This is a genomic window from Bacteroides graminisolvens DSM 19988 = JCM 15093 (genome assembly GCF_000428125.1).
GTDB classification, from domain to species: domain Bacteria; phylum Bacteroidota; class Bacteroidia; order Bacteroidales; family Bacteroidaceae; genus Bacteroides; species Bacteroides graminisolvens.
Map to the genome: position 1 here is coordinate 115344 of NZ_ATZI01000006.1, position 57671 is coordinate 173014.

A 57671-nucleotide genomic window follows, 5' to 3' on the forward strand; every position below is an offset into this window, starting at 1 on the left:
TTCATAATCTTGAATATCATAATCAACGATTTAACTCCACACGTCGACATTTTTTTCCGCATGCTATCGACCTTGATTTAGGTACTTCTATTAAAGTACCTTCTGAAGGAGGAAGAATAAAATGTCGTATTCTATACAACGAAGAAATATGTGAAATCACATATACCCCTTATACATTACGACACATACATTCATTACAAATGATTCATTGTAATAGTCTGAATTATCGATATAAAAGTTCTTCTCGAAATGAATTAAACGCTTTATTTGCTCAGCGTAATAGCTGTGACGATGTGTTAATTGTGAAAAATGGTATGCTAACTGACACCTCCATTGCCAATATAGCAGTCAGTAATGGATCTCAATGGTTTACCCCCGCTAAACCTCTATTGGAAGGAACGCAAAGGGCGTTTCTTATCAACAAAGGAATAGTTATTCCAAAAGATATTATTGTCGAAGATATTTTTTGTTATAAAAAGATAGCCCTGTTCAATGCCCTAATCCCCTTCGGAGAATTAATCATCCCCATTACTCCTCAGACTATCGTCCGTAGTTCAGAAAACAATAAGCTATCTGAATAATAGAAAGGTGCCCATTATATGGCACCTTTCTATTCAATCAATTGTACGTATACAGATTATTTAGCTAATTCGTTTATGACATTCATGATTTTCTGCCCAATTTCTTCGGCTGCTTCCATCGTAGAGCCTTCGCTATACACTCGAATAATCGGTTCCGTATTGCTTTTGCGCAAATGCACCCACTTATCTGCAAAATCAATTTTCACACCATCAATATCGTTTATCTCCTCGTCTCGATATATCTCTTTTACTTTAGCCAGAATAGCATCTACATCAATTTCCGGAGTAAGGTCTACCCTATTTTTAGCAATAAAATAAGGAGGATACGTGGCGCGTAGTTCACTAACTTTTTTCCCTTCATGGGCCAGATGACTAAGGAATAACGCAATTCCTACCAAAGCATCACGTCCATAATGACTTTCCGGATAAATAACTCCGCCGTTGCCTTCACCTCCTATTATAGCATGAGTTTCCTTCATCTTGGTTACCACATTCACTTCACCCACTGCAGATGCATAATATTCCATTCCATATTTGCGGGTTACATCACGTAATGCTCTAGTTGAACTCAAATTTGAAACCGTATTACCGGGGGTATGCCTCAATACATAATCCGCCACAGTAACTAACGTATATTCTTCTCCATACATAGTGCCATCTTCAGAAATCATAGCTAATCTGTCAACATCAGGGTCAACGACAAAAGCCACATCCGCTTTTCCTTCTTTCATCAGATTCATAATGTCGCCCAGATTCTTTTCTAGCGGTTCAGGGTTATGGGCAAAGTGTCCGGTAGGATCGCAATATAATTTTTCAATTGACTTGACTCCCAACTGTTCAAGCAACTGAGGTAGGATAATACCCCCAACCGAGTTTACACAGTCTATTGCCACCCGGAATCCAGCCTTTCTGATGGCATCAACGTCTACTAACTTCAACGCCAACACACTATCAATATGTTTTTGGTTATAAGTGAGGTCCTGTCTGTAAGTTCCCAGTTTATCAACTTCTGCATAACAAAAATCTTCAGCCTCAGCAATACGCAAAACCTCGCTTCCCTCCTCCGCATTCAGAAATTCGCCATCTTCATTGAGTAATTTCAAGGCATTCCATTGTTTGGGATTATGCGATGCAGTAAGAATAATACCGCCACAAGCTACTTCCATGGTTACAGCTAACTCGGTCGTTGGAGTGGAAGCCAAATCAATATCAACAACATCCCAGCCCATTCCCATGAGTGTCCCTACAACCACATTCTTCACCATTTCCCCCGAGATACGGGCGTCACGTCCTACAACGATTTTATTACTACTACCCTTACAAGCTCTTCGAATTAAAGTAGCATAAGCCGAAGTAAATTTAACTATATCAAGCGGATTAAGTCCTTCACCTGTTACCCCGCCGATGGTACCTCGAATGCCGGAAATTGATTTTATTAATGTCATAGTTTATCGGTTTTAAAAAATTAGGTCCTTAGTAAATTTGGAATTTTCTGATGTCATAGAAATAGGGATATACATATCTTAAAGAGGCATCATGTCCCATTTTGGAAGGAACAATTAGCTTCACATGAGCGCGATCGGTCACGTACTTCAAAGCCAATAACCATCCTGAAGGAACAGCAGTCCCATATGCAGTCAACATGCTGCCGTAGGTAAACAGACCTGAAGCTGTAGTACCCGAAAGAGAATATCGAAATTCATCTACCCATCCGTCAACGTCATAGTTAGACACAGATGTTGTATCCTGAGACATGATATCATATTCCATGAAACGAACCAGTACTATATCATTATTTTTAATGGAATCTCCGGTTCCTTTATAAACAATTTGCATGTACACACCACCTGAAAGAGCCACATACTCGTTCGTTTTCAAATCCGTTGTATTGCCTTTAGCCTCGAAATCAGCCAGCGAAAGCACTTTAATATTGTTTTTGGAAATAAAATCTTTGATGGCATTATCCTCATCTTCAAGCTGTTCTGCGTAAGTTTTGGTATCATCGCACGCCTGAAACATAAATCCCAAACACAATAAGGTAACAAATAACAAAGTAAGTTTTTTCATTTTCTCTATATAATAAGTAAGGCAAAAATATTCTATTTTAATTGAAAGTTAAAAATATCGGCATAAACTTCTGAAATATTAACCTTTAAAGCAATACTTTTAACCGTTGCGTTGCTAAATATGCAGTTTAAGCGTTGAGCAACTCCTTGTATCTTTCCAATCCATCTTCAAAGACAGCTCTCGCCTCTTCCAACGTTCCGCAAAACTCTCCTCCCGAAGCGTTCAAATGACCGCCCCCATTAAAGAAATCGGCCGCAAATTTATTGCAAGGAAAGGTACCTACAGAGCGCAAAGATATCTTAATCATCTGCTTCTCAGTATCTTCACGCAAGAAACAAGTAAAACAAACATCTTTAATCGACAAAGGAATATTAACGAAACCTTCGCTATCACCCTTTATATAGTCAAATTTGCCTTGTTCTTCTTTTGATAAAGAAATAAGAGCTGCATGATGTTCTTTGTACACATGCATATTAGAAAGAATATATCCCATCAGTCGAAGCCGACTTTCGGAGTACGTATTATACACTTTACGGTAAATATCATCCTTATCTATTCCCTTTGACAGCAACTCACTTATAATAAAATAGATCTCTCTGTTATTAGAATTATAAGTGAATCCTCCCGTGTCTGTCATCATTCCCGTATAAATACATTCTGCTCCTTCCAGAGTGATATCTTCAAAGTATCCCATGCGACAAATCAGACGGAATACAAGTTCGGAAGTAGAAGATATCTCAGGATGAGAAATAACGATCTCGCAAAATGATTCGGGATGTAAATGATGATCAACCATTATTTTCCGTGCTTTGGAAGCCAACACAACATCACCTAACTCTTCTATTCGTTTGATAGCATTAAAATCCAAACAAACAATCACATCAGCCTCCGTTATAAGGCGATCAGCAAAGTCTTTATAACGATCATAAAGCACAACCTCCTTGGCCCCGGGCATCCATTTCAAAAAATCAGGAAAGGCATTAGGGACAACAACATGCACCGTTTTCTCTTGTGACTCAAGAAAATGCATCAATCCCAATGAAGAACCAATAGCATCGCCATCCGGTGAAACATGTGATACAATGACAATACTCTCTGAGCGTTCAAACCACTTGGTAAAATGATCTATTTTAGTTTGATCTATAATTTTGCTTAGCATACTATTCTTATAAATGATTGGCAAAAGTAACAAAATATTTCCTCAATCAGATCAAAAAGGTAACAGAACCTTTCTCAGCCAAAGAAATAAAGTGAATTCCCAATGCGGTACATTCATCAGTGAGAGTCTTTTGACGAGAACCAGCCAAAGAACCATCAATCAATACAACGCTAACCTTAAATAGTTCTGTTAGTTCTTTTATTGTCCCTTTATAACCTTTACAAACATATAGATAATCAATTCTAAGTCGGCTATCAGCCGATGAAAGCGCCCAACCGCTAGTGCGCATGAAGCAAATCCTCTTCCCGCAAAAATTGTACATTCGATTTGGCAAAAAAACGTTTTGATTGATAGGAGTCTCACGCATAGCAACAGGGGTTTCCAGTTGCAACCGGCTCCAATGACGGTTCATAACTTGATGCATTCGTTTGTTAGTTGGCACAGTATCTGCATAAGCAAGCAGTGAACTACCATCGGACCTGATAATATGTGCAGTGGCACAACCCGGTATGTTGTAAAATGCAATACTGTTTCGGGGGTGATCTTGCAAACGCATCACGAAATGATAACTACACAAAGAAAGCAGTAAAGTTAATGCGCAAATCAATGTTTTGGCCTCTTTGTTATAAAAGAAACGTACTCCGAAAAAAAGTAAAAGGTAAATAACAGGTACTTCCAATGTGTAAACCCATACCGACTCTAGTGAAGAGTAAGGCAAATGTTCCACCCAGCGCACCGAACTATTGAGAAAATCAAGTGCTTGTTTCAACAGCCAAACAATCCATTGTTGGATGAAAGGTAGTGGAATAAAAAGGAAAAAGGCAATTGACAAGTACATTATAACGGAGGCCAGAGGTATCACCAGCAAGTTAGTCAATAAGAAATGGGTAGAGAAGCGTGAAAAATAATAAAGTACCAAAGGAGCGGTACCTATCTGAGCAGCTAGCGAGACCGATAGTATACCCCATACATAACGTAGCAATTTATGTTTGGGGGTAATTCTATTATATATTAATGGATGAATAAACAAAATAGCAGTAACTGCTACGAATGAGAGTTGAAAGCCAACATCGAAAAGCCAGCAAGGAGAAACCAGTAACATCATAAAAGCCGCTGCCGATAGGCTATTTAGCGAAAACAGGCGTCCGTTGGCCAAAGTAGAGAGAGCAAAGAAGGAAAACATGACAGCCGATCGAACCACTGAAGGAGACAAGCCAGCTATAAATGCAAATAGCCATAACACAGCAATGATAACTACAGCACGTACTATTTTCAATTTAAATGAACGTGAGAATCCCCGCATTAAAAACAATAGCAAGCCATACAAGAATCCCACATGCAAGCCTGAGAGAGCAAGCACGTGACTGGCTCCAGAAATAGAGAAACTCTCACGAATACTATCACTCAAATCATCTTTGTAACCAATGGTTAGTGCTGAAAGAACAGCATACTGATCTGATAAAAAATTCTGTTGGCGATAAAGGTTCAATAAGCCATGTTGCCAATCGGAAGCGATCTGTCGCAATGATCTGCTATCCGTATGCCCGTTTTTCTTCCAACTGCCTGATGCAATAAATGCTGTACCGCTAATACCTTGATGCAAGAGATAACGAGAATAGTTGAATTCATCAGGATTCCCATTATTTTTCGGTAGTGAAATCTTGCTGCGAATAAGTAGCTCATCACCACGCTTTAGCGTTTTGCTAAGTGAATCTTTTGAAAAATACAAAAGTATTTTTTCGCCGGTCGGCTGTAAAGAGGCCGAAAACAAAAGGCTTTTTTCCTTTTCCTGTACGTGATTCGTTAACACAACACGAGAAGTAGCTTCTTCTATAGGAAATGCAGCAACTACCTTCTCTAAATGAAAACTACAGACTGCCATTCCTAACGTCAGAAAAAAGACATAAACGCCTGCACCAAACAACCAACGAAAAGTGTACTTCCGGCAAAAGAAGCCTGATAGCAACAAGAAGAAAGATAGAAGAAACAAACAGAAAAGAAACCCCAACAACACAGAACGGTGAGCCTCAAAGAGATAATCGGCCATAGCTATCCCACTGGCTAGCGGAATAAACAAACGCAAAAAAACATGTTGATGCAAAAAAGCCAGCTGAGGAACCACAGGCTTATATTATAGATTCTTTAAATCAACAATCATCCTTCTGGGATCGGGTGCACTAAAAATGGCACTTCCGGCAACCAGTACATCTGCTCCTGCCTCAACTAACAGAGCACCCGTTTCTTTGTTGACTCCACCATCCACTTCAATCAAAGCTTTTGAGCCAGTTTCTTCAATCAATGCACGTAATTCTTTCACTTTATCAACAGAGTGCTCAATGAATTTCTGTCCGCCAAAGCCCGGATTTACGCTCATAATGAGTACCATATATACATCACGAATAATATCTTTCAGCAAAGAAACCGGTGTGCCCGGATTGATTGTTACCGCAGGCTCCATACCCGCTTCACGAATCTGCTGTATCACCCGATGGATGTGGGGACATGCCTCGTAATGCACATTCATTACATGTGCACCCAGTGCCTTTACCTCATTGACAAATTTTTCGGGATTCACAATCATCAAATGCACATCAAGCGGTTTCTCGCTCAATTCGGCAACAAACTTCAACACAGGAAAGCCAAAAGAAATATTGGGAACAAAAACTCCGTCCATTATATCAATATGTATCCACTCTGCTTCACTGTTATTAATCATTTCAATGTCTTTTGCCAGGTATGCGAAATTCGCCGATAAAATAGATGGGGCTATAATTGGTTTCATAATTGCAGTTGTTTTTAATTTCATAAATACAAAAATACATGATTGTTTTTAGATTACGACATGAAGTAAGACAAAAACACATAGTAAACCTCAAAAAGAATGAACTTAGCTAACTTAGCGCACATGTAACTCCGCCAACGGATACTTGCACAAGTGTCGTTTTGCCTCATAAAAAGTATAAAATAAAGTATCACCAAGTATCACCAACCTTGCAATGAATTGATTATCAGTTTTTTATGTGTGACACTTGGCTAAAAAAAAGCCTCACCAAGTATCACCAAGTATCACCAACTTTTTTGGTGATTATTCCTTATAAGCATCTATCTGTTTATTGTTTGTATATGGGTGTTTTCGTTGGTTTCTTTATGTCTTTATTTTGCGGATTGGCTGTTTTCGTTACATTCGAAACACCACGGTTTGTGCCCTAATAATAACCTGATAAAAGAGCCACAATGATTTGGAATTGACAGGATAATGTATTATCTTTGTACTTATAAGCTTATAGTATATTCAAATTATTATAGGCGCAAAGGCAGGAGTTCGTACTCTTGCCTTTTTTTATGTCTTAACGGTTTATGATTGCATTCACACGGTGTCTCGCGCCGGTTTGCACGGTAGCAAAAGACCCCTGAGCAACCGTGTTACAGTCGTAAGACGGTTGTTCAGGGGCCAAAAGACGGTTTACGATTTAAAATTGCTCGTTATCTTTTTGAAAAAGTCGGTTATGTTTTTCAAAAAGTTGGTTATGTTTTACCAAAGTCTTGCTGATGATTGTTGCTCCCTGCTTTATTAGTTAATAATACATAAAACTACTCTTGACAAGATTTGCATGATTCATGATGTAAAGGGGAGAATTTGTAAAATTAGTTCCACCAATCAGCAGAATTAACTTAACGCGTGTTTAACTCTACCAATTGGTTTTTCATTCATGTGGTTAATATATGGATTAATCCACCTTCATATAAAAATGATTGGTCAGCTTGAATCCTCTCAATAGTTCATCCGTTTTCAAACGTTTCTTCCCGGGCAATTGCAATTCTTTGATAGCAAGGAAACCATCAACCACAGCAACATGAATAAATGATTTGCCATCTGTGCGGATTGTACCCGGCTCAAAACGATGCTCTTCTATTATCTTTTCCGAATCAAATATCTTCACGACCATTGATTCGTCGGCAGGAGATACCCATTCCGCCCACGCGGCCGGATAAGGCGAGAGTCCTCTGATGAAGTTATACACCGATTTAGCCGACTGCCTCCAATTTATCCGGCAAGTATCTTTAAAGATTTTGGGAGCCGGACGCAGTTCGCCTTGTACGGCCATTTTATCTTGAGGCATAGCTTTAACTGTTCCTTGCAGAATAGCATCAACCGTTTCAATAACCAACTTACCGCCTAACACCATCAACTTATCATGTACCGTTCCTACATTATCGGTTTCCTCAATAGGCACACTTACCTGTTGAATCACCTCTCCCGTATCAATTTCATGCTGTAAGAAGAATGTAGTTATACCTGTTTCTGTATCTCCATTTATCACCGCCCAGTTAATGGGAGCTGCTCCACGATATTGAGGCAGCAAAGAAGCATGCAAATTAAACGTACCCAAACGAGGCATATCCCACACCACCTCAGGCAACATACGAAATGCCACCACTATTTGCAAATCAGCTTTCCATTCGCGCAAAGCTTCAATAAATGTCTCCTCCTTCAGTTTTTCGGGTTGTAATAAAGGTAAATTATTCTCCAGAGCAAACTCTTTGACAGGAGAATACTGTATTTTGTGCCCTCTTCCTGCGGGTTTATCGGGCATGGTAATCACCCCTACTACGTTGTACCCTCCTTTAATCAGGCAACGCAGAGGCTCAACAGCAAACTCCGGAGTGCCCATATATACTATTCTTAAATCCTTTTTATCCATCATACTAACTTAACTAAAAAGATTAATCTTCCGAGAAATGAACCAATACTTGTCGATACGAATTAAAGATTTTCGATTTCGAAACAAACCCTAAGTACCGACCATCTCTATCCACAACCGGTAAGTTCCACGCCTTTGTGTCATCGAAAGTTTTCATCACCTGCTCCATGCTATCTGTGTCAAATAAACGAGCTGGCACAGAAGTCATCAGCTTATTAACCGTAAACCGGTGATACAACTCTTGACGGAACATAATATTACGGATGTCATCTAACAATACAATACCCAACAACACTCCATTCTTATCAGTTACAGGAAATACATTGCGGTGAGAGGTTGAAATGGCTTTAACCAGTTCGCCCAAATCCATTTCAGGATGAACCGTCACAAAATCTTTCTCTACCACATTTTCCATTTTCATCAACGTAAGCACTGCTTTATCTTTATGATGGGTAAGTAGTTCTCCTTTTTTGGCTAAACGCATGGAGTAAATACTATGAGGCTCAAACACAATGATGGTAAGATAAGAACTTACGGCCACAATCATCAATGGAAGGAATAAATCATATCCTCCGGTCAGTTCAGCAATCAGAAACACACCCGTCAACGGTGCATGCATCACCCCACTCATTACGCCTGCCATTCCCATAAGAGCAAAGTTTTTCTCGGGCAATCCGGGAAAAATGCCTAGTTCGTTACTGAAGTGAGAAAATACAAAGCCAGCAATACAGCCCAAAAAAAGTGAAGGGGCAAAAATACCTCCGCATCCCCCGCCTCCATTTGTAGCAGCCGATGCGAATACCTTAAAAAGGACAATAAGCAACAAGTAAACAAGGAGTAAGTTACCGTATCCGTAAAACAGAGAATTATTCATAACGGTATCCCATTCCATGTTGCTTATTCCGTTGAGCAATAATTCTATGGTATCATAACCTTCACCGTAAAGCGGAGGAAAAAGGAAGATTAGTATACTCAGCATGACACCTCCCAAAACTAATTTGCTGTACACACCCTTGAAACGGGCATAGAAATTCTCGACCACATTCATGGCTCGGGTGAAATACAAAGAAACCAGTCCGCAAAAAATGCCTAACAAAATAACATACGGAATACGTTCCAATAAAAACGGTTGATCCATGTGGAACTTGAACATAGCCTCTTGTCCGGTAACAACATAAGAAACCGTCGCAGCAGTAACCGAGGTAATAAGCAATGGCAGCAAAGAGCTCATGGTTAGATCAATCATCAATACCTCGATGGTGAAAACGAGTCCCGCTATTGGTGCCTTGAAGATACCCGATATCGCTCCGGCAGCACCGCATCCCACAAGCAACATCAACGTGCGTTGCTCCATTTTAAAAAGACTTCCCAAGTTAGAACCGATAGCAGACCCCGTCAAAACAATAGGTGCCTCCGCTCCTACTGAACCACCAAAACCAATAGTAATAGCACTGGCAATTGTTGACGACCAGATATTATGTCGTTTGATGCGTCCCTGCCTACGCGAGATGGCATAAAGAATCTTTGTAACTCCATGGCTAATGTCATCTTTCACAATATTACGGACAAACAAACCCGCCAAAAAGATTCCCACTACCGGATAAACCAAATACAAATAGTTAGCTTCTGTTGAATCGAAATTATCGGTAAGAAAGTTCTGAATTAAATGAATAAGATACTTTAATATTAAAGCAGCAAAAGCAGTAAACAAGCCTACCAGAAAACTTAACATCAAGATAAAATGCTTCTCCTGAATTTCGTTTTCCCGCCAAATAATAAAACGCTGAATGATACCTATGTTTATTTTTTCCATGATAACTGTTTATTCCCAAGCCCTTGGTTCGGAATCTATTCTCTAATAATTTTAATTACGCCACCCTTGTCAAGTTTAATAATACTCGAAGGTTTGGGGCGACTCATCTCATTTTGACGATACGTAACCACATAATCCACCAACGATTTAATTTCTTCACTGATTTCACTGAAGTTAGCCGGCGAAGGCTGTCCGCTTATATTAGCTGAAGTTGACACAATAGCTTTGCGAAAGCGTTGACACAACTGACGCGAAAAATCTTCGGAAGTAACACGTATACCTACACTACCGTCTTCCGCCAATAAGTTTTGAGCCAAGTTCCGAGCGCCTGAATAAATAATAGTCATCGGTTTATCTGCCAATTCTATTAAATCCCACGCTACAGATGGGACTTCATCCACATAGAAATCAACTTTCACAGCAGAATCAACTAATACGAGCATCGCTTTACTATCAGCCCGTTGTTTGATTTCATAAACTTTACGTACCGCATCAGGGTTTGTGGCATCGCAACCAAGTCCCCAAATGGTATCAGTAGGATAAAGAATAACACCGCCTTCGGCCATTACCTGGCAGGATTTTTTAATATCTTCAATCATTTCTTTGCCTATTGTATAATGAATAACACGCAAAAATAGTACTTTTGCCCGACAATAAAAAGTTTAAGAGAGAACATAATGGAAGAAATTGAATTTCACCACACACTGCCCATACAGCTTCGTTTCAACGATGTAGACAAGTTTGGGCATGTGAATAATGCTGTTTATTTTACCTTTTATGATTTGGGAAAGACAGAATACTTCGCCTTTGTGTGTCCGCATGTCGACTGGAGTAAAGATGGAATTGTAGTTGTTAACATCGAAGCCAATTTCCTCTCGCCCGTATTTTCATCTGATAATGTGGCTGTGCAGACCGCCGTAAATGAAATCGGCAAGAAAAGTTTCCATCTTATTCAACGTGTGGTCGACGTTAATACGGACGAAGTAAAATGCATCTGTAAATCGGTTATGGTAGCTTTTGATCTCGAAAAGAACGAATCTAAAGAACTGGAAGAAGAATGGAAAGACGCCATCTGCCAGTTCGAAGGTCGTGACCTGCGAAAAAAATAATCGTTAAATTTCTACGTGGGCTTTCGTTTTTTTTCGTACTTTTACCAATCAATGGCGAAGCACAACAAGCCGCCATTCCTTTGAAGCAAAGAAAGAAAAAAAACAATATATAAAATGAATCACAAATGGAATTATCGACCCATAACACCAGAAGAAGAACAAGCGAGTGAGCAATTGGCCCGGGAACTGGGAATCAGTCCTATCCTGGGTCGTCTATTAATACAACGGGGAATAACAACAGCAACTGAAGCTAAGAGTTTTTTCCGTCCGCAACTGCTTGATTTGCACGATCCATTCTTGATGAACGATATGGATATTGCAGTGGAACGCCTGAACAAGGCGATGGGAAAGAAAGAACGCATACTGATTTACGGAGATTACGATGTTGACGGAACCACAGCCGTGGCTCTTGTTTACAAGTTCATCCAACAATTTTATTCGAACATTGATTACTACGTACCCGACCGGTACAATGAAGGCTACGGAGTTTCTTATCGAGGCATTGATTATGCTGCAGAAACCGGCGTGGGATTAATCATCGTACTCGATTGCGGTATCAAAGCTGTCAATGAAATCACTTATGCAAAAGAGAAAGGGATCGATTTCATTGTCTGTGATCACCATGTGCCCGACGACATACTGCCGCCCGCCGTAGCCATCCTTAATGCCAAACGAGCCGACAACACTTATCCTTACACACATCTTTCGGGATGCGGCGTAGGATTTAAGTTCATGCAAGCATTTGCCCTCAACAACGGTATAGAATTTCACCACCTGATTCCGTTACTCGATTTAGTTGCCGTGAGTGTCGCGTCGGACATCGTTCCGATTATGGGCGAAAACCGCATCCTGACCTACCATGGACTTAGGCAAATAAACAGTAACCCCAGTGTGGGATTGAAAGCCATTATTGATGTATGCGGACTAACTGAGAAGGAAATTACCGTCAGTGATATTGTCTTCAAAATCGGACCACGCATCAATGCATCGGGACGCATACAAAACGGGAAAGAGGCGGTTGATTTGCTGATAGAGAAGGATTTGTTAGCCGCCCTGGAAAAGGGTAACCAAATCAACCAGTACAATGAAACCCGAAAGGATTTGGATAAAACAATGACAGAAGAAGCCAATCGCATCGTAACAGAGCTTAAAGGATTGGCAGATCGTCGTTCCATTGTTCTCTACAACGAAGACTGGCACAAAGGAGTTATTGGCATTGTGGCTTCTCGACTGACTGAAGTTTATTACCGGCCTGCCGTAGTACTTACACGCACTGATGACATGGCAACAGGATCGGCTCGTTCTGTTTCCGGATTCGATGTATATAAAGCCATTGAACATTGTCGCGACTTGCTTACCAGTTTTGGTGGCCATACGTATGCTGCCGGCCTATCAATGAAAATTGAACAAGTACCCGAGTTTACCCGACGATTTGAAGAATTCGTATCGGAACATATTCTACCCGAACAGACCTTTGCGGTGATTGATATTGATGCTGAAATAGACTTCAAAGACATCAACGCCAAGTTCTCCAGTGATCTGAAGAAGTTCAACCCTTTTGGACCAGGAAATAACAAACCCATATTTTGTACGCATCACGTTTATGATTATGGTACTAGTAAAGTGGTAGGGCGCGATCAAGAACACATCAAGCTGGAGCTGGTCGACAATAAATCTAATAACGTTATGAACGGCATTGCATTCGGACAAAGTTCTCATGTACGCTATATCAAAACCAAACGTTCTTTTGATATCTGCTACTCCATTGAAGAGAACTCCCATAGAAAGGGCGAAGTGCAATTACAAATTGAAGATATCAAACCCGCAGAGTGAGCCTTTATCACGAAATACTCAAACGCTATTGGGGGTATGACGCTTTTCGCGATTTGCAGGAAGAAATTATCACCAGCATTGGAGAAGGAAAAGATACCCTCGGGCTAATGCCTACCGGTGGAGGAAAATCTATCACCTTTCAGGTACCGGCATTGGCAAAGGAAGGAATGTGTCTGGTTATTACCCCGCTCATCGCATTGATGAAAGATCAGGTAGAGAACCTAAAGAGCAGGGACATAAAGGCCATAGCCATCTATTCGGGCATGACCCGTCAAGAAATTATAGTTGCACTGGAAAACTGCATCTTCGGGAACTACAAATTCTTATACATCTCACCGGAACGACTTGACACGGAAATATTCCGCGTCAAGCTCCGCTCCATGAACATCAGCATGATTACCGTTGACGAAAGTCATTGCATCTCGCAATGGGGTTATGACTTTAGACCGGCTTACCTGAAGATTGCCGAAATCAGAGAACTTCTACCAGACATTCCGGTACTTGCACTCACAGCAACAGCTACTCCCGAAGTAGTGAAAGACATTCAACAACGTCTTCATTTCAAAAAGGAGAATGTATTTCGAATGAGTTTTGAGCGCAAAAATCTGGCTTATATTGTGCGCAATACTGACAATAAGACCGGCGAAATTCTGCACATACTGAACCGAATGCCCGGAAGCTCCATCATCTACGTACGAAATAGAAAACGAACCAAAGAAACCACACTTTTCCTTCAACGTGAAGGTATCACAGCCGACTTCTATCATGCCGGCCTGAACAATGACGTGAAAGACCTTCGCCAGAAACGATGGCAATCCGGTGAATGCCGGGTGATGGTTGCCACCAATGCCTTTGGTATGGGAATAGACAAACCCGATGTAAGAACCGTTATTCACTTAGATTTGCCCGACTCTCCCGAAGCTTACTTTCAAGAAGCAGGAAGAGCAGGAAGAGATGGTGAAAAGGCATACGCCATCATCTTGTATGCCAATTCGGATAAGGCCGCTCTTAAAAAACGAATATCAGATACCTTTCCCGAAAAAGACTATATAAAGCAGGTTTACGAGCAACTGAATTACTATTACCAAATGGCAATGGGCGACGGATTGGGGTGTATGTTCGATTTTAACCTCGAGGACTTCTGCCGAAGATACAAACACTTCCCTGTGCCTGCCGACAGTGCCCTAAAGATTCTGACCCAGGCAGGTTACATTGAATACACCGACGAACAGGACAATGCATCACGACTACTCTTCACCACACGCCGCGAAGAACTTTATAAACTTCGTGAAATGGGTGAACAGGCCGACTTATTGATACAAACCATCCTTCGTTCATACACAGGCGTGTTTACCGATTATGCTTATATACACGAAGATTCGTTGGCTATGCGCACAGGCCTTACCCGCCAACAGATATACGATTTACTCATCGTATTGGCCAAACGAAGAATCCTCGATTATATTCCCCACAAAAAGACACCTTATATTATATATAAAAGAGAACGGGTAGAATTGCGGCATCTTCAAATCAGCAAAACCGTTTATGAAGAGCGCAAAGAGCGTTACGAAGCCCGTATCAAAGCCATGCTGGAATATGTAACATCAGAAACGGCTTGCCGCAGCAGGATGTTGCTGCATTACTTCGGAGAGAAGAACGAACACAACTGCGAGCAATGCGACACTTGCATCAATCGAAAGAAAAACAATGGGGTGACCGATTCATCTTATAATGTGTTACGCAGACAGATTCTGGAGATGCTCAGTGTGCAACAACGCACACCTGCCGATCTAGCCCGACTCATTGAGGCCGATAAAGAAGAGATTGCCGCCGTTATTCGCTTTCTGCTTGACAAAGGAGAAATTCAAATGGAGGATGGTATGCTTCAAACAAAAAATACTACTTTTGCAAATAACTAAAAAATAATCAAACATGGCCAGTTTCTTTAAATCATTCTTTTTGGGAAAGACAGAGACTCCCGAGGAAGCTAAAGCAAAAAACGAGAAGAAAAACTTCGATATATTAAAGTTTGACGGACTACGTGCTCAACGTATGGGACGCACCGATTATGCATTATCATGCTTCACACAGGCATTAGCCATTGAAAAAGAGTTTGAGACCATGAGTTATCTTGCCCAACTGTATACACAACTCTCTGAATTAGAAAAAGCACGCGAAATACTTGAGGAAATGGCTCAAATGGAACCTGAAATCATCAGTACCTTCTTTCAGCTTACTCATGTATGTTACATGCAGGAAGATTACGCTGCCATGAAAACGAATGCGCAGAAAGCCGTTGAACTGGAGCAAGAAAATGCGACCGCCTACTTATGGCTAGCCAAAGCGGAACACGGATTGAAGGATCAAATGAACACGATTGCCCATCTCACCAAAGCCATTGCTTTAAAAGAAGATTATACTGAGGCTTTGCTTCTGCGGGCAGAAGAGTTGCTATCCATGCAAGTATATAAAGAAGCGTCCGAGGATATAGAAACGATATTGCAACAATCACCCGATGATGAAGCCGCTTTACTTTTAAAAGGAAGATGGGCTGAGGCAACTAATCAGATTGCAGCGGCAGAAGAAAGCTATAAACAGGTTTCGGAATTAAACCCATTCAATGAACAAGCGTACCTTCTCCTAGGCAAACTATACATTTCGCAGAAAAAGCTGGTAGAAGCTATAGCCACATTCGATGAAGCCATAGAACTAAACCCCAACTTTGCCGCAGCGTATCACGAACGTGGTCGCGCCAAATTATTAAATGGAGATAAAGAAGGTTCTGTAGAAGATATGAAAATGTCATTAGAACTTAACCCTCGCGAAGAGGCAGCCCTAAGCGGTCAGTTCAATAACCAAGGAGAAAAATTCGACAACGTATTGGGTTTTGTGCATTGAGCAAATTACCTATAGAATTTCTTTTCTCCCCATCATCCCCACATAAATAAATCAAAGGCTTTAATTCTTCTCTTCATCAGGAGGGATAAAGCTTATTCCCCCGGGTCTACCTATAGCTAGATTCGGGCATATACAGCGTTGTATATTCTAGTATAAGAAGCAAAAATAAACTATAAAGTCATATTGATTCAGGTAGAAATAAAATTGCAGTTTATACCTTAATATTTACCGGATATCCAAACTTACTACCAGATAACCGCTATCCTCAAATTTGGCGTTTTTTTCTCTAAAAATCAACTTATATCTTTGATGCGAGACAATTGTTTTTAGCTCATAGAAGTCTCAACGTTACATTACACATCTTAACCAGTTATTTATAAATTAAATTACAGTCTTATGAAAAAGAAACTCTTATTCGCAGCAGTAGTCATCGGTGCACTATCACTAGGTTCGTGTGTGGATGACAATGAATCGGCATCAGTTGAAGCCGTACGAAATGCCAAAGCTGAGCAGCTTAAATCAATCGCAGCGATGAATAACGCGCAAGCTGAAGCAACAAGATTATTGGCCGCAGCCGAATCAGCCTTAAAGGCTGCACAAGCAGAAGCTGAAAAGACTCAAACGGAACTCGAGAAGGTTTTGATTGACATTAAAAAAGTTGAGTTAGAAAAAGCACAACTTGAATTAAAGCTCCAGCAAGACAAATACAGTCAGGAGTTACAAGTTGCATTGAAACAGTTAGAGAACCAGTTAAGCAATCTTGAGAATGAGAAAGCACGTTTGGAATTGCAAAAAGCAGCTATTGCCAAACAGCTTGAAATACAAGAAGCTGAGCTTGCGAGTCAGTTATTGTATGCTCAAACTGAAGTTTTGAATGCTCAACAACAACTTTTGAACAGACAAAACCAAATGGAAGCAGCCGAAAAGGCTAAACTTCAACAATTGGTAACTACTTATTCAAATGCCATTGCCACATTAAACAGTTCAAAACAGTATCTATTTACTCTTCAGTCAAACCTCACCCGTGCTGAGAACAATCTTGCAACTTACAAAGAATTAAGAACAGATTTACTAGAAGCTAATCAAAAACAAATAGCAACAGATGAAGCTCAGATAGCTTCTTACAAGAAATATAGTAATTATCTGTCTAATTATGATGAGCTGGTAGCTGAATACAATGCAAAGTCATTAAGTTACAACGAAGCAATCGATAAGTTAAACGCATTGCGGAACACTTACAATCAGCTCAGCTCTAACACAAGTGCCCCCTCAATGAACGCAGTTAGCCAATCGGCTTTTATTCTTGCATATTATGATTTTGGTTATAGAGTGGGTCTTTATTCTGCTCCTTATAGCGATGTTGGCACTACAATTGAAAAAACAGTTGGCAATCGTACTCTCCGATTCTATATGGAAAAATACGAGCCCATTACTTTAAACACTGAAAGATTAAGTACGTACATTCCTCAATATGAACAAAACATCAAGTCAGCCAAAAGTACGCTAGAGTCAGTAACCACTGCATACAATAATTATGCGAAAGCTGCTGAAGATGCTAAAAAGGCTTGGGATGACGCTAAAGCAGCAACCCCTCCTGATGATGCTGAAATAACCAGATTAGCTGAAAGTTACAGGATTGCATTAGAGAGTTTTGAAAATTACAAAACAACTTTGACCTGGGCACAGGAATATGTAGCTCAACAAGAAAAGAACCTGAGTGATCTTAAAGTTTTGATGAGTACTGAAGCATATACTCAATTCACGACTTTGTTGAGCGAATACAATCAGGCGATTGTTGAAACGTACAAGCCTGTAGCCGATGCTTATTTCGCTTACGGAACCCATTTCTATCAGGAGTATATTCCTATTCAGGAAGCTTATAACAGTTTAAGTAACATTTTGTATGACAATAGTAATGGCGGTTCATTAATGACAGCATCACAGATTGAAAGTTTAATCAAAAACTTAGAAGCTGACATAGAGGCTTTGAAAGAAGATCAATCTTATATTTCCAGCATAACATCTGCCGAGCAGGTCATTGAGCTATTGAAATCGAACATAGAGGCAGCCAAAGCTGAAGTCAGTGTGAATCAAAAATATGCAGATGACGCTAAAGTTGCATTAGATGCAGCCATGGCAGAGTAATGCTTCTGGAATATTAACGGTAATAAAAAAACAATATGAAAATAAAAAAGATTTTATTGTTGGCCGTTACATCCATTATATGCCTGACTATAAATGCACAAACCAGTGTTGATAAAGACTATACTCCCCAAAAAGGAGACATCACACTGGCAGCAACAGTAGGCTATAACAGTTATACAAGTATCACAGCTCCATCGGGTTTGCTGACGGATTATGAACTTGCTGCAATATCTACCAATTGGTCGGACAAAAAACTCATGGTAGGTTTTGAAAGTGGCTGGTTCTTCAGAGATACCTGGAAACTAAATTTGGGTGGCGGAATCAACTTTACTAATAGTCCGGGATATACGGCAGTACCGGGGACCATCGATGAAGATTCGGAAATCGGAGACGGCTCAATCCCTAATTACAGAGCAGTAGCAGATTCCTATTCGTTTTCTTACAATGTATTTACAGGGATAGACAAATATTATAAAATAAAAAGTATTCCAAACTTAATGATGTACAGTGGTATTCGAATAGGCTTTGCATACGGATTAAATGAAATGAAATATGATGAACCAGAATCAATGGGCAAATCAGATGCAGAAACATGGAACTTGCGCGGAGGGCTTACATTCGGTTTAGATTACTTTCTGGCCAAAGGGATATACATTGGTTGTCAGGTAGATCCGTTCTCCTACACCTACAACATGACTTCTGTAAAACCCCAGGAAGGGCTGAGTGATTTATCGGCCGACAGTCACAATTACAGCATCATGTCGGCTCCCACAATCAAGATAGGTTTTAAGTTCTAACATACAGTTAATTCTCTCTTTTGCTACACCTCTGAGGTATTTCCTCAGAGGTGTTTTTTGTGTCCTGACGCCGAAATAATTATTTATTTAAAAAGATAGTTTTGTAATATAAAAAATGATGTTTTAATTTATTATAATCTAAAAAATATTATACTTTTGCAAAAGCTCTTCTGATAACAAAAAGCATTAAATCAATCATGAAAAAACAAACCATGCGAATAAGATGCATCAAAAAGAATCTCCTATATTCTTTTTACATGACATTATCCTTATCAACACTTCTTATTTTAGGTTCGTGTTCGGATAAGAATTCGTTAGAAAACAAACAAGAACAACGTGTTGACTCGCTAATTGGCGCTGGCAGAGACTCTCTTTTTTCAGACATACCTGCTGCAAAGAAATATTTGCAAGAAGCAATGAACCGTACAAAAGATAGTATGAAATACTATGATGCATTTGAAGCTTACTCGAGTATTTACTATCTTGAAAACAAGTATGATTCCGGGCTATTGATGAAACAAAAAACACTTGTATTTCTAGAGAAACAACCTAAGGCAACGAGAAGGCAAGAATTGATGGCATCAGTCTACAATGCTATTGGAGTCTATTACGCACAAATGAACAAGCCCGATTCTGCCATTATCTTTCTACAAAAGTCACTTCAATGTCCGCCATCTATAGAAAGTAAACCAGATCTTTATATTAACCTTTCCGATCAATATAAGTTTAAAGGTGATCTGCCTACAGCAACCTATTATTTGAGACTGGGCTTAGCTGTAAGCGATTCTTTTGATCTCGATAAATTTAAATTTCCTATCTATTTGGGGTTGGGAGACATCTATTTGGGACTTAGAGATTTCAAACGGGCAGATGAATATTACCTACGGGCAGAAAAAGACTATCCCAACAGAAAATTTAATGAAAAAGTCATTTTCAGTAATAACCGTGGCAACTATTATTACTATAAAAAAGAATACAAGAAATCTCTTGCTTGTTTTAAGCGAGCCGAAAAAGACTTAGAAAGTACAAATTATGACTTCTTCAAAAATATGGTATATGGTAACATATCTGATGTATATCTGAATCTTAACCAACTAGATTCCTGCAAGTATTATTATGAGAAAGCGGAACCTTACTTCAAAAGCATTGATCATAAAACCATTCTTTATTATATTAATGCAACAAAAATAGGGGTTGCCGTTGCTGAAAACAATTTTGCTTTGGCACGTAAACTGCAACAAGAGATTAAGAGCGACGAGGGAATTGAGCCCAATATCTTATCCGTCCGCACGGAATATCTGGAAAAACTAGCCCTGAAAACCAACGATTACAAAAGTGCTTATCAGTATTTGAAAAAGAGAATGATTGTGAACGACTCGCTACGCGACGATGCAACGCAGCAACGAATTGCTGATTTGGACATGCAATACAAGCAAGACAGCACGTTGATGAAGAAGGATTTGCTCATACAAAAGAAAAGCGCAGAAGCACAAACCTTCAAATTGAGTACCTATCTTTGGATACTCATTTCTTTAGTCGGCTTGATATCGGCCATTTTCGGTTATTATATCATCAAAAAGAGGAATAACATGCAACGGATGAAATTCATTGAACAGATAAGTAACCTCAGAATTGGTAACATCCGTAACCGCATATCGCCTCATTTTATGTTTAACGTGCTAAACAACGAAATGCAAGGTGTGGATGAAGAAAAGAAGCAACGGTTGTTCACCCTGATACATTTATTACGAAAGAGTTTGGAAATGACTGAAGAAACCAGCATCATGCTCGTAGATGAAATTGATTTTGCCAAGGCTTATATTGAGTTGAACAAACAAAAAGTGGGCGATAATCTGACTGTCAGCTGGGACATTAGTGAGCATGTCGATCTGAACAATGCCCGAATCATTCCCATGATGTTACAAATACCGATTGAGAATGCGTTGAAACATGGTTTCCCCGGCATGGAAGGTGAGAAAAAACTTTCTATAAAAATACTTCGTGAAGAGGAAGGTATCCGCATCTTCGTAACCGACAACGGCAAAGGATATCACCCCAACGGAGTATCTTCACCAACAAGTACAGGCACCGGACTCAGGGTCTTGAACCAGACTCTACAAATATTGAACGCCCGAAACCGCCAAAAGGCCGTTTTCCTCATACAAAACATCGGAACGCAAGGAGAGACGGGTACCAAAGTCGAAATATTCATTCCTCACCATTATAAATACGAATACAAATGAAAGACAACTATACAGCCATTGTTATTGACGACGAACCGCGTGGTATTTCTAATTTGCAGACTTCGTTGCAAGGAATCAACGAAATGGAGTTGGTGCAGACTGCACCAAACGCAGCAAAAGGAAAAGAACTGATCTTAAAGCACAAACCCGATGTGCTGTTTCTGGACGTTGAGATGCCAGAAACTAGCGGACTGGAGCTGTTGCGAGAGATAAAGGATGCCGTTAACTGGCCTATGCAAGTGGTTTTTTATACGGCTTATGATAAATATTTGCTGGAAGCCTTGCGTGAATCGGCGTTCGACTATCTGTTGAAGCCATACACCGAAACAGAATTTCTACTTGTTATTAACCGGCTTTTAAACTACATGCGTTCCGAAGAGAAGAAAGATTCTCTGCAAGAATCACTTTCAACATTGAACGGCAAAGACAATTCACACGTACTAATCACCACCGTAAGGGGATATCAATCACTCCGCTTTGACGAAATAGGTTATTTTGAATATGCAAAGGAGAGCAAGCACTGGTGCGTGATACTTGAGAAACAACGCATTCAACTAAAACGAAACACAACGGCCGATGACATTGTGAGACTTGCCGCCTCTTTTGTACAGATAAACCAGCAGCAGATTATCAACATATCCTATTTACGAGCCATTGAAGGGAAGAAGTGCCTGATGCTTCCTCCCTTTGACGAAACTGAAAGTCTGTTGATATCACGCAACTTTTTCAATTCGGTACAAGACCGTTTCTTTATGCTTTAACGCGGCAAAGATTTCTTAATATAGTTCGCAATTAAATAGCAAGCGGGAGCTGCTACCTCACCATGATCAAATCCTTGCAGCTCGTACAGCGTGATTCGTTTGTTACCGGTGTTTTTTAAGACAGATGCCAGCAAAGCATTCTCCTCGTATCTGTCGGCCATTTCCAACTGGCGGTCGCCCGTGATGAGAACAATAGGAGCCGTATCTTTGCGCGCCTTGTTAACGGGAGCAAACTCGTCGACCACGGGAATACCCGCAGGCAAGCCCCGCTCCTTTCGAATGGTAAAATGCGTCACCGTTTGCCCGCTCACGGGAAGATAAGCCGCTACTTTATCGGCATCGACACCATAAGAACTGAGATACTTTTTATCCAGAGCCAGCATCAACGTCAGGTATCCACCGGCCGAATGACCCGAAACAAAGATGCGTTCTTTGTTGCCACCATACTTTTCAATGTGCTGAAATACCCATGCCACTGCCGCTGCTGCATCTTCCGTGTACGACGGATTCTTGGCGCGCGGACTTAAACGATAATTAACCGTCACCACCGCAAAACCTTTTTCCTTAAACTCCTGAGGAATATATTTGTTGCCCCCTTCCAGTCCGCCACCATGAAACCAAACAATGGTAGGACAATTCGTTGCTCCCTCGGGGTAATACACATCGAGTTTGCAGCGTTCACGACGGTAAGCATCACTCTCATCGGGCGAAACATAAGACACATCAGTCACTGTTTTATAAGAAACCTGAGCATGCAAAACCAGTGCCGCATGCAATAAAAGCAAAAGTAAATAGTATTTTCTCATTGTCTATATATAAATAAGCGTAAGCGTAATTTCGTTACCTGATTGAAATAACGGAGTGCAAATTACACTAAAATCATATTATTTGGTGACTAAAAACAAAAAAAATATCATTTTTCGTTTGCATTTAAGAGAAATGTATTACTTTTGCCCCGTAATCAAAAAACAAAGAACGATTATATGAAATCATTTACTTATACATTTTCCTTCTTTTTTTACTTTTACTTTAGCCAGAAAGTAGAGCGGGAATTTGTATGTGTCAAGTAATGATAAAGCGAAGACATTAAGACGAATAAATAACAAGAATCCCGCTCCCACATGGAGGCGGGATTTTTTTGTATCAGACAATAAAAGAATATGAGAAAGATAGCAATTCAAGGAACATTAGGCTCGTATCACGACATAGCCGCTCACAAGTACTTCGAAGGAGAAGAGATTCAACTAATCTGCTGCGCCACTTTCGAAGATGTTTTTGCAGCCGTAAAAAAAGACAGTGACACCATTGCCATGCTGGCCATTGAAAATACCATTGCGGGTAGTTTGTTACAAAACAACGAACTGCTTCGTCAGAGCGGTGCGCGCATCATCGGTGAATACAAGTTGCGCATCTCGCATAGTTTCGCCTGCCTGCCCGATGAGGATTGGGCGGACATTAACGAGGTAAACTCCCACCCCATTGCGCTGATGCAGTGCCGGGATTTCCTCAATCACCACCCGCAAATAAAAGTAGTGGAAACGGAAGATACGGCATTGAGCGCGGAGATGATTCAAACCCAAAACCTAAAAGGAAGGGCCGCCATCTGCTCCAAAGCTGCTGCCGAACGCTACGGATTGAAGGTGCTGCAAGAAGGCATCGAGACAAACAAACACAACTTCACCCGTTTCCTTGTAGTAGCCGATCCCTGGAAAGCCGACGAGCTACAGCAACAACAAGCCGAAATCAACAAAGCAAGCATGGTTTTCACTCTCCCCCACACCGAAGGCAGTCTTTCTCAAGTTCTATCTATTCTTTCGTTCTACAACATCAATCTAACCAAAATACAATCGCTCCCCATCATAGGCCGTGAATGGGAATACCAGTTTTACGTTGACGTGGCTTTTGGCGATTACCTGAGATACAAACAGGCTGTTGCAGCCATCACTCCATTAACCAAAGAACTCAAAACATTAGGTGAATATGCAGAAGGAAAATCAAGCATCTAAATATGCTCCGGCCAACCGGCTGACCGGCGTAAGCGAATACTATTTTTCAAAGAAGCTGAAAGAGGTAGCGCAAATGAATGCCGAGGGAAAGAACGTGATCAGTCTGGGAATAGGCAGTCCGGATATGCCTCCTTCGGAGCAGACGGTGAGCACGTTGTGCCAGGAAGCGCAAAATGCCGACGGACACGGATACCAACCTTACGTAGGTATTCCGGAACTTCGCAAGGCGTTTGCCGGATGGTACCAGCAATGGTACAACGTGGAGTTGAATCCGAATACGGAAATACAACCGCTTATCGGGTCGAAAGAAGGAATTCTGCACGTAACGCTGGCGTTTGTCAACCCGGGCGAACAGGTTTTGGTTCCTAATCCGGGCTACCCCACTTACACGTCGCTGAGCAACATTCTCGGTGCGGAGGTGGTGACGTATAATCTGAAAGAGGAAAACGGATGGATGCCCGACTTTGAGGAGCTCGAAGCTATGGACTTAACCCGCGTGAAGTTGATGTGGACCAACTACCCCAACATGCCCACGGGTGCCAATGCAACACCGGAACTATATGAAAAGCTGGTCGACTTTGCCCGCAGGAAGGGCATTATCATTGTCAATGATAACCCGTACAGCTTTATATTGAACGATAAACCGCTGAGCATTCTCTCCGTTCCGGGTGCCAAGGAGTGCTGCATTGAGTTTAACTCCATGAGCAAAAGCCACAACATGCCCGGATGGCGCATCGGCATGCTGGCGTCGAATGCCGACTTTGTGCAGTGGATCTTGAAAGTGAAAAGCAACATCGACAGCGGTATGTTCCGCGCCATGCAACTGGCCGCAGCCAAAGCGCTGGAAGCCGGTGAAGACTGGTACGCAAGCAACAACCAAAACTATCGTAACCGCCGCCAGCTGGCCGGAGAGATTATGGAGGCTTTGCAATGCACGTACGACGATCATCAGGTGGGCATGTTCCTCTGGGGAAAAATACCGGCCTCGTGCACGGATGTTGAGGAACTCACCGAAAAAGTATTGCACCAAGCACGCGTGTTCATCACGCCCGGATTTATTTTCGGCAGCAACGGTGCGCGCTACATACGCATTTCTCTTTGCTGCAAAGACGAGAAACTGGCCGAAGCGCTGGAAAGAATTAAAGAAATGAATAAAAACAAATAAAAATACATATTGAAATTATGGAACTAGAATCAATTTTATTACCGGGTGTTGAGGCAAAAAGACCCATCGTTATTGCCGGTCCTTGCAGTGCCGAAACAGAAGAACAAGTAATGAGCACGGCCAAGCAACTGTCCGAGCGAGGCATCAAAATATTCCGCGCAGGCATTTGGAAACCGCGTACCAAGCCGGGCGGCTTCGAAGGCGTTGGCGTTGAAGGTCTTTCATGGTTGAAGGAGGTTAAGAAGGAAACGGGCATGTATGTTTCGACCGAAGTGGCTACTGCCAAACATGTGTACGAATCATTGAAAGCCGGAATAGATATTTTATGGGTAGGCGCGCGCACAACCGCCAATCCGTTTGCCGTTCAAGAGATTGCCGATGCGCTGAAAGGGGTCGATATTCCTGTTTTGGTGAAGAATCCTGTGAATCCGGATCTTGATTTGTGGATTGGCGCCTTGGAGCGTATCAACAACTCGGGGCTAAAACGTCTGGGAGTTATTCACCGCGGGTTCAGCAGTTACGATAAGAAGATTTACCGCAACTTGCCGCAATGGCACATTCCTATTGAGCTGCACCGCCGCATTCCTAACTTGCCCATCTTCTGTGATCCGAGCCACATCGGCGGCAAACGCGAGCTGATTGCACCGCTTTGTCAGCAAGCGATGGACCTCAATTTCGACGGACTCATTGTGGAAAGTCACTGCAACCCCGATTGTGCATGGAGCGATGCCTCACAACAGGTTACACCCGACGTGTTGGATTACATCCTCAACCTGCTGGTTATCCGCAAGGAAACGCAGACTACCGAAAACCTTGCTGCATTGCGCCGCCAAATTGACGAGTGCGATAATAGCCTGATGGAGGAGCTTGCCAAACGTATGCGTATTGCCCGCGAAATTGGTACGTACAAAAAAGAGCACGACATGCCCATTCTTCAAACCAGCCGTTACAGCGAAATTTTGGAGAAAAGAGGATCGCAGGGTGCTTTGTGCGGACTCGATGCGGAGTTTGTCATGAAGATATTCGAAGCGATTCACGAAGAGAGTGTTCGCCAGCAGATGGAAATCATCAACAAATAAAAGGACAGGACGGTAAATCATGAGGATATTAATTCTTGGAGCCGGTAAAATGGGCTCCTTCTTTACGGATATATTGAGCTTTCAGCACGAAACGGCTGTGTACGATGTCAACCCGCATCAATTGCGTTTTGTGTATAACACGTATCGTTTCACCACGCTCGAGGAGATTAAAGACTTCGAGCCGGAACTGGTGATTAACGCTGCAACGGTGAAGTACACGCTCGATGCCTTCAGACAAGTGCTTCCTGCCTTGCCTAAAGATTGCATCATCAGCGACATTGCTTCGGTGAAAACCGGACTGAAGAAGTTTTACGATGAAAGCGGTTTCCGTTATGTGTCCACTCATCCGATGTTTGGCCCTACCTTTGCCAGCCTCAGCAACCTGAGCAGCGAAAGCGCCATTATTATCAGTGAAAGTGATCATTTGGGAAAGGTGTTCTTTAAAGACTTGTACAACAGCCTCAACCTGAACATTTTTGAATATACGTTCGACGAGCACGATGAAACGGTGGCCTACTCGTTGTCTATTCCGTTTGTGTCGACCTTCGTTTTTGCGGCGGTCATGAAGCACCAGGAGGCACCGGGCACTACCTTTAAAAAGCACATGGCCATTGCCAAGGGTTTGATGAGTGAAGATGATTACCTCTTGCAGGAAATACTATTCAATCCGCGCACCCCGGCACAAGTGGAAAACATTCGCCGTGAGCTGAAAAACGTTCTCGAAATCATTAGCAATAAAGATGCCGAGGCCATGAAAAAGTACCTGACCAAAATCAGGGAAAACATCAAATAAAAACGAGTAAAAGCTTGACTTTGTGTTTGTAATGTTGTATATTTGTAAGCGTAAAGTTAAACTATATTCTATTTATACTGCACGTAAAAGGAGAAGCCGGCGCTTCTCCTTTTTTTGTTTCCGCGCCCGTCTGCTCTTCCCCCAAATGCCTTGTTCCGGCTCTTTGTTTCTTTCATTTTTGCCAATTGCTACCTGCAATGCACCTCATTGCTCGTGGCAATCACCTCCATTGGTCGTTGCAATTCGCCCAATTGCTCGTGGCTTTGGAGAAAAAGCTCGTTATCTTTTCAAAAAACATCAAGGACTTTTTTAAATTCCTCTTTATGTTTTCCAAAAAGTTGGGCAGGGATTTAAAATCGTTGGGCAGCTATTCAGGAAAGTCGGCCCGGCTTTCCAAAAACGTGGTCGTTGCTCCCTCAAAAGCTGGTGGTAAGTGAGGCACCGCCCGCAAGCGTTAATAATATATAAATCAGCACTTGACAAAAACGGGTTGAATGGTCGTTTTTTGTCCGTTATATTCAAGTAAAAGGCAGGCAATCAAATGATATTCAGGCAGAAAGGCTCTATTCACCTGCCGCTTGCAAACAACCCGGGGCTCGCTTTGTGGAATAACAAATTAGGTGTACATTTGTGATGCTTAAAACCATTCGTACATGATAGATCAGGCAACCATAGACAGAATACTCGATGCGGCACAGATTGTTGATGTGGTATCGGACTTTGTTACGCTGCGCAAACGCGGGGTAAACTATGTGGGGCTGTGTCCCTTTCATAACGAGAAAACGCCTTCTTTCAGCGTGTCGCCCTCCAAAGGTCTTTGCAAATGTTTCAGTTGCGGCAAGGGAGGCAACGCGGTGCACTTTATTATGGAGCACGAGCAGATGTCTTATTACGAAGCGCTCAAGTTCCTGGCACGCAAGTATAGCATTGAAGTGAAGGAGCGCGAGCTGAGCAACGAAGAGAAAGAGGCTCAGAGTGCGCGCGAAAGTATGTTTATCGTCAACGGTTTTGCGCGCGACTATTTTCAGAACATACTGAAAAACCACATCGACGGCCGAAGCATTGGTATGGCTTACTTCCGTCAGCGTGGTTTTCGTGATGATACGATCGAGAAGTTTCAACTGGGTTTCAGCTTGGAACAGCACGATGCGCTGGCACAAGAAGCCATGCGAAAAGGATACCAGAAGGAGTTTCTGGTAAAAACGGGTTTGTGCTACGAAACCGACGAGGGAAAGGTGCGCGACCGCTTTTGGGGACGTGTGATGTTCCCGGTGCACTCGCTCTCGGGCAAGGTGGTGGCTTTCGGCGGACGTGTGATGAGCACCGAAAACAAAAAGCTGGCCAAGTACGTAAACTCGCCCGAATCTGAAATTTACCACAAGAGCAGTGAGCTGTACGGCATTTACTTTGCCAAACAAGCCATTGTTAAACAAGACCGTTGTTTCTTGGTGGAAGGTTACACCGACGTGATTTCCATGCACCAGTCGGGCATTGAAAACGTGGTTTCTTCGTCGGGAACTTCTCTTACGCCGGGACAAATTCGTCTCATTCATCGTTTCACCAACAACATTACGGTACTGTATGACGGTGATATGGCGGGTATCAAGGCTTCCATCCGCGGTATCGATATGTTGCTCGAAGAGGGTATGAACATCAAGGTGGTGCTGTTGCCCGATGGCGACGACCCCGACTCGTTTGCCCGCAAACACAATGCAACCGACTTTCAGGCGTATATTTCGGCTCATGAGGTGGACTTCATTCGGTTCAAGACCAATCTGCTTCTCGACGATGCGGGCAAGGATCCCATCAAGCGCGCCGGACTCATTGGTGACATTGTGCGAAGCATTTCGGTTATTCCCGAAGCCATTGTGCGCTCGGTGTACATGAAGGAATGCAGTCAGCTGCTCAAAGTGGAAGAAAAGTTATTGGTGGCCGAGGTGGCGAAGCTGAAGGAAAAGATGGCCGAAAAGGATGGCAAGTCCGGAAGTTATAACGCCTCCACACCGCCTCCGGCCGAGAACGGCATACCGCTTCCCGGCGAAATACCTCCTCCGTATGAATCGCTCATTCCGCAGGAGGGCAAAGAGGGACAGGAATTTTACCAGCTCGAACGGCTTATCATACGAACTGTTATCCGCTACGGCGAACAAATTTTGTGTGAGGTGGCCGATGAGAATGAGAATCCTGTGCCGGTCAGTGTCATTGAGTATATTGTGGGCGATTTGAAAGAAGATGATCTATCGTTTCACAACCCGCTGCACCGCCGCATTTTGTCGGAAGCGGCTGCGCACATGCACGATAAAGATTTCAAGAGCCGCCGTTATTTCCTAGCGCATCCCGATCAGGAAATCAGCAGGTTATCGGCCGAGTTGCTCAACAATCGCTACCAGCTGAGCAAATACCACACCAAGGGACAGAAGCTGCCTACCGAGGAAGAACGGTTGCTTGAGGTGGTGCCTAACTTAATGATTAACTTCAAGAATGCCATTGTTGAAGAGGAATTGAAGCACATTATGTTTGCCTTGCAGAACCCCGAAAATGCCAACAACGTTGACAAGTGCAACGAGTTGATGGAGCGCTACAAGGAAATGAAACAAATTCAGAGCGTCATGGCTAAACGTCTGGGCGACCGCGTGGTGCTGGTGCGCTGACTTATTTGTGCATGATGAGGTTCATAAACTCCTCACGCGTTTTAGCCTGATTGAATGCTCCCGTAAAATCTGAAGTGGTTGTGATGGAATTTTGTTTTTCAACACCGCGCATTTGCATGCACATGTGCTTGGCTTCAACAACGACCATCACCCCTAGCGGGTTTAGTGTTTGCTGAATACATTCTTTGATTTGAAGAGTCATGCGTTCCTGCACCTGCAAACGGTGAGAAAAGATGTCGACCACACGGGCAATCTTGCTCAATCCCGTAATGTATCCGTTGGGAATATAAGCCACATGCACTTTGCCGTAGAAAGGCAACATGTGGTGTTCGCAAAGCGAGAAGAAGTCTATGTCTTTCACAATCACCATCTGGCTGTATTCTTCTTTGAACTTGGCAGAGCGCAGCACTTCGTGCGGGTCCATGGTGTAACCTTTTGTTAAGGTAAGCATGGCTTTGGCAACACGCTCGGGTGTCTTCAATAATCCTTCACGTTGCACATCTTCGCCCAGCAGACTGATAATACCGCGGTAGTGGCCCATTAATTCCTCCAGATGAGGTGAGTTTACTTCTTCTTTATCTAACATGATCTTTATAATGGAATATTAACTTGTTCTTTGACAATGGAAACTTCTTTGAAAACACCTGTTGATCTCAGCTGACGCATGGTAGCATCGGCTTCTTCGATAGTGCGGAAATCACCTACGCGGCACAACCATCGGGGCGAAGTAAAGGTGGTGTACACCTTCAAATCGGGAAAGTATTCTTTTACTTTGTAGCCAATGTTCTGTGCTTCAGTGCGGGCAGCGCGCGAATTGTTTCCGGCATATACCTGAACCCTGTAACCGGCTACTTTAATGAATTGCTGTTCATCGGGCATCCCTGCCGAGGCGGGTAGTTTTTCTTTTCCGATAGCTGCATCCAATCGTTCGTCCTGATGAATGGTTACCTTACCTTGACCGGGCACATCGCGCTCCAGGCTCTTGACAATGTTTTGAGCATTCGCCGTAGTGACGGCAAACAACAGAAGTAACAAACTAAAGTAAAACGAATAAGTCTTCATACGCACAGGTTGATAAATAAAAAAAGATTTGCGAACCGGGGGTAACCGGTTCACAAATCAGCATGTTTTTGTTATGCATTAAATGCATCGATAATACCTTTGAAATCGGCAACGCTCAAAGCAGCACCACCAATCAAACCACCGTCAACGTCAGGGTTGGCGAACAGTTCTTTAGCATTTGATGGTTTGCAGCTTCCTCCGTAAAGGATAGACGTATTGTCGGCCACTTCTTTTCCGTATTTTTCAACGATTGTTGAACGGATGTAAGCATGAATTTCCTGAGCTTGCTCAGCAGTAGCAGTCTTACCTGTACCGATAGCCCAAACTGGTTCGTAAGCCAAAACGATCTTCGAGAAGTCTTCAGCAGAAAGGTCGAACAATGAGCCGGCCAACTGAGCGTAAACTACTTCGTTTTGCTTGTTAGCTTCACGTTCTTCCAACACTTCGCCGATGCAGAAGATAGGAGTCAATCCGTTAGCCAAAGCCAATTGTACTTTATCTTTCAAGATAGCAGGTGTTTCACCGTAGTAAGCACGACGTTCAGAGTGACCCAAGATTACGTATTGAGCACCTGTTGATGCTACCATAGAAGCTGAAACTTCACCGGTGTAAGCACCCGATTCTTTATCGGCACAGTTTTCTGCACCAACACCAATCTTAGCAGCGTCAACAATCGGAGTAACCGATGCCAAGTGAATAAACGGTGTGCAGATAACTACATCACAGTTTTGTTTTTCAGCAGCCAAAGCTTCGTTTAATTCTTTAGCCAAAGCAATACCCTCCTGAAGGGTTTTGTTCATCTTCCAGTTTCCTGCAACAATGTTTTTTCTCATTTTGTTATTTGTTAAAGGGTTAATTAAATTTTTATTTCGATTCTTTCTTTTACGCTCACTACGGCGGACAATCAAGATGTCGAGACCCAGCACCAGCAACAAAGGCAGTATGTACCACCCGAAAATAAGCTGCATGGTTCGCTTGTCGTTTTCCACCTTCTGCTTGCCCAACTCCAACGTGTCCAATGGTCCGGTTAGTTCATATTCGTCGGGCAAATTATTATCGCTCCATTTATTCAGTATCACTCCGTTCTTAATCAACATCACCCCGGGATTGGAGCGAATCATGGTTTTGAGTGTTATGTTGTCCATCAGGCAGAACGGATATTCCGCTCCTGTCTGATCGCGCCACACGTCAATCTGTTTCTCTTCAGATGAGGTAAGGCAATAAAACTTATAGCCATACTCTTTGGAGTAGTCATAGAGTTCGTTGATCAGATCAATGTTGCTGTCGTCGGCTTCCTCGATGCGATGCGCCACCAACAAGAAGGTGTAACCTGAATCTTGCAGCACCTCATCGGTAATGTCATTGCCGCTGGCTAGTTCTTGCATGGAGAAATCATGAATGGCAGGCTCGTATCCTTTCTCTTTGAGTATGCTGCGCGAGTCAATGAACGTCCAGGTACTATCCGGATAGTTCTCCAACGTAAATTCCTTTCGCTCTCCGTTCTTCTCAAGTATGAAACGAGTTTCAAAAACACTGGGCTTCGCCCCGGGAGGAATGCTCATTCCCTCGGTAATGCTCTTCCCAATCTTATACGGACGGAAATCAATAACCGGAAGGTTTCTGATGCAATAGGACGAAAATACCAATATATACAAAACTGTATAAAGAGAGACCAGCCATTCGGTCTGAGCGGTCACAAACCTGATAATCCGTGCTCGTCCTGCAAAAACGGAAGCGGCAGCCACGAGTAAAACCACATTCTTCCAAAATGTTTGCCAGTTGGTCAGCACCCATGCATCGCCAAAACAGCCGCAATCACTCACTGGGTTTGTAACTGCAAGGTAAAGGGTAAGGGGAGTCATCACGAGCATCATCAGAAATGCCAGCGTAGTAGAAGCCCTTTTGCGCACGCCGAAAAACAGAAGTACGCCAACAGAAAACTCAAGCGTGGAAAGAATGACGGAAAATAATAAGGGTAAGAATGCCGGAAACCAGTCGGTCATGCCGAACGCGCTCAGGTAATCTTCAATCTTATATTGGGTGCCAAGCGGGTCAACAGCTTTCACAAAACCGGAGAATATAAAGAGCCCGGCCAGCAGAAACCTGCACAGATTTACCCAAATGTGCTTTGCAATATGTATTCTGTTATTTTTCAAACTCAAGTTTAATTAATCCGAATACAGAATAATTAATCATATCCATGTAATTGGCATCAATTCCTTCGGAAACGAGTGTTTGTCCCGATAAACTCTCTATCTGCTTGGTACGATGTATCTTCATCAAAATCAAATCCGTATACGAAGTTACGCGCATGCTTCGCCAAGCCTCATCGTAATCATGATTCTTTGCCTGCATCAGTTCAAGTGCCTCGGTGGCATACTTGTCATACAAAGCCAAAGCTTGTTCGTTGGTAATATCTGTCGACTCCGAATAACCCAGCTCTAGCTGAATTAAACCGATGATTCCGTAATTAACAATCGCAATAAACTCAGAGCGTATGCCTTCATCCACCAAAGTAACTCCCTTGGTTTCAATGCTCCTGATGCGATTGGCTTTAATGAATATCTGATCGGTAACCGAAGCCGGACGAAGAATACGCCATGCAGCACCGTAGTCATGTAACTTTTTGGCGAACAAGTCGCGGCACAAGGCTATGACATGTTCAAATTGTTGCTTAGTATCTTTCATTTGTTTACGAATAGATCGCAAAGGTAGCAATAAATAAAGAAAAAAGAAAAGAGGGCACTCTAAATTATATTTAAAGTGCCCTCTCCAAGCAAATTGTTTGTATATTCTTTAAGAACAACGAAGAACCTGTCCCGGTCTGAGTACCGTTCTTCTGCTTATTCTGTTCAGCTTGCAAAGTCTGTCGATTGACACGCCTCTTTTAGCAGCAATCCTCGACAATGTATCTCCTCTTTTAACCTTGTGGTATCTGATAGCACCTTCGCTGGCCAGTTCACTGTTCGAAGAACCAACGCTTTCATGCCCTCTGGTCTTTCTGAATGTATACGTATCGGCTACTACGTCTTGCTTGGGAAAATCAAACATGTAAGCAGGATTGATAGCGATTCCTAAGAAACGGGTTTCGAAGTGTAGGTGCGAACCGGTAGAGCGTCCTGTATTTCCACCCAAACCAATAGGTTCACCGGCTTTTACCGTTTGGTTTTCATCAACCAGTTGTTTGGACAAATGGCCGTATACTGTTTCCAAACCGTTTGCGTGACGAATAACAACATACTTACCATAACCACGGCGTTCAAAATTAACAATGCGCACTTTGCCGTCGAAGGCAGATACAATTGTGTCTCCAATGTTAACCTTGATATCAAGTCCGTTGTGCATTCTTCTCCAACGAGGACCAAAAGGTGAGGTAATACGTGTGTTAGGGGTTGGCATGCGGAAACCGGTCAGATCAATAGTGAAAGATTCCGGAACAATGGCGTCTTTGCCATAAGCGTGTACGTATCGGTTATCCCAATTAGGATAAAGGCTCAATGCAGGATATGCAGCTTGCTCTGCACGAATCTGCTTTTGAAGGGCCAGCGAATCTACGCTTTTAAGTTTTCGATCAATTGGGGCTTGGCGCGCAATCAGGTCCTGAGAAAAAGAATTCAGGCTGATCATAGCAGTTGCGGCAATCAATACTGTTTTAATACAATTAAAATTCATTCGTTTCGTCAATTCGTTAATACTCATCACAGGCATAAATAAAATCAAAAGAAGCCTGCTTATATTCGAATATTTCTTCTGGTTTAAAAAATCTATTTAATTCGGTGGCAGCAGTTTCAGGAGAATCTGATGTATGAACTATGTTTTCCTGATAACTCATACTGTAGTCTCCACGTATTGTACCGGGCGTTGCTGCACGTCCGTTTGTAGGACCAGCCAAAGCATGTACAACCTGAATTGCATCGACACCTTCCAAACAGCAAACGATAACGGGAGCCGCCATCATTGAATTTTTCACGCGCTGAAAAAACGGCTTGCTGCTTAAATGCGAATAATGCTCGCTTAAAATTTCATCCGTCAACTGTACCATTTTCATTCCTGTAAGGTGTAAACCCTTACGTTCAAAACGATTTATTATCTCGCCTACAAGTCCCCTTTGCAAAGTGCAGGGTTTTAATATGACTAACGTTTTTTCGATCATAAAAATAGTACGGTTTCAAAGGTTTTAAGCAATCATTTCTTTCAAAATTCTCCCAAAGATAGTATTTACGATTTAAAAACCAACCACCTGCTTAACTTTTTTTCGTACAAAGTTGGTTATAGATGAGACTTTTTGCGCCCTAAACCACTATAAATAGGGAAGATAGCGGCAAAATATGTTTTTGAGCATATTTCTGCAAACAAACTGCATGTTTAACCGATTTTTAGCTTATAGAAGCCCAGTTAACGTTTGTTTTGCGTAGCGCTTTGAGTTGTTTCCAGAGAACTTCGTTTTCCGGTAAATTGGCATTCGGGTCGCTATCAACAATAGAAGTTGCTATTTCGCGAACGTACTGCAACAATTGTCCGTCGCGCGCCAAATCGGCAATTTTTAAATCGAATGCCATACCACTTTGTTGCGTACCTTCCAAATCGCCGGGGCCCCGGAGTTTTAAGTCGGCCTCTGCAATCTCGAATCCGTCATTGGTACGCACCATGATTTCAAGACGCTTACGCGTATCTTCGGCCAGTTTATAACCCGTAACCAAAACACAGTATGACTGATCGGCACCACGCCCTACCCTTCCTCGCAACTGATGCAGCTGCGACAACCCGAATCGTTCGGCATTCTCAATCACCATTACCGAAGCATTAGGCACATTGACACCTACTTCAATGACAGTGGTGGCAACCATGATCTGTGCTTGTCCCGATACAAAAAGTTGCATTTGCGCATCCTTTTCAGCAGCTTTCATTTTACCGTGCACCTTACATACTTGGTATTGAGGAAACTCTTCGCGTATGTGCATAAATCCTTCTTCCAGGTTTTTCAGGTCAATCTTTTCACTTTCCTCAATCAGTGGGTAAACGATGTAGATCTGTCTACCCTCTTCAATCTGCTTACCGATGAATTTGTATAGACTTTCTCTACGATTATCAAATTGATGAATTGTTGAAATGGGTTTTCTGCCCGGTGGCAACTCATCAATCACGGAAACATCCAAATCTCCGTAAAGAGTCATGGCAAGTGTTCGTGGAATAGGCGTGGCCGTCATCACCAATATGTGCGGAGGGCGTTCGTTCTTTGTCCACAAACGGGCGCGCTGGGCTACTCCAAACCGGTGCTGCTCGTCGATAACAACCAACCCCAGCGAGGAAAAGCGGACGGAGTCTTCAATCACAGCATGCGTTCCTATCAGAATATGAATGTCTCCCGTTAGCAAAGCCGACAAAATCTCTTCCCGTTTTTTCCCTTTCACTCTTCCGGTAAGAAGTTCCACGCGGAGGTTCATTCCGTACAGCATCTCTTTGATGGTTTCAAAATGCTGATTGGCTAAAATCTCCGTCGGTGCCATCATGCATGCCTGATAACCATTGTCAAGAGCCAATAACATACTCATAAGGGCCACCAGTGTTTTACCGCTTCCCACATCACCCTGCAACAATCGGTTCATTTGTTTGCCGCAGCCTACGTCTTGTCTGATTTCTTTCAACACTCTCTTCTGGGCACCGGTTAGTTCAAAGGGTAAGTTCTTTTCATAAAACGTATGAAACACGGCACCTACATTCTCAAACACGTAGCCGCGATATTTCCGCTGCCTATCCTTTGAATACCTCAATATATTCAGCTGAACGTAGAAAAGTTCCTCAAACTTAAGTCGATATTGGGCTTTGCGGAGTAACTCGGGACTTTGTGGGAAATGGATGTTTCTCAAAGCCTCCGTCAGTGACATCAGGTGATAGGCAGACACAATGCCGGGTGATAATGTTTCGACTAACGGTTCTTGCAATTGCTGCATCACAGTAGCCATCATCTTCTCAATAGCACGTGAATTTAAGAACCCACGTTTCATTTTCTCCGTCGTATTATAATAAGGCTGCATGCCCATGGAAGAAATTACTAATTCCGAAACGGGATCAACATCGGGATGAGCCAAGTTGATTCGTCCATTGAAAACGGTTGGTTTCCCAAAAACGATATATTCTTGCTGGACTTTATACTTTCCGACGATAAACTTAATACCCTGAAACCAAACCAGATCAACCACTCCCGTTCCATCTGAAAAGTGAGCAATAAGGCGCCTTTGACGCCCTTCGCCAATTGTTTCAAAGCTCAGGATACGGCCCTTCAACTGAATGTAAGGCATGTTCCCATCAATTTCGCGTATCTGGTAAACTTTACTACGGTCAACGTATTTATAAGGAAAGTAATATAGAAGGTCTTGAAGCGAAAAGATATTCAGTTCCTTGTTCATCAACGAGGCACGTTGCGGCCCTACGCCCGCTAAATACTTAATATCACGTGTGGTTAAATCGTACATTACAACAATGCTTCGGCTACCTTCAAATCGAAAGGAGTAGTTAGTTTTATATTTTCACGGTTCCCGGGCGTCAGCGTCACTTTCACACCCATTGCTTCGACTACGGAAGCGTCATCTGTAAACGCTGAAGAATAAGGTTGTTCATATCCTTTGAGCAATAAATCGGCGTTGAAGACCTGGGGCGTTTGCACTAATTTATAAGCAGACCGATCGACCGTTTCACTACCGTTATTAGTTATATGACGTACTGTGTCAACCACATCCACAACCGGAACAACGGCTTTTTTTGTTACTGCCAACTCATAGCAACGATTTATCACATCAACAGAGACAAAAGGACGTACGCCATCGTGAACGCCTACAATGGAAGGGGTTTCAATTAAGCTCAAACCGTTTTTTACCGAATGAAAACGGCTTTCACCTCCATCGGCAACACGATGTTTAATAGTAAAATGGTGTTCTTCACACAGTTGCTTCCAATAGTTTTGTTGTTCGTACGGCAGCACAAGAATAATTTCCATCGCAACATCACTGCGATAAAACTGTTCAAGGGTGTGCATCAAGACCGGCCTACCTTTCAAAGGCAGAAATTGTTTGGGTTGTTCTCCACCCATACGCAACCCTTTGCCACCGGCAACAATCAAAACGTACTTCTTCATCAACTAGAGTTTCACTCCCATTCCTTTAATTAATTCTTGCATTTTGGCTTCGCCGACCAGCTCATGAACTAATGCAAGCGAGAATGCCATTGCTGCTCCCGGCCCATTACCGGTAGTAATGTGAGCATCTTCAACAACCGGTGCATTCACCAGCTGAGCACCCGCCAAAAAGCTTTCAAAGCCGGGGTAACAAGTAGCTTTTCGACCTTTGAGTAAACCTAATTTCCCTAAAGCCATAGGGGCAGCACAAATGGCTGCTATTTTTTTCTTATTAGCATCTTGCTTCAACAACAATTCATTCAGGCCTTCGTGTTTGGACAAATTGTCTGCACCGGGCATGCCTCCGGGCAAAAGTAAAAGCAGTGCATCACTAAAATCACAATCTTCAAACAAACTGTCACAGGTCAATGATACTCCGTGAGCACCAATTACAACATCTTCCGATGTAATGCTTACCATCTCCACTTTCAGTCCGGCACGTCTCAATACATCTACCGGCGTCAGCGCTTCGATTTCTTCAAATCCATTGGCAAAAAAAACATAAACAGTTTCCATAATCTATCATTAATAGTGATTTATCTCAAATTGAAGTAATAGGTAATGGTGCCGGTTTGATTATTAACCCCGTCAACGGCGTTGAAGCGGGCTTTCTTTGCAGCATCTTCGGCTGCTTTTCTCAAAGCCGGATTAACCGTATTGGTCAGTCTGTTAATACTCGTATTAATCACAACGCCGGCAGGATTTACAGTAATGGTAACAACAACCCTTCCTTCATCTTGCACATTGTACTGAGGACGTGGCAGTCCGCCTGTACCAATAGAGCGGCCGCCCAAATCAAAGGTACCATAACCTCCTGTTCCGCTAAGAGCCCCTGTAGAAGAGTTACCGGATTTACTTCCCTGTGTTCCTTCGCCTGATGTAGTTCCCCGGCTACCCATGCCAACTCCTTTACCGAATGCACCGGCCACACGTTTACTTGCTAACTCTGCTGCCGCTTTTCGTTCGCGTTCAGCTTCTGCTTCAGCAAGTTTGCGAGCCTCTGCCGCTTTTTCAGCCGCAGTTTTTTCAGTGCGCTTCACTTCTTTTTTCTTACTTTCAGTTTTGCGCTCTACTGCCACGGTCTGCTCGTCGGCTTGGGTTATCAAATCCGGTACATCTGCTGATTCGGCTGGTTTAGAAGGCGCTGCTGCTTCCTCCGGCATAATGTCGACATCAACCAAAGTTGACGGGTCGAATTCACCTTGAGCATCAGCCATTTCACCCAGCATAACCGGTACACCGCTCTCTTCTGTGGGAACAGGCACTGAGATGCCTAGCAATACCAACAGAATGATAAGAACCAGATGAACCAGAAAAGCACCAAGTGCAGCTATGTATTTTCCTTTTTCCTCTTTATTCATTCCAATCACTTCTCCTCAGGGGGGCGTGTAGCCAACACCATCTTAAAATGGTTTTCATTGGCAATATTTAATATTCTTACAATTTCACGGTAAGGAACCGATTCATCTGCATAAAGCGCCACATACATCTCGGGTTCCTTATCAGCACAAGCCTGTAAAAAGGTTGTTAGCTCAGCCAACTGTAAAGGTTGCTCCTTTTCGTTTCCAAAACCGGCATAAAAGTTCAAGTCTTTATCAATAATGACCCGGGTAAGCGGTTTGGCAGAAGTTTGCTGTTTCCCTTGCGGTAAAAGCACTTTGATTGCATTGGGCGACACAACGGTTGAAGTTATCATAAAAAAGATAAGCAACAAGAAAATAAGGTCCGTCATGGAAGCCATACTAAAATTAGGTGATATTTTTGCTCTACGCTTTAACATGCCGTTCTATTATTAGATTATTTCTTTGCGGGTTCGTTTAGCAAATCCATGAATTCCATTGTACGGGATTCCATCTTATTCACTACTCCATCTACCAACGTAACTAAATAATTGTAAGCAAACATGGCTATGATACCCACAATTAAACCACCTACTGTGGTAATCATTGCTTCGTAAATACCACCCGACAACAAGGTGATATCAATATTATTGCCGGCATTGGCCATTTCATAAAAAGCTCGTACCATACCGGTAACCGTTCCTAAGAATCCAAGCATGGGAGCACCTCCTGATATGGTTGCCATAATAGTAAGTCCTTTCTCCAATTTGGCCACTTCCAGATTACCCACGTTTTCGATCGCAACTTGTACATCGTTAACCGGGCGTCCCAAACGACTGATTCCTTTTTCAATCATTCGGGCCGAAGGCGTATTCATAGAACGACAATAACTCAGTGCCGATTTTATCTCGCCACTTAGAATGTAGTCTTTGATTTTATCCATAAACATCGGGTCCTCTTTGCCTGCTTTACGAATAGCATACATCCTTTCAAACAGGATATAAAAACAAACAACAGAAAATATTCCCAATATAATCATAATCCAACCTCCCTTGATAGCCATATCCAGCATGTTCATCTCGGCCGGCGCTGCAACAGGTGTTAATACAGGATTTGACGTGGCAAGTGAGTCTGTAAGATTGGTGGCCGCTTGTGCCAGTAAATTCATTGTATCCATCAGCGAAGACAATTTTTATATTCATGAATCGTTTTTTCTAGTCCCAGATATAATGCATCACTAATAAGTGCATGTCCTATAGAAACTTCATCCATCCAAGGAATGTTCTTATAAAGGAAGTTAAGATTTACTAAGCTCAAGTCATGACCGGCATTGAGTCCCATGCCCATACCACGAGCTACCTTGGCTGCTTCGACAAATGGCAATACGGCCTTTTCGGGGTTGTGTATGTATTCCGTAGCATACGGTTCAGTGTATAATTCAACTCTGTCGGCCCCTGCTTTAGCTGCATATTCAACCATCTCAATATCTGCTGAAACAAAAACAGAAGTGCGAATACCTGCATTGTTAAATTCATCAAGCACTTCCGAGAGGAAATCAAAATTCGTTTTAGTATCCCAACCTGAATTGGAGGTTATCTGATCAGGACTATCAGGTACCAAAGTCACTTGATGTGGCTTTACCCGCAAAACCAAATCTATAAAATCAGGCGAAGGATAGCCTTCCATATTAAACTCTGTTTTCAATAAAGGCCTCAGGGCATATACATCTGCTCTTGTGATGTGCCGTTCATCCGGCCGGGGATGAACAGTAATACCTTCAGCACCAAACTTCTCACAATCCAAAGCCACTTTAACAACATCCGGAACATTGCCACCCCGCGCATTGCGCAGTGTAGCGACCTTATTTATGTTCACACTCAATTTAGTCATATTTCTATAATTATTGCGGAATAAGATACCGCAGTCGTTAACTCAATAAATAAAATAATAAGAATAAAATAATAGTGATCTGAGAAAAAAATCCCATTTTTGCAAAGGTATCTATTGTGCAAATGTAATATTTATTAAGTAAACAGCCGACTTTTGCACATAAAAGATTCCTAAAAAGAGTTGCAGGAACAGACTAATTCGTATTAATTATGAAATTTGCTATCTTCGGAAATACATATCAGGCAAAAAAATCATCGCATGCCAAAGAGTTGTTCAGGTTACTAGAAAAGCACCGGGCAGAGCTATATATATGTCGAGACTTTTACCATTTCCTAACCAATGATTTAAAATTGGAAATAAAAGATGCCACCCTTTTTGATGGAGATCATTTCGAAGCCGACATGGTCATCAGTATCGGTGGCGACGGTACTTTCTTAAAAGCAGCCGGCAGAGTAGGAAGGAAAAACATTCCCATTTTAGGCATCAATACCGGGCGACTGGGCTTTCTGGCAGATGTATCCCCGGAAGAAATGGAAGAGACTTTCAATGAAATACATAAAGGTCAGTACAACGTGGAAGAAAGAAGTGTATTGCAACTTAGCAGTAACAAAAAGAAGATGGAAATACTCCTCTATGCACTCAATGATATTGCCATATTGAAACGTGACAGTTCTTCCATGATTACCATTCATACCTCTATAAACGATGCATATCTGGCTACTTACCAGGCCGACGGATTAATCATTGCTACTCCAACAGGTTCTACTGCTTATTCATTAAGTGTAGGAGGACCTATCATTGTGCCTCATTCCAATACAATAGCCATAACCCCGGTAGCTCCTCACAGCCTGAATATCCGTCCCATTGTTATCCGCGACGACTGGAAAATTACACTTGATGTTGAAAGCCGAAGTCACAACTTCCTTGTTTCCATAGATGGCAGCAGTGAGTCATTCACAGAAAATGATCGTATTACGATTAATCGTGCAGATTATACAATAAAAGTAGTAAAACGTCTTAATCACGTATTTTTCGATACATTAAGAAGTAAAATGATGTGGGGAATAGATAGTCGTAAATAGTAAACAAGGACTTCGACTCTGGAGATAGAATAAAAAAAAGACCGGTTCAAACGAACCGATCTTCTTTACTCTAAAGGATATATATTTAAAAATTAAGTTTACTCAATTAAAGAGCACCAACTTCTTTTAATGCACCGTTCACTTTACGAACTGCATCTGCACTAGCTTTGAAAGCAGCTTTTTCAGCCTCGTCCAAAGGAAGTTCCACGATCTTCTCAATACCGTTCTTACCTAAAATTACAGGTACACCACAGCAAATATCAGTTTCACCATATTCACCTTCCAAAGAAACAGAACAAGGTACCAACTTCATTTGGTTATGAAGAATAGCTTCAACAACAAATGCTCCGGCAGCTCCGGGCGCATACCAAGCAGAAGTACCTAGCAAGCCAGTCAGAGTAGCACCACCTACCATGGTAGACTTAGCCACTTCTTCTATTTTCTCAGCAGAAAGGAAGTTGCTTATAGGAAGTCCCTTGTATGTAGCAAAACGAGTTAAAGGAATCATAGTTGTATCGCCATGTCCGCCAATTACCATGCCCTCAACTTCATTGGCATTGCAACCCAAAGCCTGAGACAAGAAGTATTTGAAGCGTGAGCTATCAAGTGCGCCACCCATACCAATGATACGGTTTTTAGGCAATCCCAAAGATTTCAATGCCAAATAAGTCATTGTATCCATAGGGTTAGAGATAACTACAATAATTGCATTGGGAGAATACTTCAAAAGATTCTCAGCTACAGATTTAACGATGCCGGCGTTCACACCGATTAATTCTTCACGAGTCATACCCGGTTTACGAGGAATTCCAGAAGTAATAACTACTACGTCAGAATCAGCAGTCTGAGCATAATCGTTTGTGCAGCCAGTCAGTGTGGTATCAAAGCCTAACAACTGAGCTGTTTGCATCATATCCATTGCCTTACCTTCTGAAACGCCTTCTTTAACGTCCAGCATTACTACCTCATCGGCTACTTCATTAAAAGCAAGTACATTTGCACATGTAGCACCTACGTTACCTGCGCCTACTACGGTTACTTTTGACATATTACTATATTTTTAAATTGATAATGAATATCGTTATAACGAGCACAAAAATACAACCTAAATAACAATTAAAGAAATATTTCCATAATAATTTTAGTTAAAGAGTTCTGCTCAATCCATCTGAAAACATTATTTTTGCAGCAGTTAATAACTTTACTTTTAATTATGAATAAAAAATCTATCGGGATCATTGTCGCTTTTGGCGTATTGGTAGTAGCTATATTATCTGTAGCATACCTATTATACACAGAGAAACAAACCAATAAAGAGCTTGTTCAAGAGTTTAGTCTTGAGAAGGAAGATCTTGAAAATGAATATACACGTTTTGCCACGCAATACGATGAATTAAAACTAACTGTCTCCAACGATTCACTAGCCGGACTGCTTAATCAGGAACAAGTGAAGGTGCAGCGTTTGCTGGAAGAACTACGTACCGTAAAAAGCAGTAACGCCACAGAGATACGCAGGTTAAAAAATGAATTGGCCTCTCTCCGTAAAGTAATGATCAGCTACATCAATCAAATTGATTCGCTCAACCGCTTAACAGCCCAACAGAAGCAGGTTATTGCCGAGGTTACTCAGAAATACAACGATGCATCTCGTCAGATATCTAATTTATCTGAGGAGAAAAGTCAGCTAAACAAAAAAGTAACACTCGCTGCACAGCTTGATGCAACCAACATTTGGGTTGAGCCGAAAAACAAACGTGACAAACAAGCAAAGAAAGTAAAAGATGTAGTTAAATTCAATATCGGATTTACGATAGTGAAGAATATCACTGCTGAAGCTGGCGAACGTACCTTATATATACGTATCACCAAACCTGATAATGATGTCCTTACAAAAAGTTCCTCAAACACATTTACGTACGAGAACCGTACGCTGAATTATTCGATCAAAAAATACATAGAATACAACGGAGAAGAACAGCAAATCGTGGTTTATTGGAATGTAGAAGAATTCCTGTATGCAGGTAACTACAGAGTTGACATCTTTGCCGATGGTACATTGATTGGGTCACAAAGATTCGCACTTGAATAAGAAATGATATAAAAAATAGTTTCGCTGTTTTAAGAAAATCAGTGGTTTATAACGGGATTACGGTTATAAACCACTGATTTTTTTATAGTAAAACAGGCTACCCTTTCTTGAAAAGACCAAAGCTTTAAAAAAATATTAAAACATTTTGCCTTATCACCCAAAATCACTATTTTTGTCTCGTTGTTTATGCAATTATAAATAAAGGCATTTTAATTGCATATCAGCTTGTTAAGATGAACAATGTACAAACCAAGGTTGTTGGCTAAACTATATACGACCTTAATTATATTAATGCAGTGAATACAATGAAAAGATTAGTAAGCATCACGCTTTTTGCCGGCATTACTTTTTCACTTCAGGCACAAATAGCCTTAACGCTCGACAGTTGTAGGGCGCTAGCTATGGAAAATAATAAGGAGTTACTCATCGGTCAAGAGAAAATTAAGGCTGCTCATTATCAAAATAAAGCAGCATTCACCAACTATTTACCTAAATTATCGGCAACAGGTACTTACATTCGTAATCAAAAAGAGATTTCTATCCTTAACGACGAACAAAAGGCAGGGCTTAGCCAACTGGGAACAACAGTGGGTACACAAGTGAAAGGTTTTGCTCAACAACTAGCTGTTGCCCACCCAGAGCTCGTCCCTTTAATTACTTCATTGGGTAACTTCGACATAGCAACTCCGCTAAATGCGGCAGGTAATTCAATTGTAGATGCTTTCAGAACAGACACCCGAAACATGTATGCCGGAGCCATAACGCTTACCCAACCACTATACATGGGCGGTAAAATCAGAGCATACAACAAAATAACACAATATGCCGAAGAACTGGCCCGCCAGCAACACCACACAGGGATGCAGGAAGTAATACTCAGTACGGACCAAGCATATTGGCAGGTTATTTCTTTGGTGAATAAGAAGAAACTGGCTGAAGGATACTTGAAATTGCTGCAAAAACTTGAAAGTGATGTTGATCACATGATTGCCGAAGGAGTTGCAACCAAAGCCGACGGACTTTCAGTGAAAGTCAAGGTGAATGAAGCTGAAATGACTCTCACCAAAGTAGAAGATGGATTAAGTCTGTCGAAGATGTTGCTTTGTCAACTATGCGGACTTGATTTGAGTACCAATGTCGTACTTGCCGATGAGAACATGAACGATCTTCCTATACTCTTAAAGGAAAATAGCGAAATCAATATGGAAACAGCATATGCCAGCCGACCCGAACTAAAAAGTCTGGAGCTAGCCTCTTTAATATATAAACAGAAAGTTAACGTAACTCGCGCTGAACATCTCCCCACTGTGGCTTTATTGGGTAACTACCTGGTCTCCAACCCATCTGTATACAATGGCTTCGAAAATAAGTTCAAAGGGATGTGGAACGTCGGCGTTATGGTACAGGTTCCTATCTGGAACTGGGGAGAAGGCGTATACAAAACTAAAGCGGCTAAAGCAGAGGCACAAATAGCCAAATACCAGTTACAAGATGCTCGTGAGAAAGTAGAACTACAAGTAAATCAAGCCGCTTTCAAAGTTACTGAAGCAAAAAAGAAACTGATAATGGCCAGCAAGAATCTGGAAAAGGCCAATGAGAATTTACGATATGCAACCCTTGGTTTTGAAGAAGGTGTCATTGCACCGGCAAATGTACTCGAAGCACATACAGCCTGGCTATCTGCACAATCGGAGAAAATCGATGCACAGATTGATATTAAACTAACGGAAATCTATCTGCAAAAATCTCTAGGTACATTAAAATAATAAGGATACATAAACCATTCACTAAAACAAAAAAATAAAAATATGGCTTCTATAAAATCACAAAACAGTAACATGCTGCTTGCATTTTTAACGATGACGGGAATCATCGTTGTTGTAGCAATCGCCGGTTTTTTCATGTTAAGAAAAGGTCCGGAAATAATTCAAGGGCAGGCTGAGGTCGATGAATATAGGGTTTCGAGTAAAGTTCCCGGACGCATTCTGGAATTCAGAGTAAAGGAAGGACAATCTGTAAATGCGGGCGATACATTGGCCATTCTTGAAGCTCCGGAAGTTCAGGCTAAGATGGCTCAGGCACAAGCTGCTGAAGAGGCGGCTCAGGCTCAAAATGAAAAAGCCATAAAAGGAGCACGCCAAGAGCAAATTCAAACAGCATACGAGATGTGGCAAAAAGCGCGTGCTGGGGTGGAGATTGCGGAAAAGTCATACAAGCGCGTCAAAAACCTTTTTGAACAAGGAGTTATGCCTGCACAGAAGTTAGATGAAATAAGTGCGCAAAGGGATGCGGCCATTGCAACTGAAAAAGCAGCAAAAGCTCAATATACAATGGCTAAGAACGGTGCTGAAAGAGAAGATAAAATGGCTGCTGCCGCTCTGGTAAACCGCGCTAAAGGTGCTGTTGCTGAAGTGGAATCATACGTAAAAGAAACTTATCTGATTGCTCAAAGTAAGGGAGAAGTTTCAGAGATATTTCCTAAAGTAGGTGAACTGGTTGGTACAGGTGCTCCGATTATGAACATAGCCATGCTCGATAAACTTTGGGTCACTTTCAACGTAAGGGAGGATTTATTGCAAGGACTTACCATGGGCAGTGAATTTGAAGCAAGCATTCCTGCAATAAATAACAAAACCGTCAAACTCAAAGTATATTTTCTCAAAGACGTAGGTACTTATGCAGTTTGGAAAGCAACTAAAACAACCGGACAGTTCGATTTGAAAACATTTGAAGTAAAAGCAACTCCGCTTGAAGCAATAGAAAATCTTCGTCCGGGAATGACTGTTATTCTTAAAAAGAGATGAAATACACCGCCTTATATCACGTAGCCAAAAGAGAGTGCCACCGTTTGGTGTCAAGACCGCTTTACCTGTTTTGCATGGTAATAGCGCCGCTTTTTTGCTATGTATTCTTTACCACACTAATGGCATCCGGACTACCAACCGATTTGCCTGTAGGGGCAGTCGACTTAGACAATAGTAACACATCAAGGAAACTTCTTAGAAATTTGGACGCCTTTAGTCAGACAGGAATTGTAGAGCAGTACAATAGTGTAAACGAAGCGCGCCATGCCATGCAACAAGGCAAGATTTACGGTTTCTTCTACATACCTGCTCACTTATCGGCTGAAGCCCAGAGTCAGCGCCAACCTACCTTGTCTTTCTACACCAACAATTCATACCTCATTGCCGGATCACTTTTATTTAAAGACATGAAAATGATGGGAGAATTAGCATCAGGTTCTGCAGCACGCTCTGTTCTTTATGCCAAAGGAGCTACAGAATCACAAGCCATGGCCTTTTTGCAACCTATCGTTATTGACACCCATCCGCTCAATAATCCGTGGCTAAACTACTCCGTTTATCTATGCAACACACTGTTACCCGGAGTATTGATGCTGATGATATTCATGATTACAGTTTATTCCATAGGCGTGGAAATCAAAGACCGTACAGCTCGTGAATGGCTTCGTACGGGAAATAATTCCATTTATATTTCATTAGTAGGCAAATTACTACCGCACACTGTTATCTTTACCATAATGGGAATATTCTATAATGTATACCTGTATGGATATCTTCATTTTCCATGTAACAGTGGCATATTCTCCATGATTTTTGCAACGCTTTTCTTGGTGCTGGCTTCGCAATCATTAGGGGTAGTTATGATAGGTACCTTCCCATCCCTACGATTGGGATTAAGTTTTGCCTCACTATGGGGAGTCATCTCGTTCTCCATTTCCGGATTTACATTTCCCGTGATGGCTATGCACCCGGTTTTACAAGCGTTAAGCAACCTCTTCCCATTGAGGCACTATTTCCTAATTTACGTTGATCAGGCGCTGAACGGTTATAGTATGGCTTACTCCTGGATCAATTACATGGCTTTGCTTATCTTCATGATGTTGCCTTTCCTAGTTATTCATCGGTTGAAGAAAGCTTTAATTTACTATAAATACATGCCCTGATGAAAAATATAAAACTTAAAAACATCTTATCCGAAGGAACAGACGACTTGTTTTATATTTGGAAACAAGAGTTTAAAACCACTTTTCGTGATCAGGGGGTATTGATATTCTTTATATTAGTACCCATACTTTATCCGCTCCTATACGGCTTCATTTACACGAATGAAGTGGTACGTGAGATACCTGCATTAGCAGTCGACCATTCGCACACCTCGCTAAGCAGAGAGTATTTGCGAAAAGTAGATGCAACAGCCGACGTCAAAATAGTAGCCTATTGCAGTAATCTCGAAGAAGCCAAACAAAAATTAAGAGAGAGAGAAGCTTACGGCATCATCTATATCCCATCGGAATTTAGCGACAACATAACCAAAGGCATACAAAGCAAAGTAAGCCTTTACTGTGACATGAGCGGACTACTCTATTACAAAGGTTTGCTGATGGCTAACACGGCGGTATCACTAGATATGAATAAAAACATCAAAGTAGCTCGGGCCGGAAACACCACGCAACGCCAAGATGAGATTACGGCCTATCCCATTGAATATAGAGATGTTGCCATGTTTAACCCCACCAACGGCTTTGCAGCATTTCTTATCCCTGCCGTACTAGTGCTTTTAATACAGCAAACCTTGTTGCTAGGTATCGGTTTGGCAGCGGGTACAGCGCGCGAACACAACCGTTTCAGAGATCTGGTTCCTATCAACAAACACTACAACGGCACATTACGTATCGTACTAGGGAAAGGACTCAGCTACTTCATGGTTTACACTTTTATGTCCACCTACGTATTGTTTGTAGTCCCCCGCTTATTCAGCCTCAACCAAATAGGACATGCTGACGACTTGATTCCATTTATACTGCCTTATCTGGCAGCTTGCATCTTCTTTGCCATGACCGCATCTATAGCCATCCGCAATCGGGAAACTTGTATGTTGATTTTTGTATTTACTTCTGTTCCGTTGCTCTTCATATCGGGAGTATCATGGCCGGGAGCTGCAGTTCCTGCCTTTTGGAAGTATTTTTCCTACTTATTTCCTTCTACCTTTGGCATAAACGGTTTTATACGGATTAACAATATGGGAGCCACATTGAGCGATGTCGCTTTCGAATATAAGGCACTTTGGATACAAGCCGGTGTTTATTTCCTGACAACTTGCTGGGTGTACCGTTGGCAAATCATTACAAGCAGGAAACATGTCATTGAAAAGTACAAAGAGTTGAAAGCCAAGCGAACAACTGTTCTATAAGCCACAAGAATTGATCTTAAAAGCAGTTTTTTTTAATGGCCATGTGGTTATTAACAGATTATCATGTACATTTGTAGCTTAAAATAATTTAGAAAATCCAATGAAAGAATTTATTCAAGTACTCAGACGTTTTGTCCCCCCTTACAAGAAATTCTTATTCCTTAGTATCTTATTCAATATCCTGTCGGCCATATTGAATGTTTTCTCCTTCACGCTAATTATCCCTATCCTTCAGATACTTTTCAAAATGACGGAAGCTCACTATAGCTATATTGCCTGGACCGACCCGGCCGTTGGTTTGAAAGATATTGCGATTAATAACTTTTACTATTACATAACCGACCTAATCAATCAATACGGACAAAGTACCACGTTGCTCATCTTGGGAATCTTCCTGGCAATAATGACATTCCTAAAAACAGGTTGCTACTTTCTTTCGTCGGCCACAATGATACCTATCCGGACCGGTATAGTGCGCGACATACGCAATAAGTTGTACCGCAAGATTCTGTCCTTACCACTCGGCTTCTTTTCCGAGGAAAGAAAAGGCGATATCATTGCCCGTATGAGTGGCGATGTACAGGAGATAGAAACGTCCATCATGAGTTCGCTCGATATGCTTTTCAAAAATCCCATATTGATTTTGGTTTATTTCGGAACCTTAATCGCTATTAGCTGGAAACTGACTTTATTTACGCTGGTCGTATTACCTATTATGGGATGGGCCATGGGAAGCGTAGGAAAAAAGTTGAAGAGAAAGTCATTGGTAGCCCAAGGGCAATGGAGTGATCTGATGTCTCAGGTAGAAGAAACATTAGGAGGTTTGCGCATTGTAAAGGCGTTCAATGCAGAAGTCAAAATGGATAAGCGTTTTACTCAGGCCAATGATGATTACCGAGATACCATCAGCCGCGTTAACACACGTCAGCAACTGGCGCACCCACTGAGCGAATTCCTGGGAACTATACTGATTGTCATCGTATTATGGTTTGGCGGCACCCTCATCTTAAACCACAACTCAACCATTGACGCTCCTTCGTTCATCTTCTATCTGGTAATGCTTTACAGCCTTATCAATCCGCTAAAAGAATTTTCAAAAGCAAGTTATGCCATCCCCAAAGGACTCGCTTCCATGGAACGTGTTGACAAAATATTGCTGGCCGAAAACACCATGAAGATTAGCGAAAAGCCGGTTCCCATTCACGAATTAAAAGAACAGATAGAGTTTCGTGATGTTTCTTTCCAATACGAAGCAACTCCCGTGTTGAAACATATCAATCTGGTCATCCCCAAAGGGAAAACGGTAGCGTTGGTCGGTCAATCGGGCTCGGGAAAATCTACATTGGTCGACTTGTTACCTCGTTTTTACGAAGCAACCGAAGGAGAAGTTTTAATTGACGGAATCAATGTGAAAGACAGCACACTGACTGACCTGCGCAGCATCATGGGTAATGTCAACCAAGAAGCCATACTCTTTAACGACACCTTCTTCAACAACATCGCTTTTGGTGTGAAGGGAGCAACGAAAGAACAGGTTATTGAAGCTGCCAAGATAGCGAATGCACATGACTTTATCATGGCCAGCGAGCAAGGATATGACACCAATATTGGCGACCGCGGCGGAAAACTATCGGGAGGACAGCGTCAACGAATCAGCATTGCTCGTGCCATATTAAAGAATCCACCCATACTGATTCTGGACGAAGCAACTTCCGCACTCGATACCGAATCGGAACGTATGGTACAAGAAGCACTCGAAAACTTGATGAAGAACCGCACCACCATTGCTATTGCCCACAGACTGTCGACCATACGCAATGCCGATGAGATTTGCGTTCTTCACGAAGGAGAAATTGTTGAAAGAGGTAAACATGAAGAACTATTTGCACTAAACGGATACTACAAACGCTTGTGCGACATGCAAAGCTTCTAATAACAAACAAAAAATAAGCAGGCTGTTAGGACGGAATCACCCGTTTTTAACAGCCTGCTTCTTATATAAAGTGATCTTTCAATTACTTATGCATTTCCACTATTTGAGTAGGCGCCATTTCCACATTGCGCTTATCGACCTGGCGTACCAAACTAGCTGCCAATGATAAAAATGCACGACCGGTAATAGAATCCTCATCGAGAGCCACCGGACGACCATTATCACCACCTTCCCTGATACTCTGAACAATAGGAATCTGTCCCAAAAGCGGCACATTCATTTCCTCAGCCAATCTCTTGGCACCTTCTTTTCCGAAGATATAATATTTATTTTCGGGCAATTCGGCAGGCGTAAACCACGCCATGTTTTCAACTAACCCCAGAATAGGCACATTGACCTTTTCGTTGGTGAACATATTGATACCTTTGCGTGCATCAGCCAACGCCACATCTTGCGGCGTACTTACCACAACCGCACCCGTCATTGCCAACGTTTGCACCACGGTAAGATGAATGTCACTTGTTCCGGGAGGCAAATCAATCAAGAAATAATCCAGCTCTCCCCATAACGCATCACCTATGAGTTGTTTCAACGCATTGCTGGCCATACCACCACGCCACAAAGTAGCCTGATCGGGGTCAACAAAAAAGCCGATTGACAACAACTTCACACCATATTTCTCAACCGGAACAATCATTTCACGGCCATCAACCTTCTCTGCATAAGGACGGGCATCCTCTACCTGAAACATCTTAGGCATAGACGGTCCGAATACATCGGCATCCAGCAAGCCCACCTTATAACCCAGTTTAGCCAAAGCAACGGCCAGATTAGCAGAAACAGTCGACTTCCCTACACCGCCTTTTCCTGACGATATACCAACGATGTTCTTCACCTGAGGCAATAGCTGAGTGACTTCGGGACGAGGAGTTTGCATAGTCTTCACACTGATATTCCCCTGAATCTCAACATCCCTGCTTACATAAGTTAATATAGCAGTTTCGGCCGCTTTGACAACCGATTTCATAAACGGATCAGTCGGCTTCTCAAAAACAAGCGAAAAAGAAACCTTCATTCCCTCAATACGAATGTTATCCTCTACCATACCGGCCTCCACAAGGTTTTTACCGGTACCGGGATAACGCACATTGGTCAGTGCATCCAATATTAGTTTCGGATATAGTGTCATCCTTTTATTGATTTATCCTCTTCGCCTCCCACAAAGAAGAATGATTTAAATGAATAATAACCTCTCTCTCTCCGGGAGGAGAACGGGAGAGAGGTACTACTTGCTCGATTGCAGACCACTACGCTTGCTGCGGTTGTAGCTGCGATACGAATCCAGTTCGATCTCCACATCGGGCTCTTTTAAAACACCATCCTGCGGCAATGCAAACTTAATATATTTAATACTTAAACCACGATCCAACCATTGTTGTTCATAGTAAGTCTTAATTCCCAAAATATCATCAACCAAATTCGAGTGATACAGATCCTCGGTAATAAACAAAACCGGCAATTTATTTTCTTCAATCATGTATCGGGTATACGTGAACATGAAATTACTGTCGGTCTTCACGTGAATGATACCATCCGGCTTCAGAAACTGTCGGTAACGATTCATGAAATACGTAGAAGTAAGTCGCTTGGTAGCCTTCTTCATCTGGGGATCCGAGAACGTAAGCCATATTTCGCTCACCTCTCCTTCAGCAAAGAAACGCTCAATGATTTCAATATTCGTGCGCAGGAAAGCCACATTTGTAAGCCCCTCACTGATGGATTCCGTAGCACCGCTCCACATGCGTGCTCCTTTAATATCAACAGCAATGAAGTTCTTATCGGGAAACATGCGTCCCAGTCCAACGGTATACTCCCCCCGGCCACATCCCAGCTCCAGCACAATGGGGTTACTGTTCTTAAAAAACTTCTCGTGCCATTTTCCTTTCATCTCAAAAGGAACATTTTCCGCTACAGAATAAGGATATTCGAATACATGCGGATAAGCTGCCATGTCGGCAAACTTCTGTAGTTTATTTTTTCCCATCGGGATTCCTTTTAAATAGTTTCTACCCAACCGGTGTAATTATAGAATACACGGTCATTGAATTGTTGACGAAACAAAGCATATTTATCTACCCCGGTGCAATGACAAACGCCCAATCGTTTAGGCAAATTCACACCCAGAAAAGAAGAAATAACATTGAACTTCTCATTCTCTGCATTGTGAATGTGGAAACCTCCCAGCACCAGTTTAAAAGACATGCCCGGAAAAACCTCCTGAACAGTTCGCATCATGTTAGTAATTCCTCTGTGCGAGCAAGCGCTTAATAAAGAAACAGACTTCTCCTCCTTCAGAACCAAAGCCAGTTCATCGTTAAAAGAATCATCCACCTTCTCACCATCCACTTCCACAAAGAAACGTTCAAAATGAGTATCCACCTTATCGGTTATTTTAATCTCCGGAAACACAAAAACACCCGGCACGATTTCCGTGCATGTATCAACAAACCAAAAGCGTTTGTCATCATGTACATCGGCATGCATCATACCGTTTTCTCTTTCCTCCTTGTATTTTGGTGCAAAAATATCCTTTTTGCACACAATCCGCGCCCGGCTATTCAACTTAAGGAAATGATGGAGTCCGCCCGTGTGGTCGCGATGTCCGTGAGACAGTACCACCAAGTCGACTTCAGCTAAATCAATTCCCATCAAACGGGCATTACGAATAAATAGATCCGAAGCACCGGTATCAAAAAGAACCTTATGCTCCGCTGTTTCAACAAGCAGGGAAAGCCCATGCTCTCCCTGTAGCCCCTTACCATAAACACAGTTCTCGGCAAGAGTCGTTATTTTATAATTCATTCTGAATTTATTATTCAACAATAGTTACCCAACCGTGCGCATCCGGTTCGTCGCCGTACTGAATAGCTCTAAGCTTATTGTACAATTTGGTGCATACCGGACCCGGTTTTCCGTCTTTAGAAAAGACATACGATTTATTATTTTCAACGTCATCAATGCGTTGTATCGGACTGATAACTGCTGCCGTACCGCAAGCACCTGCCTCCTCAAACGTGCTTAGTTCCTCTTCTGGAACAGGGCGTCTTTCTACTTTCATGCCCATATCCTCGGCCAATTGCATTAAGCTCTTGTTGGTGATAGAAGGCAAAATAGAAGTTGACAAAGGAGTAATGTATGTATTGTCTTTGATACCAAAGAAATTGGCAGCGCCACATTCATCAATGTATTTTTTCTCTTTCGCGTCGAGATAAAACTCACTGGTATAGCCCAAATCGTGCGCCATTTTATTGGCACGCAAGCTGGCTGCATAATTACCACCCACTTTGTAAATACCGGTACCCAACGGTGCCGAACGGTCAAACTGACGGAAAATTACATAAGGATTAGTAGAGAAACCACCTTTAAAATAAGGACCAACCGGAGTGACCAATACCAGAAACAAATATTCATCGGCCGGATGAACACCAACCTGCGCACCCGTCCCAATTAACAGCGGACGAATGTAAAGCGATGCTCCACTTTCATAAGGAGGCACAAAACGTTCGTTCAGCTTAATCACTTTAAGAACAGCCTCACGAAAACGCTCCGTAGGAAGTTCGGCCATCAAGATACCGCGACAAGTATCCTGCATACGTGCTGCATTATCTTCCAAACGAAACACACGAATCTTACCATCCTTACCACGAAAAGCCTTTAACCCTTCGAAAGCCTCCTGACCATAATGTAAACAAGTAGCAGCCATGTGCATGTTAATGTACTCGCTGCTGCTTACCTCCAGCTCGCCCCAGGCTCCTTCACGAAAATTGATTCTCACATTGTAATCTGTCTTCATGTAACCAAAAGACAAATTCGACCAGTCTATTTCTTTCATTTTATTCAGTAATTAGTCATTTTCCTTTCAACGAACAAAAATAACCTTTATTATTCAGATTGCCGCTTTTCTTGCAGTAATTTTTCTATTTCCGCATCCGCTTTCGTTAGTTTGTCGGAACAAAAAGCTATAATTTTGTTTGCTTCCTTTATTTTATCAGCCAAAACATCCAGCTCCAATTCGTTGGCATCAATTTGTCTCACTATCTCCTCCAAACGGGCCATTGCCTCCGTATACGTTTCCTTTTTTGCAGCCATATTCTTTTATTTAACTGTTAACTTTACTAATGACAGAATCTACCTCCCCTTTTGCCAGACGCGTAGTCAGCCGGTCGCCCTCACGCAAGCTCGTTGCATCAGTAACCACCTTACCCTCTTTGAGCGTTAAGCTGTACCCCCGTTGCAACAAACGCTCCGGCGAAGCATCTTCTACCCGTTGCGCCACCAGCTCCAGCCGATGTTTCTGCGCGGTAAGCAACACCTGCACGGCACGATGCATATCCTTGCGTGCGGTAAGTAATTGCATTTTGGCAGCCGACAAACGAGAAACCACTGCCGAAGGAATGCGCCGTTGCAAGTACATCAATCTTTGCTTTTCCTCTTCCATCCGGTTCAAAGCCACATCCCTGAGCTGCTCGGCCCAATGAAGAAGTTGCGCGGCAGCATCACTCATCCGCGCCACCAAATATTCCGCTGCTGCCGTAGGCGTTTTTACACGGGTATGCGCCACAGAATCGAGTACAGTATCGTCTCTTTCATGACCGATGCCCGTTATCACAGGCAACGGAAACTGAGCACAAGAAGCCGCCAGAAGATACGTATCAAAGCCCGACAAATCGGATGTAGCCCCACCTCCCCGAATAATAACCACCACATCGAACTCATCTATCCGGGCATGTATCTTATCGAGCGCCTGTAAAACAGAATCTTCAACCTGATTGCCCTGCATCAGGGCCGGAAACAGCTCCGTATAAAAATAAAAGCCGAAAGAGTTACTCTGTAATTGGTGACAAAAATCACCGTAACCGGCAGCGGTGGGCGACGAGATTACAGCAATGCGTTGAGGCAGCAAAGGCATGTCTAACTCCTTGTTGAGTGTTAGCACACCCTCCTCCTCTAGTTGTTTGAGTATCTCACGACGGCGCCGAGCCATATCGCCCAACGTATACGTAGGATCAATATCATGCACAGTAAGGCTGTATCCGTATAACTCATGAAACTCTACCGATACCTTTACCAGCACCTTGATGCCCGATGTAAATGCCTGACCGGTAGCCTCTTCAAAATAAGGTCTCAGTATGCGATAAATGGTTGCCCAAATAGTACCTCGCGCTTTGGCCACCAGATTATTGCTACGCGGATCTTTCTGAATAAACTCCAGGTAACAATGCCCCGTGCTGTTTGAACGCACATCACTCAACTCTGCCTGCACCCAATATTCGTCGGGCAGGCATTGCGACAAACTGCGTTTTACCAATGCGTTCAGCTCAAAAAGAGAGAGACTTTCCATTTATTTTTGTTTATTGGTCCATTGATACGCCTTCCAAAGATCAGGCACACCGTAACCGTAAATATTATCCGGGAAAGATGCCCTGTCGCCCGAAGTTCTCACCAAATCGATCAACTGATGAGCCGTAAGTTGCGGACAAGCCTGCCACAGGCAAGCCACCATGCCGCACATGATGGGTGAGGCAAACGAAGTACCGTTTGCATTTCCCGCAACACCGTCGGTTCCCATTACATCGGCAGCCATACCTACCGCCACCACATCGGGCTTAATGCGGTTATCGGCCGTATTGCCTATGGAAGAGAACGGAGCCAGAATGCCTGTTTTAGCAATAGCCCCCACCGTAATAACATGTTCAGCATCGCCCGGAGGAGTTATCTTTTTCCAAGAACCACTTCCCGAATTTCCGGCACTACACACAACCACCATACCCTTGTCGGCCGCTTTGGAAGCCTGACGAGACATCAAGGCATATTGCCCGTTGAGGTTGCGGTATTCGTAATTTTTTGATTGATCATCGAAAGCATAATACCCCAGCGACGTATTGACCAAATCAACGCCAACACTATCGGCAAATTCAATAGCCGCTGCCCAATAATCTTGTTCCACCAAATTTTCAGAATATTCATCTTCGCTGCGAAGCAACCAGTAATCAGCTTCGGGAGCCGTACCCACCATTACATAAGGCT

The 57671-nt window shown here is 42.4% G+C and carries 52 protein-coding genes (2 of these 52 cut by a window edge); 22 read left to right on the forward strand and 30 right to left on the reverse strand.

The window, feature by feature from the left end; all coding sequences use genetic code 11:
- Nucleotides 1–581, forward strand: partial view of an aminotransferase class IV family protein gene (locus C511_RS0106845; RefSeq protein WP_024996631.1) — the 3' portion only. The gene continues 43 nt to the left of window position 1, outside the view; 581 of the gene's 624 nt are visible here — the last part of the coding sequence; its start codon lies off the left edge, out of view; its stop codon occupies nucleotides 579–581.
- Nucleotides 582–637: 56 nt separating this feature from the next.
- Here C511_RS0106845 and glmM read toward each other — a convergent pair whose 3' ends face one another.
- The 8 genes from glmM to C511_RS0106885 all read right to left on the reverse strand — a co-directional run bounded on the left by glmM (nucleotide 638) and on the right by C511_RS0106885 (nucleotide 10922).
- The gene (gene glmM / locus C511_RS0106850; protein ID WP_024996632.1) at nucleotides 638–2026 is read right to left on the reverse strand and encodes a phosphoglucosamine mutase; all 1389 of its coding nucleotides are present in this window, start codon (nucleotides 2024–2026) and stop codon (nucleotides 638–640) included.
- 28 nt (nucleotides 2027–2054) lie between these two features.
- A complete protein-coding gene (locus C511_RS0106855; protein ID WP_024996633.1) occupies nucleotides 2055–2648 on the reverse strand; it encodes a DUF4827 domain-containing protein in 594 nt (197 codons plus the stop codon).
- 127 nt (nucleotides 2649–2775) lie between these two features.
- Nucleotides 2776–3807, reverse strand: a complete 1032-nt coding sequence (locus C511_RS0106860) for a DHH family phosphoesterase (protein ID WP_024996634.1) — start codon at nucleotides 3805–3807, stop codon at nucleotides 2776–2778.
- Between the two features lie 46 nt (nucleotides 3808–3853).
- On the reverse strand, nucleotides 3854–5929 hold the full coding sequence (locus C511_RS0106865; protein ID WP_027317968.1) for a ComEC/Rec2 family competence protein: 2076 nt from the start codon (nucleotides 5927–5929) through the stop codon (nucleotides 3854–3856).
- A 9-nt stretch (nucleotides 5930–5938) separates the two neighbouring features.
- Nucleotides 5939–6589 carry a ribulose-phosphate 3-epimerase gene (gene rpe, locus C511_RS0106870; RefSeq protein WP_024996635.1) on the reverse strand — a complete coding sequence of 217 codons (651 nt, stop codon included), beginning with the start codon at nucleotides 6587–6589 and terminating at the stop codon, nucleotides 5939–5941.
- Nucleotides 6590–7535: 946 nt separating this feature from the next.
- Entirely contained in the window at nucleotides 7536–8510 is a 975-nt protein-coding gene (gene fmt / locus C511_RS0106875) for a methionyl-tRNA formyltransferase (protein WP_024996636.1), read from the reverse strand.
- Between the two features lie 22 nt (nucleotides 8511–8532).
- The gene (locus tag C511_RS0106880; RefSeq protein WP_027317969.1) at nucleotides 8533–10323 is read right to left on the reverse strand and encodes a chloride channel protein; all 1791 of its coding nucleotides are present in this window, start codon (nucleotides 10321–10323) and stop codon (nucleotides 8533–8535) included.
- 35 nt (nucleotides 10324–10358) lie between these two features.
- Entirely contained in the window at nucleotides 10359–10922 is a 564-nt protein-coding gene (locus C511_RS0106885; protein ID WP_024996637.1) for an L-threonylcarbamoyladenylate synthase, read from the reverse strand.
- A gap of 78 nt (nucleotides 10923–11000) precedes the next feature.
- Between C511_RS0106885 and C511_RS0106890 the strand changes: the two genes are divergently transcribed.
- The 8 genes from C511_RS0106890 (at nucleotide 11001) to C511_RS0106925 (ending at nucleotide 22109) form a co-directional block, all read left to right on the forward strand.
- On the forward strand, nucleotides 11001–11432 hold the full coding sequence (locus C511_RS0106890; protein ID WP_024996638.1) for an acyl-CoA thioesterase: 432 nt from the start codon (nucleotides 11001–11003) through the stop codon (nucleotides 11430–11432).
- A gap of 114 nt (nucleotides 11433–11546) precedes the next feature.
- A complete protein-coding gene (gene recJ, locus C511_RS0106895; RefSeq protein WP_024996639.1) occupies nucleotides 11547–13265 on the forward strand; it encodes a single-stranded-DNA-specific exonuclease RecJ in 1719 nt (572 codons plus the stop codon).
- Nucleotides 13262–15184: a RecQ family ATP-dependent DNA helicase gene (locus C511_RS0106900; protein WP_024996640.1), complete on the forward strand. Its 1923-nt coding sequence runs from the start codon at nucleotides 13262–13264 to the stop codon at nucleotides 15182–15184. Before recJ ends, C511_RS0106900 begins: the two co-directional genes overlap by 4 nt.
- A 13-nt stretch (nucleotides 15185–15197) precedes the next feature.
- Nucleotides 15198–16163 (forward strand): tetratricopeptide repeat protein, encoded by a 966-nt coding sequence (locus tag C511_RS0106905; RefSeq protein WP_024996641.1) that lies wholly within the window; start codon nucleotides 15198–15200, stop codon nucleotides 16161–16163.
- A gap of 396 nt (nucleotides 16164–16559) precedes the next feature.
- Nucleotides 16560–18308 carry a coiled-coil domain-containing protein gene (locus C511_RS0106910; protein WP_024996642.1) on the forward strand — a complete coding sequence of 583 codons (1749 nt, stop codon included), beginning with the start codon at nucleotides 16560–16562 and terminating at the stop codon, nucleotides 18306–18308.
- 35 nt (nucleotides 18309–18343) lie between these two features.
- The gene (locus tag C511_RS0106915) at nucleotides 18344–19105 is read left to right on the forward strand and encodes a BT1926 family outer membrane beta-barrel protein (protein WP_024996643.1); all 762 of its coding nucleotides are present in this window, start codon (nucleotides 18344–18346) and stop codon (nucleotides 19103–19105) included.
- Nucleotides 19106–19362: 257 nt separating this feature from the next.
- Complete coding sequence (locus C511_RS0106920) at nucleotides 19363–21348, forward strand: histidine kinase (protein ID WP_024996644.1); 1986 nt, start codon at nucleotides 19363–19365, stop codon at nucleotides 21346–21348.
- Nucleotides 21345–22109, forward strand: coding sequence for a LytR/AlgR family response regulator transcription factor (locus tag C511_RS0106925; RefSeq protein WP_034781838.1), 765 nt, complete (start codon nucleotides 21345–21347; stop codon nucleotides 22107–22109). Before C511_RS0106920 ends, C511_RS0106925 begins: the two co-directional genes overlap by 4 nt.
- Here the strand turns inward: C511_RS0106925 and C511_RS0106930 are convergent.
- Nucleotides 22106–22915, reverse strand: a complete 810-nt coding sequence (locus tag C511_RS0106930) for an alpha/beta hydrolase (RefSeq protein ID WP_027317970.1) — start codon at nucleotides 22913–22915, stop codon at nucleotides 22106–22108. The genes C511_RS0106925 and C511_RS0106930 overlap by 4 nt on opposite strands.
- A gap of 354 nt (nucleotides 22916–23269) precedes the next feature.
- On the opposite strand from C511_RS0106930, the gene C511_RS0106935 reads away from it, so the two are divergent.
- The 6 genes from C511_RS0106935 to dnaG all read left to right on the forward strand — a co-directional run bounded on the left by C511_RS0106935 (nucleotide 23270) and on the right by dnaG (nucleotide 29803).
- Nucleotides 23270–24115, forward strand: coding sequence for a prephenate dehydratase (locus tag C511_RS0106935; RefSeq protein WP_024996646.1), 846 nt, complete (start codon nucleotides 23270–23272; stop codon nucleotides 24113–24115).
- Complete coding sequence (locus C511_RS0106940; protein ID WP_024996647.1) at nucleotides 24090–25280, forward strand: pyridoxal phosphate-dependent aminotransferase; 1191 nt, start codon at nucleotides 24090–24092, stop codon at nucleotides 25278–25280. The genes C511_RS0106935 and C511_RS0106940 overlap by 26 nt, the downstream gene beginning before the upstream one ends.
- A gap of 17 nt (nucleotides 25281–25297) precedes the next feature.
- Nucleotides 25298–26359: a bifunctional 3-deoxy-7-phosphoheptulonate synthase/chorismate mutase type II gene (locus tag C511_RS0106945; RefSeq protein WP_024996648.1), complete on the forward strand. Its 1062-nt coding sequence runs from the start codon at nucleotides 25298–25300 to the stop codon at nucleotides 26357–26359.
- A gap of 19 nt (nucleotides 26360–26378) precedes the next feature.
- Nucleotides 26379–27152: a prephenate dehydrogenase gene (locus C511_RS0106950; protein ID WP_024996649.1), complete on the forward strand. Its 774-nt coding sequence runs from the start codon at nucleotides 26379–26381 to the stop codon at nucleotides 27150–27152.
- 197 nt (nucleotides 27153–27349) lie between these two features.
- The gene (locus C511_RS0106955; protein ID WP_027317971.1) at nucleotides 27350–27589 is read left to right on the forward strand and encodes a hypothetical protein; all 240 of its coding nucleotides are present in this window, start codon (nucleotides 27350–27352) and stop codon (nucleotides 27587–27589) included.
- A gap of 216 nt (nucleotides 27590–27805) precedes the next feature.
- Complete coding sequence (gene dnaG, locus C511_RS0106960) at nucleotides 27806–29803, forward strand: DNA primase (protein WP_024996650.1); 1998 nt, start codon at nucleotides 27806–27808, stop codon at nucleotides 29801–29803.
- A gap of 1 nt (nucleotide 29804) precedes the next feature.
- Here dnaG and folE read toward each other — a convergent pair whose 3' ends face one another.
- The 13 genes from folE to C511_RS0107025 form a co-directional block, all read right to left on the reverse strand.
- Nucleotides 29805–30389: a GTP cyclohydrolase I FolE gene (folE, locus tag C511_RS0106965; protein ID WP_024996651.1), complete on the reverse strand. Its 585-nt coding sequence runs from the start codon at nucleotides 30387–30389 to the stop codon at nucleotides 29805–29807.
- 5 nt (nucleotides 30390–30394) lie between these two features.
- On the reverse strand, nucleotides 30395–30865 hold the full coding sequence (locus C511_RS0106970; protein ID WP_024996652.1) for an SPOR domain-containing protein: 471 nt from the start codon (nucleotides 30863–30865) through the stop codon (nucleotides 30395–30397).
- A gap of 71 nt (nucleotides 30866–30936) precedes the next feature.
- Complete coding sequence (locus C511_RS0106975) at nucleotides 30937–33021, reverse strand: BT_3928 family protein (protein WP_024996653.1); 2085 nt, start codon at nucleotides 33019–33021, stop codon at nucleotides 30937–30939.
- Nucleotides 33011–33553, reverse strand: coding sequence for a DUF1599 domain-containing protein (locus C511_RS0106980; RefSeq protein WP_024996654.1), 543 nt, complete (start codon nucleotides 33551–33553; stop codon nucleotides 33011–33013). The genes C511_RS0106975 and C511_RS0106980 overlap by 11 nt, the downstream gene beginning before the upstream one ends.
- Nucleotides 33554–33661: 108 nt before the next feature.
- Nucleotides 33662–34537, reverse strand: coding sequence for a peptidoglycan DD-metalloendopeptidase family protein (locus C511_RS0106985; RefSeq protein WP_024996655.1), 876 nt, complete (start codon nucleotides 34535–34537; stop codon nucleotides 33662–33664).
- A gap of 16 nt (nucleotides 34538–34553) precedes the next feature.
- Nucleotides 34554–35018 (reverse strand): nucleoside-diphosphate kinase, encoded by a 465-nt coding sequence (ndk, locus tag C511_RS0106990; RefSeq protein WP_024996656.1) that lies wholly within the window; start codon nucleotides 35016–35018, stop codon nucleotides 34554–34556.
- A gap of 223 nt (nucleotides 35019–35241) precedes the next feature.
- Entirely contained in the window at nucleotides 35242–37338 is a 2097-nt protein-coding gene (recG, locus tag C511_RS0106995) for an ATP-dependent DNA helicase RecG (protein ID WP_027317973.1), read from the reverse strand.
- On the reverse strand, nucleotides 37338–37997 hold the full coding sequence (locus C511_RS0107000; RefSeq protein WP_024996657.1) for a 2-C-methyl-D-erythritol 4-phosphate cytidylyltransferase: 660 nt from the start codon (nucleotides 37995–37997) through the stop codon (nucleotides 37338–37340). The genes recG and C511_RS0107000 overlap by 1 nt, the downstream gene beginning before the upstream one ends.
- A 3-nt stretch (nucleotides 37998–38000) precedes the next feature.
- A complete protein-coding gene (locus C511_RS0107005) occupies nucleotides 38001–38552 on the reverse strand; it encodes a DJ-1 family glyoxalase III (protein ID WP_027317974.1) in 552 nt (183 codons plus the stop codon).
- Between the two features lie 20 nt (nucleotides 38553–38572).
- The gene (locus C511_RS0107010) at nucleotides 38573–39397 is read right to left on the reverse strand and encodes a TonB family protein (RefSeq protein ID WP_024996659.1); all 825 of its coding nucleotides are present in this window, start codon (nucleotides 39395–39397) and stop codon (nucleotides 38573–38575) included.
- Nucleotides 39398–39402: 5 nt separating this feature from the next.
- Nucleotides 39403–39816, reverse strand: coding sequence for an ExbD/TolR family protein (locus tag C511_RS0107015; RefSeq protein WP_081698276.1), 414 nt, complete (start codon nucleotides 39814–39816; stop codon nucleotides 39403–39405).
- A 17-nt stretch (nucleotides 39817–39833) separates the two neighbouring features.
- The gene (locus C511_RS0107020; protein WP_024996661.1) at nucleotides 39834–40553 is read right to left on the reverse strand and encodes a MotA/TolQ/ExbB proton channel family protein; all 720 of its coding nucleotides are present in this window, start codon (nucleotides 40551–40553) and stop codon (nucleotides 39834–39836) included.
- Nucleotides 40553–41266 (reverse strand): pyridoxine 5'-phosphate synthase, encoded by a 714-nt coding sequence (locus tag C511_RS0107025; protein ID WP_027317976.1) that lies wholly within the window; start codon nucleotides 41264–41266, stop codon nucleotides 40553–40555. The genes C511_RS0107020 and C511_RS0107025 overlap by 1 nt, the downstream gene beginning before the upstream one ends.
- Before the next feature lie 209 nt (nucleotides 41267–41475).
- Here C511_RS0107025 and C511_RS0107030 point away from each other — a divergent pair, with 209 nt between their 5' ends.
- Entirely contained in the window at nucleotides 41476–42348 is an 873-nt protein-coding gene (locus C511_RS0107030; RefSeq protein ID WP_024996662.1) for an NAD kinase, read from the forward strand.
- Between the two features lie 106 nt (nucleotides 42349–42454).
- On the opposite strand, the gene mdh is transcribed toward C511_RS0107030, so the two are convergent.
- Nucleotides 42455–43396, reverse strand: coding sequence for a malate dehydrogenase (gene mdh / locus C511_RS0107035; protein ID WP_024996663.1), 942 nt, complete (start codon nucleotides 43394–43396; stop codon nucleotides 42455–42457).
- Between the two features lie 165 nt (nucleotides 43397–43561).
- Here mdh and C511_RS0107040 point away from each other — a divergent pair, with 165 nt between their 5' ends.
- The 6 genes from C511_RS0107040 to C511_RS0107065 all read left to right on the forward strand — a co-directional run bounded on the left by C511_RS0107040 (nucleotide 43562) and on the right by C511_RS0107065 (nucleotide 51584).
- Nucleotides 43562–44437: a hypothetical protein gene (locus C511_RS0107040; RefSeq protein ID WP_024996664.1), complete on the forward strand. Its 876-nt coding sequence runs from the start codon at nucleotides 43562–43564 to the stop codon at nucleotides 44435–44437.
- 305 nt (nucleotides 44438–44742) lie between these two features.
- Nucleotides 44743–46203 carry a TolC family protein gene (locus C511_RS0107045; protein ID WP_027317977.1) on the forward strand — a complete coding sequence of 487 codons (1461 nt, stop codon included), beginning with the start codon at nucleotides 44743–44745 and terminating at the stop codon, nucleotides 46201–46203.
- A 42-nt stretch (nucleotides 46204–46245) separates the two neighbouring features.
- Nucleotides 46246–47241, forward strand: a complete 996-nt coding sequence (locus C511_RS0107050; protein WP_024996665.1) for an HlyD family secretion protein — start codon at nucleotides 46246–46248, stop codon at nucleotides 47239–47241.
- Nucleotides 47238–48404 carry an ABC transporter permease gene (locus tag C511_RS0107055; RefSeq protein ID WP_027317978.1) on the forward strand — a complete coding sequence of 389 codons (1167 nt, stop codon included), beginning with the start codon at nucleotides 47238–47240 and terminating at the stop codon, nucleotides 48402–48404. The genes C511_RS0107050 and C511_RS0107055 overlap by 4 nt, the downstream gene beginning before the upstream one ends.
- Nucleotides 48404–49651: an ABC transporter permease gene (locus tag C511_RS0107060; protein ID WP_027317979.1), complete on the forward strand. Its 1248-nt coding sequence runs from the start codon at nucleotides 48404–48406 to the stop codon at nucleotides 49649–49651. Before C511_RS0107055 ends, C511_RS0107060 begins: the two co-directional genes overlap by 1 nt.
- Before the next feature lie 100 nt (nucleotides 49652–49751).
- Entirely contained in the window at nucleotides 49752–51584 is a 1833-nt protein-coding gene (locus tag C511_RS0107065; protein ID WP_024996666.1) for an ABC transporter ATP-binding protein, read from the forward strand.
- Between the two features lie 82 nt (nucleotides 51585–51666).
- On the opposite strand, the gene C511_RS0107070 is transcribed toward C511_RS0107065, so the two are convergent.
- From C511_RS0107070 to C511_RS0107100, 7 genes are all read right to left on the reverse strand, one after another.
- Entirely contained in the window at nucleotides 51667–52773 is a 1107-nt protein-coding gene (locus tag C511_RS0107070; protein WP_024996667.1) for an Mrp/NBP35 family ATP-binding protein, read from the reverse strand.
- Between the two features lie 96 nt (nucleotides 52774–52869).
- Complete coding sequence (trmB, locus tag C511_RS0107075; protein WP_024996668.1) at nucleotides 52870–53628, reverse strand: tRNA (guanosine(46)-N7)-methyltransferase TrmB; 759 nt, start codon at nucleotides 53626–53628, stop codon at nucleotides 52870–52872.
- A gap of 11 nt (nucleotides 53629–53639) precedes the next feature.
- Nucleotides 53640–54446: an MBL fold metallo-hydrolase gene (locus tag C511_RS0107080; RefSeq protein ID WP_024996669.1), complete on the reverse strand. Its 807-nt coding sequence runs from the start codon at nucleotides 54444–54446 to the stop codon at nucleotides 53640–53642.
- A 10-nt stretch (nucleotides 54447–54456) separates the two neighbouring features.
- On the reverse strand, nucleotides 54457–55476 hold the full coding sequence (locus tag C511_RS0107085) for a branched-chain amino acid aminotransferase (protein ID WP_024996670.1): 1020 nt from the start codon (nucleotides 55474–55476) through the stop codon (nucleotides 54457–54459).
- Nucleotides 55477–55526: 50 nt separating this feature from the next.
- On the reverse strand, nucleotides 55527–55733 hold the full coding sequence (gene xseB / locus C511_RS0107090) for an exodeoxyribonuclease VII small subunit (RefSeq protein WP_024996671.1): 207 nt from the start codon (nucleotides 55731–55733) through the stop codon (nucleotides 55527–55529).
- Between the two features lie 10 nt (nucleotides 55734–55743).
- Nucleotides 55744–56985, reverse strand: a complete 1242-nt coding sequence (gene xseA, locus C511_RS0107095) for an exodeoxyribonuclease VII large subunit (RefSeq protein WP_027317980.1) — start codon at nucleotides 56983–56985, stop codon at nucleotides 55744–55746.
- On the reverse strand, nucleotides 56986–57671 hold the 3' portion of the coding sequence (locus C511_RS0107100; RefSeq protein WP_027317981.1) for a S8 family peptidase. Its footprint extends 679 nt past the window's final position; only the last 686 of its 1365 coding nucleotides appear in the window; its start codon lies off the right edge, out of view; its stop codon occupies nucleotides 56986–56988.

Coding starts and splice junctions, on each gene's coding strand:
- glmM (WP_024996632.1), bottom strand. CDS start 2,026: ATGACATTAATAAAATCAATTTCCGGCATTCGAGGTACCATCGGCGGG.
- C511_RS0106855 (WP_024996633.1), bottom strand. CDS start 2,648: ATGAAAAAACTTACTTTGTTATTTGTTACCTTATTGTGTTTGGGATTT.
- C511_RS0106860 (WP_024996634.1), bottom strand. CDS start 3,807: ATGCTAAGCAAAATTATAGATCAAACTAAAATAGATCATTTTACCAAG.
- rpe (WP_024996635.1), bottom strand. CDS start 6,589: ATGAAACCAATTATAGCCCCATCTATTTTATCGGCGAATTTCGCATAC.
- fmt (WP_024996636.1), bottom strand. CDS start 8,510: ATGGATAAAAAGGATTTAAGAATAGTATATATGGGCACTCCGGAGTTT.
- C511_RS0106880 (WP_027317969.1), bottom strand. CDS start 10,323: ATGGAAAAAATAAACATAGGTATCATTCAGCGTTTTATTATTTGGCGG.
- C511_RS0106885 (WP_024996637.1), bottom strand. CDS start 10,922: ATGATTGAAGATATTAAAAAATCCTGCCAGGTAATGGCCGAAGGCGGT.
- C511_RS0106890 (WP_024996638.1), top strand. CDS start 11,001: ATGGAAGAAATTGAATTTCACCACACACTGCCCATACAGCTTCGTTTC.
- recJ (WP_024996639.1), top strand. CDS start 11,547: ATGAATCACAAATGGAATTATCGACCCATAACACCAGAAGAAGAACAA.
- C511_RS0106905 (WP_024996641.1), top strand. CDS start 15,198: ATGGCCAGTTTCTTTAAATCATTCTTTTTGGGAAAGACAGAGACTCCC.
- C511_RS0106910 (WP_024996642.1), top strand. CDS start 16,560: ATGAAAAAGAAACTCTTATTCGCAGCAGTAGTCATCGGTGCACTATCA.
- C511_RS0106915 (WP_024996643.1), top strand. CDS start 18,344: ATGAAAATAAAAAAGATTTTATTGTTGGCCGTTACATCCATTATATGC.
- C511_RS0106920 (WP_024996644.1), top strand. CDS start 19,363: ATGACATTATCCTTATCAACACTTCTTATTTTAGGTTCGTGTTCGGAT.
- C511_RS0106925 (WP_034781838.1), top strand. CDS start 21,345: ATGAAAGACAACTATACAGCCATTGTTATTGACGACGAACCGCGTGGT.
- C511_RS0106930 (WP_027317970.1), bottom strand. CDS start 22,915: ATGAGAAAATACTATTTACTTTTGCTTTTATTGCATGCGGCACTGGTT.
- C511_RS0106935 (WP_024996646.1), top strand. CDS start 23,270: ATGAGAAAGATAGCAATTCAAGGAACATTAGGCTCGTATCACGACATA.
- C511_RS0106940 (WP_024996647.1), top strand. CDS start 24,090: ATGCAGAAGGAAAATCAAGCATCTAAATATGCTCCGGCCAACCGGCTG.
- C511_RS0106945 (WP_024996648.1), top strand. CDS start 25,298: ATGGAACTAGAATCAATTTTATTACCGGGTGTTGAGGCAAAAAGACCC.
- C511_RS0106950 (WP_024996649.1), top strand. CDS start 26,379: ATGAGGATATTAATTCTTGGAGCCGGTAAAATGGGCTCCTTCTTTACG.
- C511_RS0106955 (WP_027317971.1), top strand. CDS start 27,350: ATGCACCTCATTGCTCGTGGCAATCACCTCCATTGGTCGTTGCAATTC.
- dnaG (WP_024996650.1), top strand. CDS start 27,806: ATGATAGATCAGGCAACCATAGACAGAATACTCGATGCGGCACAGATT.
- folE (WP_024996651.1), bottom strand. CDS start 30,389: ATGTTAGATAAAGAAGAAGTAAACTCACCTCATCTGGAGGAATTAATG.
- C511_RS0106970 (WP_024996652.1), bottom strand. CDS start 30,865: ATGAAGACTTATTCGTTTTACTTTAGTTTGTTACTTCTGTTGTTTGCC.
- C511_RS0106980 (WP_024996654.1), bottom strand. CDS start 33,553: ATGAAAGATACTAAGCAACAATTTGAACATGTCATAGCCTTGTGCCGC.
- C511_RS0106985 (WP_024996655.1), bottom strand. CDS start 34,537: ATGAATTTTAATTGTATTAAAACAGTATTGATTGCCGCAACTGCTATG.
- ndk (WP_024996656.1), bottom strand. CDS start 35,018: ATGATCGAAAAAACGTTAGTCATATTAAAACCCTGCACTTTGCAAAGG.
- recG (WP_027317973.1), bottom strand. CDS start 37,338: ATGTACGATTTAACCACACGTGATATTAAGTATTTAGCGGGCGTAGGG.
- C511_RS0107000 (WP_024996657.1), bottom strand. CDS start 37,997: ATGAAGAAGTACGTTTTGATTGTTGCCGGTGGCAAAGGGTTGCGTATG.
- C511_RS0107005 (WP_027317974.1), bottom strand. CDS start 38,552: ATGGAAACTGTTTATGTTTTTTTTGCCAATGGATTTGAAGAAATCGAA.
- C511_RS0107010 (WP_024996659.1), bottom strand. CDS start 39,397: ATGAATAAAGAGGAAAAAGGAAAATACATAGCTGCACTTGGTGCTTTT.
- C511_RS0107015 (WP_081698276.1), bottom strand. CDS start 39,816: ATGTTAAAGCGTAGAGCAAAAATATCACCTAATTTTAGTATGGCTTCC.
- C511_RS0107020 (WP_024996661.1), bottom strand. CDS start 40,553: ATGGATACAATGAATTTACTGGCACAAGCGGCCACCAATCTTACAGAC.
- C511_RS0107025 (WP_027317976.1), bottom strand. CDS start 41,266: ATGACTAAATTGAGTGTGAACATAAATAAGGTCGCTACACTGCGCAAT.
- C511_RS0107030 (WP_024996662.1), top strand. CDS start 41,476: ATGAAATTTGCTATCTTCGGAAATACATATCAGGCAAAAAAATCATCG.
- mdh (WP_024996663.1), bottom strand. CDS start 43,396: ATGTCAAAAGTAACCGTAGTAGGCGCAGGTAACGTAGGTGCTACATGT.
- C511_RS0107040 (WP_024996664.1), top strand. CDS start 43,562: ATGAATAAAAAATCTATCGGGATCATTGTCGCTTTTGGCGTATTGGTA.
- C511_RS0107045 (WP_027317977.1), top strand. CDS start 44,743: ATGAAAAGATTAGTAAGCATCACGCTTTTTGCCGGCATTACTTTTTCA.
- C511_RS0107050 (WP_024996665.1), top strand. CDS start 46,246: ATGGCTTCTATAAAATCACAAAACAGTAACATGCTGCTTGCATTTTTA.
- C511_RS0107055 (WP_027317978.1), top strand. CDS start 47,238: ATGAAATACACCGCCTTATATCACGTAGCCAAAAGAGAGTGCCACCGT.
- C511_RS0107060 (WP_027317979.1), top strand. CDS start 48,404: ATGAAAAATATAAAACTTAAAAACATCTTATCCGAAGGAACAGACGAC.
- C511_RS0107065 (WP_024996666.1), top strand. CDS start 49,752: ATGAAAGAATTTATTCAAGTACTCAGACGTTTTGTCCCCCCTTACAAG.
- C511_RS0107070 (WP_024996667.1), bottom strand. CDS start 52,773: ATGACACTATATCCGAAACTAATATTGGATGCACTGACCAATGTGCGT.
- trmB (WP_024996668.1), bottom strand. CDS start 53,628: ATGGGAAAAAATAAACTACAGAAGTTTGCCGACATGGCAGCTTATCCG.
- C511_RS0107080 (WP_024996669.1), bottom strand. CDS start 54,446: ATGAATTATAAAATAACGACTCTTGCCGAGAACTGTGTTTATGGTAAG.
- C511_RS0107085 (WP_024996670.1), bottom strand. CDS start 55,476: ATGAAAGAAATAGACTGGTCGAATTTGTCTTTTGGTTACATGAAGACA.
- xseB (WP_024996671.1), bottom strand. CDS start 55,733: ATGGCTGCAAAAAAGGAAACGTATACGGAGGCAATGGCCCGTTTGGAG.
- xseA (WP_027317980.1), bottom strand. CDS start 56,985: ATGGAAAGTCTCTCTCTTTTTGAGCTGAACGCATTGGTAAAACGCAGT.